Annotated in this window: 48 protein-coding genes, 3 tRNA genes and 5 pseudogenes; 44 read left to right on the top strand and 12 right to left on the bottom strand. The window is 67.7% G+C overall.

The window, feature by feature from the left end:
• Window positions 1–111 precede the first annotated feature (111 nt).
• Window positions 112–1350 (top strand): IS701 family transposase, encoded by a 1239-nt coding sequence (locus tag D456_RS0120195; protein ID WP_017577995.1) that lies wholly within the window; start codon window positions 112–114, stop codon window positions 1348–1350.
• A gap of 124 nt (window positions 1351–1474) precedes the next feature.
• Window positions 1475–2216, top strand: a pseudogene (locus D456_RS26065) (hypothetical protein); the annotation flags it as partial.
• 70 nt (window positions 2217–2286) lie between these two features.
• On the opposite strand, the gene D456_RS24625 reads toward D456_RS26065, so the two are convergent.
• A complete protein-coding gene (locus tag D456_RS24625) occupies window positions 2287–2871 on the bottom strand; it encodes an IS3 family transposase (RefSeq protein WP_017577992.1) in 585 nt (194 codons plus the stop codon).
• Window positions 2872–2893: 22 nt separating this feature from the next.
• A pseudogene (locus D456_RS28090) lies at window positions 2894–3037 on the bottom strand (transposase); the annotation flags it as partial.
• A gap of 219 nt (window positions 3038–3256) precedes the next feature.
• Here D456_RS28090 and D456_RS0120175 point away from each other — a divergent pair.
• A complete protein-coding gene (locus tag D456_RS0120175) occupies window positions 3257–4378 on the top strand; it encodes an ISAs1 family transposase (protein WP_017577991.1) in 1122 nt (373 codons plus the stop codon).
• Window positions 4379–4412: 34 nt separating this feature from the next.
• On the opposite strand, the pseudogene D456_RS28085 reads toward D456_RS0120175, so the two are convergent.
• Together D456_RS28085 and D456_RS28080 are read right to left on the bottom strand one after the other, a co-directional pair.
• Window positions 4413–4555, bottom strand: a pseudogene (locus D456_RS28085) (IS3-like element ISRhosp5 family transposase); the annotation flags it as partial.
• Window positions 4556–4687: 132 nt separating this feature from the next.
• Window positions 4688–4817, bottom strand: a pseudogene (locus tag D456_RS28080) (transposase); the annotation flags it as partial.
• Between the two features lie 292 nt (window positions 4818–5109).
• On the opposite strand from D456_RS28080, the pseudogene D456_RS28075 reads away from it, so the two are divergent.
• The 12 genes and pseudogenes from D456_RS28075 to D456_RS0120125 form a co-directional block, all read left to right on the top strand.
• Window positions 5110–5253: pseudogene (locus D456_RS28075) on the top strand (transposase family protein); the annotation flags it as partial.
• 38 nt (window positions 5254–5291) lie between these two features.
• Window positions 5292–6251, top strand: a complete 960-nt coding sequence (locus D456_RS24615) for an ISAs1 family transposase (RefSeq protein ID WP_051049508.1) — start codon at window positions 5292–5294, stop codon at window positions 6249–6251.
• 446 nt (window positions 6252–6697) lie between these two features.
• Window positions 6698–8053, top strand: a complete 1356-nt coding sequence (locus tag D456_RS26055; RefSeq protein ID WP_152442631.1) for a M28 family peptidase — start codon at window positions 6698–6700, stop codon at window positions 8051–8053.
• Window positions 8050–8511: an NUDIX hydrolase gene (locus tag D456_RS27280; protein ID WP_204366790.1), complete on the top strand. Its 462-nt coding sequence runs from the start codon at window positions 8050–8052 to the stop codon at window positions 8509–8511. The genes D456_RS26055 and D456_RS27280 overlap by 4 nt, the downstream gene beginning before the upstream one ends.
• Window positions 8511–9512: a Gfo/Idh/MocA family protein gene (locus D456_RS24605; protein WP_017577987.1), complete on the top strand. Its 1002-nt coding sequence runs from the start codon at window positions 8511–8513 to the stop codon at window positions 9510–9512. The genes D456_RS27280 and D456_RS24605 overlap by 1 nt, the downstream gene beginning before the upstream one ends.
• Window positions 9505–10743 (top strand): DegT/DnrJ/EryC1/StrS family aminotransferase, encoded by a 1239-nt coding sequence (locus D456_RS0120150; RefSeq protein WP_017577986.1) that lies wholly within the window; start codon window positions 9505–9507, stop codon window positions 10741–10743. The genes D456_RS24605 and D456_RS0120150 overlap by 8 nt, the downstream gene beginning before the upstream one ends.
• On the top strand, window positions 10740–11450 hold the full coding sequence (locus D456_RS0120145) for a methyltransferase (protein ID WP_017577985.1): 711 nt from the start codon (window positions 10740–10742) through the stop codon (window positions 11448–11450). Before D456_RS0120150 ends, D456_RS0120145 begins: the two co-directional genes overlap by 4 nt.
• On the top strand, window positions 11447–12247 hold the full coding sequence (locus tag D456_RS0120140) for an inositol monophosphatase family protein (RefSeq protein WP_026116057.1): 801 nt from the start codon (window positions 11447–11449) through the stop codon (window positions 12245–12247). The genes D456_RS0120145 and D456_RS0120140 overlap by 4 nt, the downstream gene beginning before the upstream one ends.
• Window positions 12244–12846, top strand: coding sequence for a GNAT family N-acetyltransferase (locus tag D456_RS0120135; RefSeq protein WP_017577983.1), 603 nt, complete (start codon window positions 12244–12246; stop codon window positions 12844–12846). Before D456_RS0120140 ends, D456_RS0120135 begins: the two co-directional genes overlap by 4 nt.
• Window positions 12843–14960 carry a hypothetical protein gene (locus D456_RS0120130; protein ID WP_026116056.1) on the top strand — a complete coding sequence of 706 codons (2118 nt, stop codon included), beginning with the start codon at window positions 12843–12845 and terminating at the stop codon, window positions 14958–14960. Before D456_RS0120135 ends, D456_RS0120130 begins: the two co-directional genes overlap by 4 nt.
• 49 nt (window positions 14961–15009) lie before the next feature.
• The gene (locus D456_RS24600; protein WP_051049507.1) at window positions 15010–15600 is read left to right on the top strand and encodes a class I SAM-dependent methyltransferase; all 591 of its coding nucleotides are present in this window, start codon (window positions 15010–15012) and stop codon (window positions 15598–15600) included.
• 11 nt (window positions 15601–15611) lie between these two features.
• Window positions 15612–15685, top strand: a tRNA-Cys gene (locus tag D456_RS0120125).
• Between the two features lie 411 nt (window positions 15686–16096).
• On the opposite strand, the gene D456_RS0120120 is transcribed toward D456_RS0120125, so the two are convergent.
• Window positions 16097–17347 (bottom strand): folylpolyglutamate synthase/dihydrofolate synthase family protein, encoded by a 1251-nt coding sequence (locus tag D456_RS0120120; RefSeq protein WP_017577981.1) that lies wholly within the window; start codon window positions 17345–17347, stop codon window positions 16097–16099.
• A 111-nt stretch (window positions 17348–17458) separates the two neighbouring features.
• On the opposite strand from D456_RS0120120, the gene D456_RS0120115 reads away from it, so the two are divergent.
• The 18 genes from D456_RS0120115 (at window position 17459) to D456_RS0120030 (ending at window position 38933) form a co-directional block, all read left to right on the top strand.
• Window positions 17459–18847 carry a bifunctional folylpolyglutamate synthase/dihydrofolate synthase gene (locus D456_RS0120115; RefSeq protein ID WP_017577980.1) on the top strand — a complete coding sequence of 463 codons (1389 nt, stop codon included), beginning with the start codon at window positions 17459–17461 and terminating at the stop codon, window positions 18845–18847.
• A gap of 30 nt (window positions 18848–18877) precedes the next feature.
• A complete protein-coding gene (locus D456_RS0120110) occupies window positions 18878–19252 on the top strand; it encodes a DUF4233 domain-containing protein (RefSeq protein WP_017577979.1) in 375 nt (124 codons plus the stop codon).
• A 249-nt stretch (window positions 19253–19501) separates the two neighbouring features.
• On the top strand, window positions 19502–19906 hold the full coding sequence (gene ndk, locus D456_RS0120105) for a nucleoside-diphosphate kinase (RefSeq protein ID WP_017577978.1): 405 nt from the start codon (window positions 19502–19504) through the stop codon (window positions 19904–19906).
• A 274-nt stretch (window positions 19907–20180) separates the two neighbouring features.
• Window positions 20181–21215: a rod shape-determining protein gene (gene mreB / locus D456_RS0120100; RefSeq protein WP_017577977.1), complete on the top strand. Its 1035-nt coding sequence runs from the start codon at window positions 20181–20183 to the stop codon at window positions 21213–21215.
• A gap of 1 nt (window position 21216) precedes the next feature.
• Complete coding sequence (mreC, locus tag D456_RS0120095) at window positions 21217–22116, top strand: rod shape-determining protein MreC (RefSeq protein WP_017577976.1); 900 nt, start codon at window positions 21217–21219, stop codon at window positions 22114–22116.
• A complete protein-coding gene (mreD, locus tag D456_RS0120090; protein WP_026116055.1) occupies window positions 22113–22673 on the top strand; it encodes a rod shape-determining protein MreD in 561 nt (186 codons plus the stop codon). The genes mreC and mreD overlap by 4 nt, the downstream gene beginning before the upstream one ends.
• 3 nt (window positions 22674–22676) lie before the next feature.
• Window positions 22677–24803 (top strand): penicillin-binding protein 2, encoded by a 2127-nt coding sequence (gene mrdA / locus D456_RS0120085; RefSeq protein ID WP_017577974.1) that lies wholly within the window; start codon window positions 22677–22679, stop codon window positions 24801–24803.
• The gene (gene rodA, locus D456_RS0120080) at window positions 24803–25984 is read left to right on the top strand and encodes a rod shape-determining protein RodA (protein WP_017577973.1); all 1182 of its coding nucleotides are present in this window, start codon (window positions 24803–24805) and stop codon (window positions 25982–25984) included. The genes mrdA and rodA overlap by 1 nt, the downstream gene beginning before the upstream one ends.
• 115 nt (window positions 25985–26099) lie before the next feature.
• The gene (locus D456_RS0120075) at window positions 26100–28037 is read left to right on the top strand and encodes a TIGR03960 family B12-binding radical SAM protein (RefSeq protein ID WP_017577972.1); all 1938 of its coding nucleotides are present in this window, start codon (window positions 26100–26102) and stop codon (window positions 28035–28037) included.
• A gap of 355 nt (window positions 28038–28392) precedes the next feature.
• Complete coding sequence (locus D456_RS0120070) at window positions 28393–29355, top strand: TIGR03936 family radical SAM-associated protein (protein ID WP_017577971.1); 963 nt, start codon at window positions 28393–28395, stop codon at window positions 29353–29355.
• 161 nt (window positions 29356–29516) lie between these two features.
• Window positions 29517–32663 carry an Rne/Rng family ribonuclease gene (locus D456_RS0120065; protein ID WP_017577970.1) on the top strand — a complete coding sequence of 1049 codons (3147 nt, stop codon included), beginning with the start codon at window positions 29517–29519 and terminating at the stop codon, window positions 32661–32663.
• A gap of 377 nt (window positions 32664–33040) precedes the next feature.
• Window positions 33041–33352, top strand: coding sequence for a 50S ribosomal protein L21 (rplU, locus tag D456_RS0120060; protein WP_017577969.1), 312 nt, complete (start codon window positions 33041–33043; stop codon window positions 33350–33352).
• Window positions 33353–33364: 12 nt separating this feature from the next.
• Window positions 33365–33619 carry a 50S ribosomal protein L27 gene (rpmA, locus tag D456_RS0120055; RefSeq protein WP_026116053.1) on the top strand — a complete coding sequence of 85 codons (255 nt, stop codon included), beginning with the start codon at window positions 33365–33367 and terminating at the stop codon, window positions 33617–33619.
• Window positions 33620–33745: 126 nt separating this feature from the next.
• Complete coding sequence (gene obgE / locus D456_RS0120050) at window positions 33746–35110, top strand: GTPase ObgE (RefSeq protein ID WP_017577967.1); 1365 nt, start codon at window positions 33746–33748, stop codon at window positions 35108–35110.
• Window positions 35111–35207: 97 nt separating this feature from the next.
• Entirely contained in the window at window positions 35208–36371 is a 1164-nt protein-coding gene (proB, locus tag D456_RS0120045) for a glutamate 5-kinase (protein WP_017577966.1), read from the top strand.
• Between the two features lie 148 nt (window positions 36372–36519).
• Entirely contained in the window at window positions 36520–37635 is a 1116-nt protein-coding gene (locus D456_RS0120040) for a WD40/YVTN/BNR-like repeat-containing protein (protein ID WP_017577965.1), read from the top strand.
• Between the two features lie 11 nt (window positions 37636–37646).
• A complete protein-coding gene (locus D456_RS0120035; protein WP_017577964.1) occupies window positions 37647–37985 on the top strand; it encodes a MoaD/ThiS family protein in 339 nt (112 codons plus the stop codon).
• Window positions 37986–38045: 60 nt separating this feature from the next.
• Window positions 38046–38933, top strand: coding sequence for an alpha/beta hydrolase fold domain-containing protein (locus D456_RS0120030; protein ID WP_017577963.1), 888 nt, complete (start codon window positions 38046–38048; stop codon window positions 38931–38933).
• A 54-nt stretch (window positions 38934–38987) separates the two neighbouring features.
• Here the strand turns inward: D456_RS0120030 and D456_RS0120025 are convergent, their stop codons facing one another.
• A complete protein-coding gene (locus tag D456_RS0120025) occupies window positions 38988–39737 on the bottom strand; it encodes an SDR family oxidoreductase (RefSeq protein ID WP_017577962.1) in 750 nt (249 codons plus the stop codon).
• A 286-nt stretch (window positions 39738–40023) separates the two neighbouring features.
• Here D456_RS0120025 and D456_RS0120020 point away from each other — a divergent pair, with 286 nt between their 5' ends.
• Both D456_RS0120020 and D456_RS0120015 read left to right on the top strand, forming a co-directional pair.
• Complete coding sequence (locus D456_RS0120020; protein ID WP_017577961.1) at window positions 40024–41292, top strand: glutamate-5-semialdehyde dehydrogenase; 1269 nt, start codon at window positions 40024–40026, stop codon at window positions 41290–41292.
• 238 nt (window positions 41293–41530) lie between these two features.
• Entirely contained in the window at window positions 41531–42496 is a 966-nt protein-coding gene (locus D456_RS0120015; protein WP_026116051.1) for a hypothetical protein, read from the top strand.
• Between the two features lie 250 nt (window positions 42497–42746).
• Here D456_RS0120015 and D456_RS0120010 read toward each other — a convergent pair whose 3' ends face one another.
• Complete coding sequence (locus tag D456_RS0120010; RefSeq protein WP_017577959.1) at window positions 42747–43151, bottom strand: AbfB domain-containing protein; 405 nt, start codon at window positions 43149–43151, stop codon at window positions 42747–42749.
• 538 nt (window positions 43152–43689) lie between these two features.
• Window positions 43690–44760, bottom strand: coding sequence for a M48 family metallopeptidase (locus D456_RS0120005; RefSeq protein WP_017577958.1), 1071 nt, complete (start codon window positions 44758–44760; stop codon window positions 43690–43692).
• Window positions 44761–44993: 233 nt separating this feature from the next.
• On the opposite strand from D456_RS0120005, the gene nadD reads away from it, so the two are divergent.
• The 5 genes from nadD (at window position 44994) to D456_RS26695 (ending at window position 47800) form a co-directional block, all read left to right on the top strand.
• On the top strand, window positions 44994–45647 hold the full coding sequence (nadD, locus tag D456_RS0120000; protein ID WP_272980401.1) for a nicotinate-nucleotide adenylyltransferase: 654 nt from the start codon (window positions 44994–44996) through the stop codon (window positions 45645–45647).
• Between the two features lie 17 nt (window positions 45648–45664).
• Window positions 45665–46063, top strand: a complete 399-nt coding sequence (gene rsfS / locus D456_RS0119995) for a ribosome silencing factor (RefSeq protein WP_017577956.1) — start codon at window positions 45665–45667, stop codon at window positions 46061–46063.
• A gap of 27 nt (window positions 46064–46090) precedes the next feature.
• Window positions 46091–46714, top strand: coding sequence for a histidine phosphatase family protein (locus D456_RS0119990; RefSeq protein ID WP_026116050.1), 624 nt, complete (start codon window positions 46091–46093; stop codon window positions 46712–46714).
• Window positions 46715–46797: 83 nt separating this feature from the next.
• Window positions 46798–46870, top strand: a tRNA-Ala gene (locus D456_RS0119985).
• A 159-nt stretch (window positions 46871–47029) separates the two neighbouring features.
• Window positions 47030–47800: a hypothetical protein gene (locus tag D456_RS26695; protein WP_152442629.1), complete on the top strand. Its 771-nt coding sequence runs from the start codon at window positions 47030–47032 to the stop codon at window positions 47798–47800.
• Window positions 47801–48119: 319 nt separating this feature from the next.
• On the opposite strand, the gene D456_RS0119975 is transcribed toward D456_RS26695, so the two are convergent.
• Window positions 48120–49748 carry a glycoside hydrolase family 13 protein gene (locus D456_RS0119975; protein WP_017577953.1) on the bottom strand — a complete coding sequence of 543 codons (1629 nt, stop codon included), beginning with the start codon at window positions 49746–49748 and terminating at the stop codon, window positions 48120–48122.
• Window positions 49749–49770: 22 nt separating this feature from the next.
• Window positions 49771–50781, bottom strand: coding sequence for a LacI family DNA-binding transcriptional regulator (locus D456_RS0119970; protein WP_017577952.1), 1011 nt, complete (start codon window positions 50779–50781; stop codon window positions 49771–49773).
• A gap of 221 nt (window positions 50782–51002) precedes the next feature.
• On the opposite strand from D456_RS0119970, the gene D456_RS0119965 reads away from it, so the two are divergent.
• The 3 genes from D456_RS0119965 (at window position 51003) to D456_RS0119955 (ending at window position 54138) form a co-directional block, all read left to right on the top strand.
• Window positions 51003–52310, top strand: a complete 1308-nt coding sequence (locus D456_RS0119965) for an ABC transporter substrate-binding protein (RefSeq protein WP_017577951.1) — start codon at window positions 51003–51005, stop codon at window positions 52308–52310.
• Window positions 52311–52378: 68 nt separating this feature from the next.
• On the top strand, window positions 52379–53230 hold the full coding sequence (locus tag D456_RS0119960; RefSeq protein WP_026116048.1) for a carbohydrate ABC transporter permease: 852 nt from the start codon (window positions 52379–52381) through the stop codon (window positions 53228–53230).
• Window positions 53227–54138 carry a carbohydrate ABC transporter permease gene (locus D456_RS0119955; protein WP_017577949.1) on the top strand — a complete coding sequence of 304 codons (912 nt, stop codon included), beginning with the start codon at window positions 53227–53229 and terminating at the stop codon, window positions 54136–54138. The genes D456_RS0119960 and D456_RS0119955 overlap by 4 nt, the downstream gene beginning before the upstream one ends.
• Window positions 54139–54240: 102 nt before the next feature.
• On the opposite strand, the gene D456_RS0119950 is transcribed toward D456_RS0119955, so the two are convergent.
• Window positions 54241–55407, bottom strand: a complete 1167-nt coding sequence (locus tag D456_RS0119950; protein WP_017577948.1) for an alpha-hydroxy-acid oxidizing protein — start codon at window positions 55405–55407, stop codon at window positions 54241–54243.
• 410 nt (window positions 55408–55817) lie between these two features.
• Entirely contained in the window at window positions 55818–56111 is a 294-nt protein-coding gene (locus D456_RS0119945) for a GroES family chaperonin (RefSeq protein WP_026116047.1), read from the bottom strand.
• Window positions 56112–56255: 144 nt separating this feature from the next.
• On the opposite strand from D456_RS0119945, the gene D456_RS0119940 reads away from it, so the two are divergent.
• Window positions 56256–56328: transfer RNA gene (locus D456_RS0119940), tRNA-Ala, on the top strand.
• The last annotated feature ends 199 nt before the right edge of the window (window positions 56329–56527 follow it).

The following is a 56527-nucleotide window of genomic DNA, read 5'->3' as shown; positions in this document are numbered from 1 at the left end:
GCATTGAACTCCCTCGTCTCATGTCTGGCTCCGGCACCCCTTGGAATTACTCATCTAGTAGGACTTTGTTAAGTTCCTGAAATCTCGCGCGGGATACGCCATGATGGGCGTGTGGATCTGGCCGATGTGGACGAACTCCGCGAGGACCTCGACGCGTTCTGCGCCGAGGTCCTCGCTCCCATCACCCGCAAGGACTCCCGCGGATGGGGCAACTGCTACCTGCGCGGGCTGATGCTGGACGGGCACCGTAAGTCCATCCAGCCCATGGCCGAGCGCTTGCCCGACGGCAACATGCAGGCCCTGCAGCAGTTCGTGGCCTCCTCACCCTGGGACCATGCCCCCATCAGGCGCCGGATAGCGACCAAGGTCAGCCAGACCATCAACCCCGATGTGTGGGTCATCGACGACACCTCCTTTCCCAAAGCGGGAACCGCATCGGTGGGTGCGGCCCACCAGTGGTGCGGCGCCCTGGGCAAGCAGGCCCTGTGCCAGGTGGGGGTCAGCCTGCACGCGGCCACCGATGCCGCCTCCGTGCCCCTGGACTGGCGGCTCTACCTGCCCAAGGAATGGGCCGACCCGGCCGATGGGCGCCGGGCCAAGACCGGAATCCCCGAGGGGGTCGGCCACCGCGAGAAATGGCGCCTGGCCCTGGACATGGTCGGCCAGGCACGCCAGTGGGGGCTGGACGAGAAGGTGGTGGTGGCCGATGCCGGCTACGGGCAGAACCACCACTTCCGCGACGGCCTGGCCGAGCGGGGTCTGGACTACGTCGTCGCGGTGCGCGGGGACCTGAACGCCCACCCCGGCGATGCGGTGCCCCGGGCCGGTGAACCCGGACGCAGCGGGCCGGCGCCGCAGCCGCGCTACCGCACACCGGCCCGCTCGCTCAAGGACCTGGCCCTGGAACAGGGGCGCCGGGCGTTGCGCCGGTGCACCTGGCGCCAGGGCTCGCGCGGGCCGATGCGGGGCCGGTTCCTGGCCGTGGCGGTGCGCCCGGCCGGGGTCGCGGCCCGCAGGGCCGCTACGGCCCGCGCCGGCGGCTGGCCCGCCTGGGACGGGGTACTGTCGGCCGAAACACTGATCGCGGAGTGGCCCCCGCACCAGGAAGCGCCCACCGATTACTGGCTCTCCAGCCTGCCCGCGGACACCGCGTTGCGGCACTTGGTGCGCTCGGCCAAGATGCGCTGGCGTATCGAGCACGACTACCGCGAACTCAAGCACGGTTTGGGGTTGGACCACTACGAGGGGCGCACCTGGCGGGGCTGGCACCACCACGTCACTTTGGTCACCGCGGCTCAGGCGTTTTTGACCCTGCGAAGACTGGACCCAAAACACCTGACGTCGGTCTGAGTCTGTACCAAGTCCTGGGGGAGCTCCAGGCGGTGCTGCTGTGCTGGACCGGCGTGTGTCACACCTGTCATCAACCACTCGCACAGCAGCACCCACCAGACACGAGCTAACAAAGTACTACTAGGTCGTGTCCACGGTCGTGTGCCCCGGCGGCAGGAGGACGTGTCGGTCAGCGGGGACCTGCTCTACTTCTCGGTGGACTACCCGTGGGCGGGCGAGGAGTGCGGCGACGCCAAGGCCCACGCGTCCGACGCCGAGGCGTTCGAGGGGATGCGGATCTTCGACATCTCCGACAAAGCGAACCAGGAGTACGTCTCCGCTGTGCGCACCGATTGCGGTTCCCACACCGACACGCTCGTGCCCGGTGGGGATGGGACCGACTACATCTGTGTCCTCTTACTCACCGTCGGAGGAGTTCTCGAACTGCCAGCCGCCACACGACAAGATCTCGATCATCGAGGTGCCCACGGGCGCCCCGGCATCGGCCGAGGTGGTCAACGAGCCCGTGCTGTTCCCGGACGGCGGCCACGAGGAGACCATTGGCTGCCACGACATCACCGCGTACCCGGAGAAGGGCATCGCGGTCGGCGCCTGTATCGGCGACGGCATCATCATGGACATCACCGACCCCGACAATCCCGAGGAGATCGGCTCCTTCGACCGTGGCCCGTGGGACCCCGACCAGCTCAGCATGGCCGGGTCGTGGTCGGCCTACTACTACAACGGCCACGTGTACTCCTCGGACATCCAGCACGGGCTCGACGTCCTGCGCCTGACCGACGAGCGCACCCTGGGCCCTGGGCACTGAGGAGGTGGACATGGACGAGTTCAACCCGCAGTCCCAACCCGTCCACGACCAGGGCTGACACGGATCCGCAGCAGAATCGGCGGCCCGAGGGGCTTTGACCCCGATTCTTGGGCACGGGGGGTGATTGATTACGCCACGATCGCCATCATAGAGGAGGTCCTTGGGGCCTCGAAGTCGTTCGGAGACACGTTCGCGCAGCGTGAGTGACGACGACGGGTGTTGCAGCGGTGGGCCCACCGGAACACCGTGCGACGCAGCGCGGCCTCGTCGGTGTAAGTGAGTTCTCCGGCCAGAGTCTCGCGTTTGAGCGTGGCGTTGAAGCTCTCCGCCACGGCGTTGTCCGCACTCGAGCCGATCGCCCCCATCGACTGGACCACTCCCAGATCGGTGCACAGCCCTTCGTAGGCACGCGAGGTGTAGACCGAACCGTGGTCGGAGTGGAACACCGCCCCCTCCAGACCCCCGCGCTCACGGGCGGCTGCTTTCAGGGCGTGGGCCACCAGGTCGGTGCGCATATGGTAGGCCAGCGCCCAGCCGGCCAGCTTGCGCGAGCACAGATCGATGACCGTGGCCAGGTAGAAACTCCTTCCGTCGGCCAGGGGCAGGTAGGTGATGCCGCCGACATACTTGGTGCCCACGCTGTGCGCACTGAAGTCGCCTCTGAGCAGGTCGGGGTGCTTGCGAGCCCCCTGGTCGGCGTCGGTGGTGCGCACCAGCCGGCAGCCGGATCCCGGCCAGGCCGTGCTCGCGCATCACGCGGACGACCTTCTTGTGGTTGATCCGTGCATTCCCGGATGCTCCCTCATTGTGGTCAGCGGTGATCCTGGGCGCCCCGTACGCGGCATCACTGCCCCGGGTGGGGCCCTGCAGGGCGTGGATGCGTTCGGCCAGGGCCAGGTCCGCGCTCTGGCGTGCCGCACGCTGGGGTTCGGACCGGAGCCAGGCGTAGAAGGAGGACCGGGCCAGGCCCAGGGCTCCGGCAAAGTCGGGTGAAGCAGGTCCTGACCAGGAACCACGGGCAAGAACACGGGCGTGCCCTTGAGCCAGGGAAGATGGAGGTTCCTACGCCTTGCATCACCCGAACCGGAGCACGCCCGCTTGTCCTCATCATTCCAGGTCCCCGCCGCCAGGACCAAGGCCGCATCGGACCACGCCCACCTGCTGAACCTGTTGGACCATCTTCCGGACCCGCGCTCGCGGCGCGGTGTGCGCCACGGGGCCGCTGCCCTGGTCGCCGTGGCGGTCGCTGCTATGGCCGTGGGGATGCGGGGCTTCACCGCGATCGGCCAATGGGTCGCCGGAGCCGATGCGCACGTGCTCACCGAGCTGGGCCTGGAGGGGCCGGCCGAGGAATCGACTTTCCGTCGGCTCTTCGCCGGCCTGGACGCAGACCGGCTCGACCAGATCCTGGGCCTATGGGCCACCACCAGGGCAGGAACGGTTCAGGACCGCCGGGTGATCGCTGTGGACGGCAAAAGCGTGCGCGGGGCCCGCGAACCGGGCGGCCTGGCGCCTCACCTGGTCGCTGCCCTGGACGCGGCCAACGGGCTGGTCCTGGGACAGGGGAAGGCCCACAGCCAGGGCGGCGAGATCGGTGCGGCCCGCGACCTGCTGGGTGTGCTGGATGTGTCCGGTGCGGTGGTGACGATGGATGCCCTGCACGCCCAGCACACCACCGCTGAACAGGTCCTGGAGCAGGGCGGTGACTACGTGTTGACCGTCAAGGCCAACCAGCCCACCCTGTTCGGTCAGTTGAAGAGGCTGCCCTGGAAGGATGTGGCTGCCACGCGGCGCACCGAGCGCTCCCACGGGCGCAGGATCACCCGCACGATCAAGGCCGTGGACGTGCCTGGATGGATCGAGTTCCCCGGTGCGGCCCAGGTCGCCCAGCTACGGCGCACCACGACCCGCAACGGGAAGAAGACCGTCGAGGTCGTGTATCTGGTCACCAGCGCTGATGCTCGCGCAGCCCGGCCACAGGTCCTGGCCGCGTGGGTCCAGTCGCACTGGCACATCGAGAACCGTTTGCACTGGGTACGCGATGTGACCTTCGGTGAGGACGCCTGCCGGATCAGGCGTGGGGCAGCGCCCCGGGTGATGGCATCGCTGCGGGGGTTGGTGATCGCTCTGTTGCGCTTGGCCGGATGGGACAACATCGCTGCCGGTCTACGGCACCATGCCAGCAGAGATCACCAGGTCATAGGCCTCTTGGACGAGTAACCAACAGACTTTGCCGGAGCCCTGGGGCCAGGCCGAGGACCTCGCACAACCGCTTCACCTCGAAGGTGTTTCGGTGGTCGGCGACGAACTGGAAGCGGTTCACCAGTTCGTCGACCCCGCGAAATACTTGGCCGCCTGGCGCAGGATGTCGCGTTCGGTCTCGAGCTTGCGGCGCTCGTCCTGCTCAGCTGCCAAGGCAGTCTCCTGGGGGGCCATCCTGGCCGTGGCGCTCTCGCCCTTGGGCGGTGTGGCTGTGGCGGGCGCGGCCGGTGCTGGGGTGGGGTGTTGCGCCGGGGTGCTGGGCGTAGACCCAGTTCTGCAGGGTTCCCCGGGCGATGCCGAGATCCGCTGCGATCGCTTTGAAGGTGGCGCCCGGGGTGTTCAGGTACAGGTCGACCGCTTGTCGGCGGAAGCCCTCGGAGTAGTTCTTACGGACCATACCTAGATTCTCGCTTCCTCCCGACTCGTGTCGCGTTCAGCGTGTCCAGAATCCAGGGCCCCGGAGTTCTCGTGCTTTGCCGGGGGAACGCACGAACGCCGGATCCGAGGTGCCTGCACAAGTATGACCAGGTCTTGACATGAAAAAACGGGCACGGGCCTGATGGATCATGGAGTTGTCGAGAAACCACAACCTGTAAGGCCCCGTGCCCGCTGTGTCATCCTCCCGTACTCCATGCCCGGCCTCAACCCCGCCCACCCTCACCCCCGCAGGCGAACCCACCCTGGACCTGATGGACCATCTGGCCACCATCGACGACCCCAGAGACCCACGCGGCCGCCGCTATGGTCTGCCCACCCTGCTCGCCCTGTGCGTATGCGCGATGACCAGCACCGGTCACAACAGCACCACCGCCATCATCGAATGGGCCCACAACGCACCCCGCCACGTCCTTCTCCCCCTGCAAATGCCCGTGTGTGCCCCTTCACCCAACACATCCACGTTCCCGACGAGCACACCCTGCGCAACCTCCTGTCCCGCTTGGACCCCGCCCAGCTCACCCGCGCGGGCCTGGCCTGCCTGGACACCCGCACCCCACCCCAAACGAGCTCCTCGCACACCTCGACCGGGGCACCCGAACGCGAACACCGCCGCGCCCACCACCAACAACGGCACCACCGCCCACACCCCACGCCCCGCCACACCGCCTACGCCACCGACGGCAAGACCCAGCGCGGGGCCCGCACCAGGAGAGGACAGCGCTCGGGCTCAGCGGTCCTGCACGCGGCCCGTCACCACGACGCGGCCGTGGTGGCCAGTACCCAGATCGCCGACAAAGGCACCGAGACAAGTGCCTTCACCGCCCTGCTCGACCAGCTCGACGACGACCAGCTCCACGGGGCACTGATCACCGCCGACGCCCTGCACACCGTGGCCGACCACGCCACCTACCTGCTCGGGCGCCGAGCCCACTACCTGATCTACGTCAAGGGCAACCGCCCCACGTTGCACGAGCAACTGGCCGCGCTGCCCTGGGGAGAGGTCCCCATCGCCGACGACGAAGGACCCATCCACGCGCACGGGCGAGAGGAACGCCGGTCGATCAAGGTCGCCACGGTGAACGGTCTTGTCTTTCCCGGGGCGTGCCAGGTGGTGCGCATCGAGCGCTACCGCCGCCGGCACGGCACCCTCAAGGGCAGCCGTGAGGTGGTCTTCGCCGTCACCGATCTGGACGCTCACCAGGTCTCACCTGCGGAGTTGGCCGCTCATGCCCGTGGTCACTGGACGGTGGAGAACCGGGTGCACCATGTGCGGGACGTGACCTTCCACGAAAACGCCCGCCGTACCCGCGCCGGTCGTGCTCGGGGCTGTGACCGATATCGTCCGCCAAGCGTTGACCGCCGCGGGGTGGAAGAACCTCGCCTCAGGCCGTAGAGCCCACACCGATCCGGACAAGGTACTCGAAAACTCCACGGCATCACTCCAGATCAGCCTGTATGGATCTGAACCGCGAGAACTCCGGGGCCCTGGTCCAGAATCTGGGGTCAAGCCCCACAACATCGGATCCACCTATGGCACCTCACCCCACCAGCGATAACACCCTAAAACAACGGTGTTGTCACGTAGAGCCCCTGGCCAGATGCGGCCAACATAAACTTACTGCAGGTCACGGCTATCCCTCATCCTATTAATGCAGGTCAGTCAAATTTTCTGTGAGTTGCGTTGGCCGGTGGTGCGTGTCTAATGTCTGTAATCGACCCACGGAAAAAGAAAAAGTTCAAACTAATGCATCCCAATGGGTGTGAGAGTGGGATCGAGTAGAGGTTCGGCCACGAAGGTAGGTATGGTCATGATCGTAGAAAAGCAGGAGTGACGCTCTGGTGATTTCTCATCTCGATGCATGGAGCGCGAAGATGGCAGGAGCGAGCACACTTCTAGCCGTCATGATCATTTCTGTCGGTGGTGTGTCCGCCGCAGTAGCATCCCACCTACCGAAATCCGAAGACTTCGATGTGCAGTCCGTGATGGGCCACATCGACCGGTTGCAGCAGATAGCCGATGATAATGGCGGGCACCGCGCGGCAGGAAGTGCCGGCCATCGAGAATCCGCTGAATATTTTGAGGAGGAGTTGCGCGAGGCGGGACTTGAAGTAAGCAATGAGAAGTTCGAATTCCTCTACAGCAAACCGAGCCATGCCAGTCTCTCGCTCGACGAGGAAGAGCTAGACATGATCCCAGCCACGTTTGGGCCATCGACAGATGGCGACCTTCGGGCCAACCCCTATGTCCTCGTCGATGAAGGCTGCGAGGACAAGCACTATGAAAGCGTCACTCGGGGCTCGATCCTCGTTCTGGAAGAACCGAAGAACTGCACGGTTCAGGAGCAGCACGAGGCAGCAAGCGAATCCGGAGCCGGGGCCCTGCTGGTGGCATCATCCTCCGAGGTACCACCTTACATTTGGCTGGATGGGGCGGGTTCCCGTGACATTCCTGTGGCCGGGATCAGTCAGCAGACTTCCGAGGCGATTCAGAGCAGCTCCGAGCCGCTTTCGATGTCATTGACGATGGAGACGGAACGTCGGTCAAGCACCAACTTGATCGCTGAGAAACCGGGACGTTCCGAGGAAGCGATCGAAGTCGGAGCCCACCTTGACTCCGTCCCGCAGAGTCCAGGAATAAACGACAATGCCGTGAGCGCTGCGGTCCTTCTGGAGCATGCGATTAGTAAGGCGGAGCAGTCCACTGACAAGGCGCAGCGTTACATGTTCTGGAGTGGTGAAGAGTTCGCTTTTGCCGGGTCCAGAAGCTATCTAAGAAGTGGAACTGATATTGAAGGAATCGCCGCCTACGTCAATTTCGAGATGGTCGCGGCTCCGAATTCCGGTTATTTTTACATTCAAAACGATGGTTCGGGCTCCAGTCAACTAATTGACGAAGCGATTGTCGACGGGTACGCGCAGATCGGGATCCAGGCCGAACGGGACGCCAATGAGGAGCCTCGATCAGACGATGCCAGCTATCAGGATGCGGGAATCCCGACAGGCGGTTTCTGGGGAGGGTCCTTCGAAACGAAGACGGAGGAGCAGGCAGAGCTCTGGGGCGGGTCCTCAGGTGAGCCGTTCGATGAATGCTACCACCAGGTATGCGACACCGCTGACCGGATCGATGAAGAGAAGGTTTCCAACACCATGCACGTGGTCGACTACGTACTTGGCACATTGGATAAGGGACTGTGACCAAAACCGAATCGACACGCACCACCGCGGCCGCGCTCATCCGTCGGTACGACGGGGCGATATTCCTCCAGCGGCGTCGCATGGATGCCGTTAACCTTGCTGGCGCATGGGACGTCGTCGGTGGGAAGGTCGATCCCGGAGAAACTGTTCTTGAAGCGCTGGAGCGCGAGACCCGTGAAGAGACGGGATGGGAGCTCACGGCCGTTATTTCTGATTTGGGACACCACGAATTTCGTCTTCATGGGAGTACGTGGACGGAGTACTGCTATCTTGTCGAGGTCCGTGGAGAATTGGAATTTCCGCAGCTTGAAATGGACAAGTACTCTGAATTCCAATGGTTTGCGACCTTTGATGCGATTCGACGCGTCCAAGGGGATAATTGCGCCCTCGGGTACGGTGAGTACATTTCACGCTTGGTATCCCTTGCGCTTACGGAAAGCCAGAAGGTTGGCCTTTGATGAACCTCAACCCGAAGAACATCCATATGGCGGTGATCGGAGCCGGAGGGCATCAGGCTTCCGAGTTCTTTTCACTCTACGCGCAGAGCAGCGCCGTGGTTTCTGCGGTGGACACGGATGAAACGGCACGTCAACGTACTCTCCAACTTGGCTACCGGGCGTTCGCCTCCACCGAGGAACTGCTCGACGAGGAGAAGGTCGATGCGGCCTACATCGCTGTTCCTCACCAGTTCCATGCTGAAATCGCCGCGGCACTGGTGAAGCGCGGTGTAACGGTGCTCGAGGAGAAACCCTTTGCCGTGACCACAATGGAAGCCGATGCCCTGCTGGATATTGCCACGCGGAAAAACACCCCCGTATTCACCATGGCGCAGCGCCCGTTCAGGCACACATCACTCCAGTTACTCGCAAGCCTCGGTTCTCTGGGGGATATCTACTCCTACACCTATGACTATTCATTGTCATTACCCGCACGGACCACAGGCTGGAGATCGAGGTGGAGCACTGCCCGAGGCGGCGTGATGCTCGATATGGCGTACCACCAGCTCGATCTCGTCACCTTCCTTCTCGGTCAGCAGAGCGTGGAGGCCGCGCAAATCAGTTACTGCTACGGGGAGACGAGAGCCGAACGGCTTGAGGACACCAGCACCATTCTGACCAGATCTCCTAATGGGCTGTGCACGGGCAGGATCACGACGAACCGTCACGCCCATGCGAAGTCGGAGCAACTTACGCTCTATGGGACTCGGGGGGTAGCAGTTGTGGACACTCCTAAGCTACGCCTGTTCGACCGTGACGGATCCATACGGTGGTTTGTGGAGGAGCCGAACGGGTTTCAGGTCACCACCCGGGTGATGTGCCAGGAATACCTGGCAAACCGGCGGAACCCCGCCTATTGGCTACCGCACATGCAGCGCCACCGGCATGTCGTTGAGTGTCTGGACCGGGCTTATGCGCTTCTCGCGGAGGATCGCGGTTTGGAGGAGGCACAGTATGCATGACGATGGCTCGTTGGCCTTTCCGCACGACCCGTGGCCCCTACCCCCGAGCGAGGCTGAAGAAAGTGAGCTAGTCGCTCAACGTCGCGATGACATCTCCATCCGGGGCCGTACCGGACCGATCGCCGAGTTCGAAGACGAGTTCAAAGCGTTCCTCGATGACCGTGTCGAGCACGCCATCACGTTCAACTCCGGGACGAGCGCCCTCCAAGCTGCATACTTTGCCCTCGGTGCCCGAAGGGGTACAGCGGTCCTGGGTCCTGCGCTGACCTATCATGCGGCCCTGAGCCCGGCGTTCTCCCTGGGCGCAGATGTCCTCCTCGCCGACATCGAACCGGACTCACGGTGCATCAGCTTCGACTCTGCGGAACGCGTCATTGCCGAAGCGAACTGCCGTGTCTTGACCGTCGTCCATCAGTGGGGCCGGCCGGCTGACATGCACCGAGCGACTGAGTTCGCAGAGAAGCACGGCCTTAAACTGCTCGAAGACTGTTCCCATGCCCACGGGAGCAAGTATCGAGGACGGCCGGTCGGTACTTTCGGCGACGCGGCAGTTTTCTCTCTGCAGGCGAACAAGGCCGTATTCGCAGGTGAAGGTGGGATCCTCGTCACCAATGATGAAACGGTAGTTGACAGGGCTACGCTGGTCGGCCACTACCGTGACCGGTCCCGCAGCCAGGTACACGACCCGCAACTCAGGGAGTACTGGTCCACCGGCTTCGGTCTCAAGACTCGAATGTCACCATTCAACGCGATCGTCGCCAAGCACAGCCTGCACGCTTTCGCCAACCGAATGAAGTGGCGGCACCAGTGGCTGGAAAGGCTGAATAGCACTCTCGCGCGCACGCGCAACTTCGAAGCGCTGGACATCCCCTCCGAGATCGACATGGGTGCGTGGTACGGCTTCAAGCCCCTCATCAGGCGTGAAGCCTATGAGACCGTTGGCCGGGACCGAATTGTCGAGATGATGAGAGCACGCTACATGGACGTATCTGCGCCGTCTGGGGGGGTCCTGCTCGATCAGCCATTGTACTCGTCGAAGACGCATACCTGGACGCAAGCGCCGGCGGTGGCCCAGACGCCTGCTAGCGAACTCTCGGCCGCTTACGACATCGCTGCTCGAGCACTGTCGTTTCCTACCTTTCATCGGCCGACAGACGGTTCGCTCATTGATCATTATGACCGGGAGCTCCGTACGGTCGACACCGCCATCGAGAGGTTGAAGAACGTATGAACAGGAACGAAGCCGAACCATTCCAGGAAGACCCCAAGGACGCCGAGGCCGTTCTCCTTCGCGCGCTCGACGAGCCCGACTTCCCCACGGAATTCAGTCTCCTCGGCCGACAGTGGGAGCTGATCAGAGGGGTGTTCCCCGGGACGCTCACTGCCGCCACTGAGGTCATGGCGACCCATCTACCGTATCCGGTGGGCGGTAGGATGCTCGAAGTCGGATCCGGAGCCGGTGTGATCTCGGTTATGGCAGCGCTGGCGGGCGTGGAGAATGTTGTATCTCTCGACATCAACTCGAACGCTGTCACTAACACTCTCCGAAATGCCGCGCGCCACGGGGTCGAGTCGAAGGTCGATGCGCGCCTGAGTGACGTGTACGCAGCTCTCGATCCAGCAGAGGAATTCGACGTCATCTTCTGGAACGTGCCCTGGACATTCGTGCCAAGTGACTTCGCGATGTCCACGGAACTACATCGTGCGGTGTTCGACCCCGAGTACGACGGGCAGAGGCGCATGATTCAGGGCGCGCGGAACCACCTTGCACCTAGTGGACGGGTCTTCGTCGGTACGGCCGACCTGAAGAACGAGGCCGCATTGGAGATGATTGCCGAGTCCGCGTCGGCCGAGTTGTCGATGGTGAAACACGTGCGGCGTATCGAGGCTCAGCGGGTAATGGAGTATCACCTGATGGAGGTGGATTACTCACGATGAATGGCTCTTACAAGGCAGACCTCCGCCTTGCCCTCGGTGCAGCCGAAGCGGCTGCGGCCTACGCTGTCGAAGCCAGATCGGGAGCTGAGTACCGGGTCGATGCAAAGGCGGATGGCAGCCCGGTAAGCACGGCCGACCTGAGAGCGGAAGAGGCCGTGCGTCAGCTGATCGTGACCGAACGTCCGGACGACCACTTCCTCGGGGAGGAGAGTCCGCGATCGTTTTCGGCCAGCGCAAGCCGCGTCTGGGTCGTCGATCCGATCGATGCGACTAGGAACTTTGTGCGTGGTATCCCCATTTGGGCGACCCTCATCGCCCTTCTGGATCAAGGGCATCCGGTCGTCGGAGTGGTCTACGCACCCGATCTCGGTCGGTGTTGGTGGGCCGCCGCAGGGGAAGGCGCCTTCTGCGGCGAAAGCCCCTCTGACCAGGGTCGGAAGATCCATACCCGTGACACTGAACAGCCTCAGGACGCCTATATCTCGACAACGGCATTTGATACGTGGAACGAGTACGGTTTAATGGATGAGTACCAGTACCTGGCGTCTCGGTCATATTGCAACCGTGGCTTCGGGGACTTTTTCCAACACTGCCTTGTGGCAGAAGGTGTACTCGACGCCGCACTCGAGCCGGTCGTTGCCCCATGGGACGTCGCTGCTCTCGTGCCGGTTGTCTCCGAGGCCGGAGGCAAGTGCACCGACCTACACGGCGGAGAGCTGCCCGTGGCCGGAGGTCGCGGCATCGTTTCGTCCACCCCTGCCCTGCACCAACAAATCATGGAGGTGTTCACCAGATGAGCCCGCATGTCAACAAGTCGCCCGACATCACCGAGGCCGAACTGACCATGTGCGCCGACACCCTGAAGCAAGCATTTAGGAACTACTCGCTCATGCTTCATTTTTTGGACGAGGATAATCGGCCCACGCGTATCCATGAGTACCAAGAGGCGTTCTTGCGTAAAGTCGGAATGACGGGCGGCCACGTTTGGTCGGCTGACGGGGGAGTCGCGGTATCCGTTTGGACGGCACCCGACATGCAGGACCCTGCGGCGGTGTTCGGCCCCCTCGCCGGCGAATTCGAACGCCTCGCCGGGGCACGAGCCGAAGTAATGGAGGCATCGGAGGCCGTGATGGCGAAATCTCGGCCGCAGACCCCCTGTTGGTTCCTCGGCACTGTCGGTGTTCACCCCGGCCACCAGGGCACGGGCCTTGCACGCGCGGTCATCGAGCCCGGGCTCGAAAGGGCCGAAGCCGAAGGCTACCCGGTGTTCCTTGAGACCTCCGACGAGAAGAACGTCGAGATCTACCAGCGCCTCGGATTCAAAGTAACCGCAGCATACAAGCTGCCCTTCGACGGCCCGAAGACCTACGCGATGATGAGGGGTGAGGGCGGATGACCCTGCCCACCATCGTTCTGTGCACGGATGTTGACGATTACGTGCGGATCTGTGGGTTCGGTAGTCCGTTTGTTCCCGTTCTGTGTCGGGATTCCTGGGCAAGAGCAATGGTCACGGGCTGGACTGGACGGCTCGGCCTCTCGACGATCGACGGCAGTGCTGACTGTCCAGGATCCGCCGACGAATCGGACGTCGGCGGGAGGCTTTGGACTAACGTTGCCGATCTGCAGGTCGTCCGTCTCGAGGATGATGCCTCGGCCAAGGTAATGGCCCAGGCGTTCGTGCGCATGAGATCGGCTGTCTCACACAGTTTCCCGTCTTGGGAGTCAGCGGCGAAGCACCAAAGCGAGAAGGAATCCACGACGCACACCGTTGTGATTGGGATCGACCGTCGTCCTACGATGCGTGATCTCGCGTTGTTCGACGACCCGGTCGGGTTCGTGGTCATGGACACCATCGAACTTGCCTCGTTCCTGCTCGCGAAGACCGTCGTGTATTCCGAGATGCCTGAGGGCAGGGACCTGTGCTTCGCTCCAATACAGAAGGGCAAAGTCCTTGGCGACGCAGGCGGGCTCACAGTCCTGCCCGGAGACTCTCAGGAACTGCAGCAGTGGAGGTCGGTTGTTGAGGGCGACGAGTCAGTTGTCAGCATCGTCGGGCACGCGAGCGAGGATTACTTGCGCCTGAGTTCAAACGAACTCGTCTGCGGTCGCAGGACCGTCCGTCCGCCGGAAATAAGCGGAAAAAGGCTGCCGACCTGCATGGTCGATGGAGGCTGTGTGCTTCCCGGCCTTCGGCAGACGGGTCCGCAAGACGTGCCCGGCAGAGTGTTCTTTGCCAACGCCTGCCTGACTCTCAAAGTGGACGGGGGCGTCTTCGATGGCGGGGACTCGTACACGGTTTCGCAGCGGTTTCTTGAGGCGAATGCAGCCGCGTTCGTAGCGAGTCCAATGCTCAAGGATGGCCGGATCGAGGAGAACCTGGTCTTTCATGGCCTGATGGGATCAGGAATGAGTGTGGGGCAGGCAACGGGCGAGATCAACCGCCTGCTCCCGCACTGGGGCTTCGAGGTCGGAAAAGCGCTCGTCCTCGGTGATCCCAGCATGACGACTGGTGAAAGGCTGCCGGAGGAGGAAGAGCAACCCTTCAAGAAGGGCCTTCAGTTTGGCGTCATGGACGAAGCTCCGGAGGTCCCCGATGACGAGTGCTGCCTCGACGGTCCTCAGTCCCGGGCCGTCGTCGGCTTCGTCCGTGGTGGGATGATCCCCCATGGTAGGGCCGCCCTCGTGGACCGCGCGATCGACACCGAAGCAGCTGGGCCCTTGCGGATCGTCTCCCGGTCCCAAACGCCGGAAGCTGCACTGGTCCGGGTCAGACAGGTCCTCGATGAATACGACCGCCTCGCGCTCCTCGGTGTGAAGGTCGACGAAGGACGTAACCTGCTGACGGATTTACGTAAGAACTTTCCCAACGCTGTCCGCCGCGCGTCGGTTAGCCGTTGCGGCGCGCCGATCGACCCAGCGCTGCAGCGAGTGCTTGACCGTCTTCGAGAAGCCACAAAGACGGTTGACCCAGGCATCGTTGCCAAGCTGCAGAGGGAAACAGTAAAGAGTGAGTATCATTTCGTCGAGGCGTACAGGGACGCCTATCGGATGACTGGCATGCACAGGCTGGACGATGGGTGCCCAAACTGCGGGTCAGACGCAGTTCGATACGAGTTCGTGAGCTTCGGAGATGACCGCGCTCACCGTTGGATGGTTAGCTGCGTGATCTGCGGGGCTGTCCAGGATGGGGTGCCCGGTTTCGTCATGAGTAGCATCGAGGGGCTTGAAACCAATTCGGAGGACAAGACAGTGCAGGGCGAGGTCGTGTTCCAGAGTGAGGCGCCCGAAGAGGTCTCGCTCGCAATCGGAGGTGCTGTCACACACGGTAAACGCCACGGTGCATCGGTGACCGTGTCACAAGAGCAAGTCGTTCTGAGCCCCGGAGGGCATGCCCGGGTGCCTGTCGAGGTCAGGGTGCCACAGCCGGCCGATAAGCACTGTATGTTCCTCCGAATGTACTGCGTATCAGAAGGGAAGATCGGTTTCAGTGGGCGTGAATTCTTCATCTGATCCTGTGGCGTGGAAGCCGCGACCTATTTTCGCTCGGATGTATCCCCGAATGGCGGCGAGCGGCGACACGATCGGATTCGCTGAAATTCGAGAATGGGCGCTGTCCCGCACGCGAGGCACAGGGGTCGAGATCGGCTGCGGGGATGGAAGAAACTTCGAGTATATCCCGGAGGGAGTGGCGCTCACGGCCATCGAGCCGGACAAAGGCCTGGCGGCGGCCGCGAGGGAGAGGGCGCGAGGTCTTGACGTCACCGTTGTGCGAGGCGTAGCTGCACGCATCGACATGCCCACAGCCGACGTCGATTTTGTAGTCAGCACATTGACGCTGTGTACAGTAAGTAGCCTGGAGAGTTCGCTCTATGAAATCCACCGTGTGCTCAAGGACGGCGGCCTCCTTGTTGTGGTCGAGCACAACGTAGCCAATAGCCCGTCCTTCGCTGCATGGCAGCGCGTGGCAGACAGCCTCTGGCCGCATTTGTCTGGAGGCTGTCGCACGAACAGGGATATCGTCAGTGCGATTACCGAGGCAGGTTTCGATGCCGTAGAGTTCGACTGGTTCGACTTCCCGTCCAAGCGTTCACTCTCGCCCGCTCGGACTATGTTCAAGGGGGTGTTTGAGAAGGCTGCTCCAGAGGGTTAGAATGTCAACATGGCGGGGTAGCCGAGTGGTCAGGCGAGGGCCTGCAAAGCCCTATACGCGGGTTCGAATCCCGCCCCCGCCTCCAATCTCTAGCATGGGGCGCATCCCAAGCTATACCTCCATCGTCCGATTCGATCGTGTCCATGTCATTGAGTTCGCTGTGCGTCCGTCGAATTGAGGGCGTGGGTGTCGAGGTCTACGAAAACTAAATGGGATGTGATCCCCATTGGTGCCGTCGGTTGGTCGTGCGGTCGCAATTCACTGCGGCAGCATCCGACCTCTGCCCCAGTGCCCCGGCAAAGTTGGGTGGCCCGCTGCACCGCACCGGCTGATGAGAAGGTCGGCATGTCCGGGGTCTGCCGGGCCAAGGGGGTGCGCACCACCACTCCCGTCCGCGGGGCGGATCTGTGCCTGGACCTGATGGTACGCCGTTTCTGCGCGGAGCCGTATCGGGGCGGTCCGCGTGGCGCGGGAGATGGGATGGCTGTGAACGCCCTCAGGACGGGCTGAACAGCGTGTCGGTGACAGCCTCCACCGCGTCCAGGACCCTGCCGGTGAAGTAGACGGTGCCCAGCGCCAGCACCCGGTCGCCCAGCGCGGCGATGGAGCCGGGGGTGACCGCGTCGGCGTCGATACGCGACCACTGTGAGGGCAGCGCGTGGTCGAACCGCAGGTGCGCCTCGGGCAGGCGCACCGCGGTCACCGGGATCCCGGCCAGCGCCTGCTCGGCGCCGGCGACGTCCTTGTGGTCGGGCAGACACAGCAGCACGTGGTCGACCCCGCCCCACAGCCCGCGGGCGTGGGCGAGCGCGGCGGCCACCCCCTCACCGTTGATCGCCGAGTCCACAATGATCTCGCCGGTGTGTCCGGGTACAGCGTGCCGTGACAGGCGGGCCGGGAGCCTCACCCCGCCCAGGACGCGGATGAGCCGGTCCTCCGGGGCGCTCTGTCTGCCCATGAGTCCGAGCATGCGGTCGGCCGCGGCGACGCCCAGGACGCCGGATGCCGCCGACAACCCGGGCGGTCGCAGGTCCGGCGGCGGCCAGACGCCCTCGGTGTCGGGTTCGACCGTCTCGGCCCGCACCACGTCCCCGGTCGCCTCCGCCAGCGCGTCGCCGACCGCGTCCTCCACCTCGGAGGTCTGCGGCAGGCTCACCAGCGCCTGCGTGTGAACCCCGGCGACCAGGGCCTTCTCGCGTGCGATCTCGGGGACCGTGTCGCCCAGCACGCCGAGGTGTTCGCCGAAGACCTTGCCCATCGCCACTACCTGGGGGCCGATGAGGCGGAGCTCGTCGCGGTGGCCGCCCATGCCGGCCTCCAGCACGCACACCCGCGCACCCGTGTTCCGGGCGTGCAGCAACCCCGCCAGCAGGAACATCCCGCTGGGCGCCAGGTACCCGCCGAACTCCTCCACGGGGGGCAGCGAGAGGCGGGCACGGTCCAGCTCCGAGGCCAGGCCGGCCAGTTCCTCCTCGGAGACCGACGTGCCGTCGTGGCGCACCCGTTCCCGGTAGGAGCGGAAGCTCGGCCCGGTCACCAGTACGTTGCCGACCGCTGCGGCCGACAGCGCCGCCGACGCGTAGGTCGCGGTCGTGCCCTTGCCCTTGGACCCGACCACCCCCAGGACGGGCACACGGGGACGGTCCAGTCCCAGCTCCTGCAGGAGCGCGGCGGCACGCTTCAGCGAACGGCGTTGCCCAGGAGCTCGGGCGGACCATTCGGCGAAGAACGGATCGAGTCGTGGCATGGGCCCAGTATGGGGTGCGAGAACGGACACCGAACCCGTGCCCCGGGCGGTGTCCCAGGTGGCGGCACGTAAACTGGCGGCCGTGTACACGCCGACGTTCATCGAGAAACCATGACCACACCGAGCGCCCAGGAGCGCTACGCCGAGGTCACCGCGGAGATCATGTCCCGCGCACCCGAGTCCGAGATCGACCCGACCCTGGAACGTGTGCGCACCCTGCTCGACCTGCTGGGTGAACCGCAGCGCTCGTTCCGTGTCATCCACGTCACCGGTACCAACGGCAAGACCTCCACGGCCCGAATGATCGACGCCCTGGTCCGGGCCCGAGGTTTGCGGGTGGGCCGCTACACCAGTCCGCACCTGCGCACCATCCGCGAACGCATCGTCGTGGACGGGGAACCGATCTCCGAGGAGGCCTTCGTCGAGGCCTATGAGGAGATCCGGCCCTTCGTGGAGATGGCCGACTCCATGAGCGAGACCCGGCTCTCGTTCTTCGAGATCCTCACTGTCATGTCCTACGCCGTCTTCGCCGACGCACCCGTGGAGGTCGCCGTCGTGGAGGTCGGGATGGGCGGACGCTGGGACGCCACCAACGTCGTGGACGCCGACGTGGCCGTTCTGACCCCGATCGCGGTCGACCACACCGAGTACCTGCCCGACACCCCCGAGGGGATCGCCGAGGAGAAGGCCGGCATCATCAAGCCGGGTTCGATCGCGGTCGTGGCGCAACAGCCCCTGCCGATCGCAGAGGTCCTCATGGAGCAGGCCGCCGATATCGGCGCGACCGTGACCCGTGAGGGCCTGGAGTTCGGTGTGGCCTCGCGCGAGGTCGCCGTCGGGGGCCAGCAGGTCGCCCTCAGGGGGATCACCGCCAGTTACGAGCAGGTGTTCCTACCGTTGTTCGGTGAGTACCAGGCGAGCAACGCGGCCGTGGCCGTGGCCGCGGTCGAGGCCTTCTCCGCCGGGAGCGGCGACGGTCCTGCACTGGACCCCGAGGTCGTGGGGGAGGCCCTGACCGGGACGGAGGCCCCCGGACGTCTGGAGGTCGTGCGTACCAGCCCCACCATCCTGGCCGACGCGGCGCACAACCCGGCCGGCATGATCGCCACCGCCGCAGCCGTGGAGGAGGCCTTCTCCTTCAGCCGGCTCGTCGGTGTCGTCGCCATCATGGCCGACAAGGACGCAGAGGGGATTCTCGAACCCCTCGAACCCGTGCTCGACGAGATCGTCGTGACCCGCAACTCCTCACCGCGCTCGCTGGATCCGGAACGCCTGGCCCTGGTCGCCGAGGAGATCTTCGGTGAGGAACGCGTCCACACCGCGCCCCGGCTGGACGACGCCATCGACCGGGCCGTGGGCCGGGCCGAGGACGACGGGGAGTTCGGCGGCGCCGGCGTGCTCATCACGGGCTCGGTGGTCACCTCCGGCGACGCCGTCCACCTGCTGCGCGGTTCCGCCGAGGAACGCGCCTCCTCGAACGAGCGCGGTTCCACTCCGTAGCGGCACCCACCAACAGACGAAGGGAACCCCGTGCGTATTGTCGCCGCTGTCGTCCTCGTGTTCGAGGCCATCGTGATCGGTCTGGCCGTCCCGGTGGCCATCAACCTGGGCGGGATCGCCCCCGGCCTGGCCGCGGGCCTGTGGGGCGGCATGGCCCTGGCCGCGCTGGTCCTGTCGGGTCTGCAACGTTTCACCTGGGCGCACTACGCCGCCTGGGCGCTGCAGGCCGCCGTCCTGTTCAGCTCCTTCTGGGTGGACGGGATGCTGCCGGCCGCCATCGTGTTCGCGTCGTTGTGGGTGGTCGGTGTGATCATGGGCCGCCGCATCGACGAGCGGACCGTGGCCGTGCGTGCGGCGGCGTCGGGAGGGGAGACCGGAGCGTCTTTCCCCAACACTTCGCAGTAGGAAACGCGATAGTGTGGCGCCGGTCGCGGGTCCTGGGCGGCCGGCGCTGTGGCGATCCCTTCCCGCGCCTCGTCGGGGCCTGTGGGCCCAGGGGCCGTTTCGTGGACGCTTCCGTTGCCGGATCGAGCAGCAGGTTGTGGTGTCCGCCGAGCAGCCCCATGATCCCTTCCTTCTTCCGCGTGTGTACGACGCCGTGGGCCGCTCCGCCCATGTGCGCCACGCGGAGTCACCAGTGAGGAGTTGACACACGTGGAGCGCACTCTCGTTCTCATCAAGCCCGACGGTGTCCGCCGCAACATCGTCGGTGAGGTCATCTCGCGTATCGAGCGCAAGGGCCTGAACATCGTCGCGATGGACATGCGCACCCTCGACGGCGACACCGCCAAGAGCCACTACGAGGAGCACGCCTCCCGCCCGTTCTTCGGTGCGCTGGTGGAGTTCATCACCGGTGGTCCGCTGGTCGCCATGGTCGTCGAGGGCGAGCGGGCCATCGAGGCCTTCCGTGCCCTGGCCGGCGCGACCGATCCGGTCACCGCCGCCCCCGGCACCGTCCGCGGCGACTTCGCGCTGGAGGTCCAGCAGAACATCGTGCACGGCTCGGACTCGACCTACTCGGCCGAGCGCGAGATCAAGTTGTTCTTCCCCGACCTGTAGGTCGGGAACTCGGCCCGTAGGGCCGTGTGACCGCCACTCAGCGGTGAATCGTGAGCCGGCCGGGGCGTGGTGACCACGTCCCGGCCGAGTCGTTTCCGGCTGCGGACCGCCCGGTGTCCGCGTCCTCGGGGTGAGGCAACAATTCGGAGTGTTTGCGTAGCGGCCTAAGTGCCGACCGTTACCATATGTGGGAATCGACACCCAACGTGCCGGATCGACTACGTATGGTCGCACCGAGCAACCACGTCCGACACGGCGCCTCTGAGGACGTTACATGCCGAACAACCTTGCTTTTCTCGGCCGGGACATGGCCGTGGACCTTGGCACCGCCAACACGCTCGTGTATGTGCGCGGGCGCGGCGTCGTTCTGAACGAGCCCTCGGTGGTGGCGGTCAACACGGCTACTGGAAAGATCGTCGCGGTCGGCATCGAGGCCAAGCAGATGATCGGCCGCACACCCACCAACATCTCCGCCATCCGCCCGCTCAAGGACGGCGTCATCGCCGACTTCGAGATCACCGAGCGGATGCTGCGCTACTTCATCCAGAAGATCCACCGGCGGCGGCACTTCGCCAAACCGCGTGTCATCGTCGCGGTCCCCAGCGGTATCACCTCGGTCGAACACAGGGCCGTAAAGGAGGCCGGCTACCAGGCCGGGGCGCGCCGCGTCTACATCATCGAGGAGCCCATGGCCGCCGCCATCGGCGCCGGGCTCCCCGTCCACGAACCCACCGGGAACATGGTCGTGGACATCGGCGGCGGCACCACCGAGGTCGCCGTCATCTCCACGGGAGGCATCGTCACCTCCCAGTCCATCCGTGTCGGCGGCGACGAACTCGACCAGGCCATCGCGACCTTCGTCAAGAAGGAGTACTCCCTGATGATCGGGGAGCGCACCGCAGAGGAGATCAAGATGGCGGTCGGATCGGCCTACCCCACGTCCGCCGAGGAGACGCACGCCGAGGTGCGCGGCCGCGACCTGGTCAGCGGACTGCCCAAGACCGTCGTCATGTCCGAGTCCGACGTACGCCTGGCCATCGAGGAATCGGTCACTGCCATCGTCGACGCGGTCCGCACCAGCCTCGACAAGTGCCCGCCCGAACTGTCCGGTGACGTCATGGACCGCGGGGTGGCCGTCACAGGCGGCGGCGCCCTGCTGCGCGGGCTCGGCGACCGGCTCCTGCACGAGACCGGGATGCCCATCCACCTGGCCGACAACGCGCTCGACTCCGTCGCGGTCGGGTCGGGCACGTGTGTGGAGAACTACGAACGCCTGCACCAGGTCCTGCTCCCGGAACGGCGGCGATGACATGTTCCGTGATTCTCCGAGGTCACGGCTGATCCTGCTCGCGCTGGTCGCCGCGGCCGTGGTCCTGCTGGTCCTGGACGGGCGTGCGGGCACCGACCCCGTCACCGGCACGGCTCGAGCGGGCGCCGAGCTCGCCTTCGCGCCGATCGCCGGGGGCGTGAGCCGGGTCACCGCGCCGGTCGCCACCGCATACGAGGCAGTGCGCCAGGGGCCCGAGGCCGCCGAACGCATCGCCGAGCTGGAAGAGGCCAACGCCGAACTCGAGTCCGAGCTCCGGTCCGCCGAGCTCGACCAGGGCCGGGCAGAACAACTCGACGACCTGCTCCACCTGTCCGGTCTGGGCGGGTACGAGATCGTGCCCGCCCGGGCCGTGACGCACGTCACTGCTCAGGGGTACGAGCACACCGCCACTCTCGACGTCGGCACCGCCTCCGGCGTCGAGAAGGACATGACGGTCGTCAACGGACAAGGACTCGTCGGCAAGGTCGTCCAGGCCGGGAAGCGCACCTCCACCGTGCAGCTGGCCACGGACCACGACTCTTCGGTCGGCGCACGCCTGGAGGGCTCCGGGAAGATCGGTGTCGCCGGCGGCGCCCAGGTGCCCGGCGGCCCCGAAGCCGACCTGACCTACGAACTCTTCGACATGGAGGCCCGGATCGAGCCCGGCGACCGCATCGTCACTCTGGGCTCCCACGAGGGGGTGCCCTTCGTGCCGGGGGTGCCCGTCGGCACCGTCGAGGAGGTGCACGTCTCGCCGGGTGCGCTCAGCCGGGTCGCGGCCGTCGAACCCGCCGTCGACCACGCCTCGCTCGACACCGTCGGGGTGGTCGTGGGCGGCCCCGAGGACGACCCGCGCGACTCGTTGCTGCCGCCCGAACCCGACCCCGAGGGGGACCGATGAGGGCAGCTCTCACGTTCGCCATGGTGACCGTCGCCGTCCTGGCACAGGCCACCGTCGTCAACCGGCTCCCGTTCGACTGGGTCGCCGGCCCCGACCTGGTGGTGGCGGCCGTTGCCGTGGTCGCTCTGACCACCGGTCCGGCCGCGGCCGCCGGCTGCGGGTTCGCCGCCGGACTGGCCCTGGACGCCCTGCCCCCGGCCGAACACACGCTGGGCACCCACGCACTCCTGTTGTGCGTGGCCGGTTACGCCGTCTCACTGCTCCACCACAACACCGGTGCTTCGGGGGTCATGGACAGTCGGGTCCCCGCCTGGACCGCTCTGGGGGTGACCGCCGTGACCGCACTGGGCATGGGGATCAGCTTCGCGGTGATCGGCCTGCTCACCGGTGATCCGGCCGTCGACCTGATCGGCGCCGCTGCCACCGTCGGCCTGGGCGCACTCGCGACCGTGATCGCCTCGCCCCTGGTCGTCCTGCCGATCCTGTGGGTGCGCAACGCCCTCGCCGAGACCGACTTCGCGACCGTCCAAGGACCCATGTCACCAGGGGGGTGGTGACCTGTGCGCAAGCCACCGCTCGACCCCGCACTGCCCGGCCCGCGCCTGGGCAGGCTCGGACTCATCCTCGCCCAGGTCGTGGTCGTGGCTCTCTTCGCGGCCCTGGGAGCACGCCTGTGGTACCTGCAGGTGCCCATGGCCGACCACTACAGGGAGCTCGCCCGAGCCAACCACCACCAGGAGCTCGTCGTGCCCGCCACCCGCGGACAGATCCTGGACTCCAGCGGACGCCCCATGGTCAACAACCGCACCGAGCTGGTGGTCTCGGCCGACTACCACGAACTCCGGGGCATGGACGACGGGGGAGAGGAGGTCCTCACCGAGCTGGCGGAGGTCATCGACGTGCCCGTGCAGGACCTGCAGCAACGTATGCGTCTGTGCGGCCCCGAGGTGGAACGGCCCTGCTGGCCCGGTTCTCCCTACCAGCCGGTCACCCTGGCCGATGACGTGGAGGCGCCCGTGGCCCTGCAGATCATGGAACGCTCCGAGGACTTCCCAGGGATCACCGCACAGGCCCAGGCACTGCGCGAGTACCCCTACGGGGAGCACGCAGGACAGATCCTCGGCTATCTCCAACCCGTCACCCAGGAGGAACTGGAGGCCCGCGACGAACTGCGCACCCAGTTCACCGGCATCGACCAGGTCGGCCGGGACGGCCTGGAAGCTGTCTACGACGACGAGCTGCGCGGGACCCCGGGCCTGCGTACTCTCGGCGTGAACAACCACGGCGAGGTCATGGAAGTCATCTCCGAGCGCGCCCCGGTCTCCGGGCGCCACCTGATCACGCACCTGGACATGAACGTGCAGAAGGTCGCGGAACAGGCCCTGAAGGAGGGCATGGAGAACGCGCGGCCCAAGAACATCGCGGACTCCGGTGCGGCAGTGGTCCTGGACGTGAAGAACGGCGGCGTCGTGGCCATGGCCAGCCTGCCGACCTACGACCCCACCATCTGGGAGGGCGGGGTCGACCAGCAGACCTTCGACGAGATCCTCAGCGAGGAGGCCGGCGAGCCGCTGCTCTCCCGAGCGGTGCAGGGCACCTACCCGCCCGGTTCCACGTTCAAGGTCTCTTCGATGCTGGCCGCCGTGGAGGACGGCGCGTCCCTGCGTTCGACCTACGCCTGCCCCGGTTCGGTGAGTCTGGCCGGGCAGAGCTACGAGAACTACGCGGGCGCCGGCCAGGGTTCCATCAGCCTGAAACAGGCCATCGTGGCCTCCTGCAACACCGTCTTCTACAACTTCGGCTACCAGATGTGGAAGAAGGACGGCGGACTCCACCCGGAGGGCGATCCCGACGAGACCATGGCCGAGACCGCACGCGAGCTCGGGTTCGGCTCGCCCACAGGTATCGACCTGCCCTACGAGACCGGCGGGCGCGTCCCCGACCGCGAGTGGAAACGCACCTTCTGGGAGGAGACGCGCGAGGTCAACTGTGAACGTGCGGAGACGGGGTACCCGGACGTGGAAGACCCCTCGGCCGCCGCCTACATGAAGCAGCTCGCCCACGAACACTGCGTCCAGGGTTTCGAGTGGCGCGCCAACGAGGCCATCAACTTCTCGATCGGCCAGGGTGACGTGCTCGTCAGCCCGCTACAGCTCGCCACCGCCTACGCGGCCATCGCCAACGGGGGCACCGTCTACGAGCCGCGGGTGGTCCGCGCCCTGGCCGAGGCCGACGGCTCCGGCGCGGAGGAGATCGAACCGACCGTCAAGAGCGAACTGTCCGCCGACGACGAGACCCTCACCTACCTGCAGGACGCGCTGACCGAGGTGACCAAGTCCGGCACCGGACGCGGAGCCTTCGCCGACTTCCCGCAGGACCAGGTCTCGGTGGCCGGCAAGACCGGTAGCGCCGACGCGGAGGGACGTGACGTCTCCTCGTGGTTCGCCTCCTACGCACCCGCCGACGACCCGCAGTACGCGGTCGCCGTCATGGTCTCCCAGGGTGGTACCGGCGGCGAGACCGCCGGTCCTATCGCCGCGGAGATCTACAAGGGCATCTACGGCTTCGACCCCACCGAGGGCTCCGAGGACGTGGAACAGGGAGAGCCGCTCCTTCCGGGCGGTGTCCCGCACAATGAACTCCCGACGATTCACGACGACGGTTCCATCGAGACGCTGGAGCCCTGATGATCAACGAGACGGGAGGGCCGCCCCGACGGCCCCTCGAACTGCGCAGGACTGTCAACAGCGCGGCCGGCGAGGCCCGCCGCATGGACTGGATCCTGGTCCTTTCCGTCCTGGCTCTGTGTGTGATGGGCGCGTTGCTGGTCTGGGCGGCGACGCTGCCCGGCGACGGCGGCGACCCGATGGAGTCCACCGAACACCTGACACGCCACCTGGCCCACCTGGGCCTGGCGCTCGTGGTGGGACTGGCGGTCGCCTCGGTGGACTACCGCACCGTCCGCGCCTACGCCCCGTTGGTGTACCTGTTCACCCTGGCTGGGCTGGTGCTCGTGCTCACCCCGTTGGGGGCGGTCATCAACGGCTCCCGCGGGTGGATCGTCGTGGCCGGGTTCCAGTACCAGCCCAGTGAGCTGATGAAGGTCGGCATCATCATGGTGCTGGCGACCCTGCTGGCCGAACCGCGGGACGACGAGACCCGGCCGATGAGCCGTGACGTACTCTTCTCCCTGCTCGTGGTGGTCGCACCACTGGCCCTGGTGGCCCTGCAACCCGATCTGGGCACCGCCCTGGTGCTGGTCGCGATCTTCTTCGGGATGCTCTTGCTCTCGGGCGCGTCCCCGGTCTGGGTGGTCGGCATGGTCGCCTGCGGCGCCCTGGCCGTGGCCTCGGTGTGGATCTTCGAGCTGCTCGAGCCGTACCAGATGCAGCGCCTGGCGACCCTGGTGGACCCGGCCGCCGATCCGCAAGGGGCCGGGTACAACTCGGCCCAGGCCCTCATCGCCGTCGGTTCGGGCGGGTTCGAGGGCACCGGCTTGTTCGAGGGCGAGCAGACCCACGGGCGGTTCGTGCCCGAGCAGCACACCGACTTCATCTTCACCGTTGCGGGGGAGGAGCTCGGGTTCCTCGGGGCGTTGGCGATCATCGGCCTGATGGCGACGATCCTGTGGCGGATCCTGCGCATCGCCCGCGCCTGCGACCTGCCCTACCCGCGTCTGGTGTGCATCGGGGTGGCGACCTGGTTCGGGTTCCAGTCCTTCGTCAACATCGGGATGTGCTTGGGCATGATGCCGGTGACCGGTATCCCGCTGCCGTTCGTCTCCTACGGCGGTACGGCGATCATGAGCAACATGATGGCACTCGGCCTCGTACTGAGCATCAACCTGCGGGACCGCGGGTTCGACTAGCCGGTCCGCGCAACCCCGTGGGGCCCTTCCCGGGAGATACCGGGGAGGGCCTCCACACGCCGGTAGCCTGATGAGCCCGACGAAGCACGACTTCCGCCGAACGAAGGCCCACACCATGTCCGTCGAAAGCCTCTTCCCGCGCTTGGAACCCCTGCTCTCCCAGGTGAGTAAACCGATCCAGTACGTCGGTGGTGAGCTCAACTCCGTGATCAAGGACTGGGACGGGACCCAGGTCCGTTGGGCACTGATGTACCCGGACGCCTACGAGGTCGGCGTGCCCAACCAGGGCGTGCAGATCCTCTACGAGGTCCTCAACGAGCAGGAGGGCGTCCTGGCCGAACGCACCTACGCGGTGTGGTCGGACATGGAGCAGCTCATGCGCGAGCACGGCGTCCCGCACTTCACCGTGGACGGCCACCGCCCCGTCGGCTCCTTCGACCTGCTCGGGGTGAGCTTCGCCAGCGAGATGGGCTACACCAACCTGCTCACCGCGTTGGACCTGGCCGGGATCCCCCGCCACGCACACGAGCGCACGTCCGAGCACCCGGTCGTGCTCGGCGGCGGGCACTCGGCCTTCAACCCCGAACCCATCGCCCCGTTCCTGGACGCGGCGGTCCTGGGAGACGGCGAGGAGATCAGCCTGGCCATCACCGAGATCGTGCGTGAATTCAAGGAGGAGGGAGAACCCGGCGGCCGCGAGGGGCTGCTGTTGCGCCTGGCCGCGACCGGGGGTGTGTACATCCCCCGGTTCTACGACGTGAGCTATCACGAGGACGGGCGTATCGCCGGGTACACGCCCAACCGTCCTGGCGTGCCCTCGGTCGTGCAGAAGCACACCGTCATGGATCTCGACAAGTGGCCCTACCCGAAGAAACCCATCGTGCCGACCGCAGAGTCCGTGCACGAGCGCTACAGCGTGGAGATCTTCCGCGGTTGCACCCGCGGGTGCCGTTTCTGCCAGGCCGGGATGATCACCCGCCCGGTACGCGAACGCAACAAGGAGACCATCACGTCCATGGTCCAGGAAGGAGTGAAGAACTCCGGGTTCCAGGAGGTCGGACTGCTGTCGCTGTCCAGCGCCGACCACAGTGAGATCGGGGGCATCGCCAAGGGGCTGGCGGACAGTTACGAGGGCACCAACACCGGCCTGTCGTTGCCCTCCACCCGGGTGGACGCCTTCAACATCGACCTGGCCAACGAACTCACCCGCAACGGGCGGCGCTCCGGACTGACCTTCGCACCCGAGGGCGGCAGCGAGCGCATGCGCCGGGTCATCAACAAGATGGTCACCGAGCAGGACCTCATCCGCACCGTCACCGCCGCCTACGAGGCCGGATGGCGCCAGGTGAAGCTGTACTTCATGTGCGGCCTGCCCACGGAGGAGGACGAGGACGTACTCGCCATCGCCGACCTGGCCACGGAGGTCATCCGTGCCGGACGGGAGGTCACCGGGCGCAAGGACATCCGCTGCACCGTCTCCATCGGCGGGTTCGTGCCCAAACCCCAGACCCCGTTCCAGTGGGCAGGGCAGACCCCGTACCAGGACGTCGACGCACGCCTGCGCAAGCTGCGCGACGTCCTCCGCGGTGACCGCAGGTACGGCAAGTCCGTGGGGCTGCGTTACCACGAAGGGCAGCCCTCCGTCATCGAGGGCCTGCTCTCCAGGGGCGACCGCCGCGTCTCGGCCGTCATCGAGGAGGTCTGGGAGTCCGGCGGCCGGTTCGACGGCTGGAGCGAGCACTTCTCCTACGAGCTCTGGGAGAAGGCCGCCGAGGTCGCGTTGGAGGGCCGTCCGGTGGACCTGGACTGGTTCACCACCCGCGAGCGCGACGAGGACGAGATCCTGCCCTGGGACCATCTCGACGCCGGGCTCGACCGCGGCTGGCTGTGGCAGGACTGGCAGGACTCCCTGCACGGGGAGGAGTCCCTGGAGGTCGACGACTGCCGCTGGAGCCCGTGCTACGACTGCGGTGTGTGTCCCAGTATGGGAACGGAGATCCAGATCAACGCCCCGGCCGAGGGGCGGCCGACGTTGCCGTTGACGGTCCTCTGAGATCCACGGCAGGGGCACACACGAGAGAGGCCTCCCGGTCCGGTGGACCGGGAGGCCTCTCTCGTTCTGAGTCGAAGATGTAGACTTCGCGCTCTGAAACCCGCCGCCCTCACGGGGCCTCGGGTGAAGGGAAGGAGTACGGCCCGGCGCCCCGCTCGCGCCGGGCCGTACATGTAGTAAGACTCGCGGGGTGCACGGCGGGTTGCCATCCTCGGCAGATTTTCTTCGGATTTTTTTCTGTGGCCCCGACGTTGGGGTGGTGAACACCGGTTCGAACCCGGTCCGGGACGTCGGAGGACTTTTCGACCCCAGGTCAATGGGGGAGATACCGGTATGCGTAGTCCTGTTGGCGCATGTGCACCGTAGTGCCCCGTACGCTGAACAGGACGAGGAACAGCCCCTTCAGGTCGCCGGACGGCCTCACGGAGCGGGCACGAAGAAAGGAGTTGAGCTGCCCCCCGCACCCGAGGGCACCACCTCACCCTCCACCACCACACCCGGACACCGGCTTCGTGTCCGCTACGCCAAGCGCGGGCGCATGAGGTTCGCCAGTCACAGGGACATCGCCCGGGCGCTCGAACGCGCCCTGCGTCGGGCCGCCGTGCCCGTGGCGTTCTCCCAGGGCTTCTCACCTCACCCCAAGATCTCCTACACCGGAGCGGCGCCTACCGGCGTGGCCAGTGAAGCCGAGTACCTCGAACTCACTCTGGCCGAGGAGCGACCGCCCGAGAGCGTGCGCGCCGGCCTCGACGCGGCGATGCCCGACGGGATCGACGTCGTGGAGGTCGTCGAGGCACACCGGTCCGGGTTCGCCGATCGGCTGCAGGCATCACTCTGGTTGGTGGAACTGGCGGGAGTCGGCCCCGACGACGCCGCCGAGGCGGTGGCCACCTATCTGGCCGCCGACAGTGTCGAGGTGGAACGGGTGACCAAGAAGGGCCGCCGCCGTTTCGACACCCGGTCGGCGGTGGTGGACATCGACGTGTCGGGTGACACCGCCGAGTCGGAACCAGAGGGACGACACGCGGCATATGCCATACTTCATATGGTCGTGCGGCACACGCAACCTGCTGTCCGACCGAACGACGTGCTGACCGGCCTCCACCATGTGGCCGACCTCGCGCCGCCGTCATCGACAACGGTGACCCGGCTGGCGCAGGGGCCGCTGGACGAGGCTGCAGGTGCGATCGCTGATCCGCTCACCGTGGACCGGACCGACGCTCGGGCAACGAGTACCGGTACCGCGGATCCGTACGCCGAGGAGCGGCGCGACAACGCACCACAGCCGTCGGCGTCCACGGCGGGGCCTTCACGATGAACGGCCTCGTGGAAGGGGAACGTGGACGTGACCACAGGACTTTGCCCGGTGACACCGAGGTGTCGCCGGCGCTGACACAGCGACGACAGTTCTCGTGAGGCGGCGCAGCGACCGGAAGAAGGCCGCTGCGCGCCCGGGAACTTTGACGGGAGACCGCCCGGATGCTCGACAACGAGCCCACGAACGGTGCCGAAGGCACCGCGGGTACAACTGAAACGACCGACCACGAAGCGGCGGCACCCCCCGACGGGGGAGGCGCGGTGCGTGTCTCGGCGCCGCCGACCGCCAAGGGCGCACGCCGAGCCGCGGGGCCGCCCCCCGAACCCGACGAGATCTTCTCGCCGCCGTCGAACGACCGTGTCACCTCCCTCGCCGGGTCCGGCGAGGGAGGAACGGTCAAGACCTCGGTGAGTACCCCGGCCTCCGGCAAACGCACCGTGCGCGCCGCCGGGAGCCCCGCCGACGCACCCGCCCCGGCCCGGTCGGGCACTTCCGCCGAGAAGGAACAGGACGAGGAGGAGGGCACCCGCGGCCGTCGCGGACGCACCAGGTCGCGGACCGGTCCGGTCAAGACCCAGCGCCCCGAGAAGCCCCAGCGCGAGAAGCCGGAAAAGAAGACCGGGAAGAAAGCGCAGGAGGAGCCCGAGCAGGTCGCCGGACCCCAGCAGGAAACCACCGAGGGGCCCTCGGAGGAGACCTCCGTGCAGCCCGGAAGCCTGTTCCAGCCGCCCAGCACCCTCTTCCAGCCGCCGGTCGTCACCCAGGTACCGTCCACCAAGACCGCTACCGCCGAGCGGAGCAGTGACGAGGGCGGCGGGGACGAGCGCACCGAGCAGAGCACCGACTCCGCCGATAACGAGTACGGGGACGAGACCGAGGACCGCCCCAGCCGCCGTCGCCGCCGCCGTGGGGGCCGGGGCCGCGGGCGCTCCCGTACCGCGGAGAACGAGAACGGCCAGGACCACCCCGAGGAGGAGCCGGCCGAACAGGAGAACGGCAGGACCGAGACCGGTGAGGGCTCCGGCGGGCAGAAGGCCGACTCCGGGGCCGGGCAGGACTCGCAGGACGACGAGACGGACGAGGGCGGGAGCCGCCGCCGTCGCCGTCGCCGCCGTCGGAACGGTTCCAACGGTGGCGACGGGTCCACCACCGACGACCCGCCCAACACCGTTGTCAAAGTGCGTGAACCGCGCTCGGAGAAGCCCATCGAGGACGAGGTCCAGGCGGTCCGGGGCTCCACACGCCTGGAGGCCAAGAAGCAGCGCCGCCGCGAGGGCCGCGAGCAGGGTCGGCGCCGCGCCCCGATCGTGACCGAATCGGAGTTCCTGGCCCGGCGCGAGTCGGTCAAGCGCGACCTCGTGATCCGCCGTACCGGGGAGCGCACCCAGATCGCGGTTCTGGAGGACGACGTCCTGGTCGAGCACCACGTGGACCGGGCGACCCACCGTTCCTACGTCGGGAACGTGTACCTGGGCCGGGTGCAGAACGTGCTGCCTTCGATGGAGGCGGCCTTCGTCGACATCGGCAAGGGCCGTAACGCCGTCCTGTACGCCGGAGAGGTCAACTGGGACGTGCTCGGTGTCGAGGGCCAGCCCAAGCGCATCGAGTCGGTGCTCAAGTCCGGACAGTCGGTGCTGGTGCAGGTCACCAAGGACCCGGTCGGCCACAAGGGCGCCCGCCTGACCAGTCAGATCAGCCTGCCCGGCCGCTACCTGGTGTACGTGCCCGGCGGATCGATGACGGGCATCAGCCGCAAGCTCCCCGACAAGGAGCGTGCGCGCCTGAAGCAGATCCTCAAGAGGGTCATGCCCGCCGACGCCGGTGTGATCGTGCGTACCGCCGCCGAGGGGGCCAGCGAGGAGGAGCTCGAGCGCGACATCTCGCGTCTGGCCAAGCAGTGGGACTCCATCCAGCGCAAGTCGAAGTCCAACACCGCGCCCGCACTGCTCAACAGTGAACCCGACCTGACTATCAGGGTCGTGCGCGACGTGTTCAACGAGGACTTCGCCAGCATGGTCGTCTCCGGTGACGAGGCCTGGCAGACCGTCAGCGAGTACGTGGACTACGTCGCCCCCAACCTCGCCGAGCGCCTCTCGCACTGGACCGAGGACAACGACGTCTTCGCCGCATACCGCATCGACGAGCAGATCAACAAGGCCCTGGAACGCAAGGTCTGGCTGCCCAGCGGCGGTTCGCTCATCATCGACCGCACCGAGGCGATGACGGTCGTGGACGTCAACACCGGCAAATTCACGGGTCAGGGCGGCAACCTCGAGGAGACCGTCACCAAGAACAACCTCGAGGCGGCCGAGGAGATCGTGCGCCAGCTGCGGCTGCGCGACGTCGGCGGCATCATCGTCATCGACTTCATCGACATGGTCCTGGAGTCCAACCGCGACCTCGTGCTGCGCCGGATGTTGGAGTGCCTCTCCCGGGACCGCACCAAGCATCAGGTGGCCGAGGTCACCTCGCTGGGCCTGGTGCAGATGACCCGCAAGCGTGTGGGGCAGGGGCTGCTGGAGGCCTTCTCGCACACCTGTGAGCACTGCAGCGGGCGCGGTCTGCTGCTCGCCGACGAGCCGGTCGAGAACAAGGGCGGCAACGGCAACGGCCGCAAGAAGAAGAACAAGGGCAAGGGCGAATCCGACGCCTCGGCCGACAAGGGTGGCAAGGACAAGCCCGACCAGAGTGAGAAGGCCGACAAGGCCTCGGACAAGTCCGGCAGCAAGAGCGCCAGGTCCGACAAGAGCGAGAAGGCCGCCAAGGCCGAGAAGTCGGCCGAGGAGGCCGATGGGCCCGCCTCGGGCAAGAAGGCCAAGGGCGGCTCCAAGGCGGCCAAGGGCTCCGGCAAGAAGGCCGAGAAGGCCGCCGACACCTCCGCGGAGACCACGGACGAGGCCGCTGGTGAACAGGGCCCCGGTGAAGGCTCGGCCGAGAAGGCGGAGAGCACCGGGGAAGCGCCCGCCAAGCGCACCCGCAAGCGCACCGCCCGGTCCGAGAAGGCCGCCGAGCGCGACCGGGCGGCCGAGGCCGAGCAGGTCACGGAGGACAACCCCGACGAAGGCGCGGCCCCGGCCCGGGAAAAAGCCGAGAAGGCGCCCGCCAAGCGCACCCGCAAGCGCACCACCCGCTCGGCCGCCCGCAGCGCGGCCGAGGAGGGTGCGGACGCGGAAGAGGCCGAGGAATCGGTCTCCGAGAACCCCGAGACGCCGGAGGGCGACGACGAGGCCGCCGAGCGGCCGAAACGGCGCCGTACCCGGCGTACCAAGGCGGCGGCTTCGGCCGGAACCGCTGCGGACGCCGGCTGAGCCGGCGCGGGAACCGACCAGGTCCGGACCGGGCGTGGCCCCGGTCCGGATCCAGGTCCGATGTGCGGTCCTGTAGCGGGGCAGTGGTAACCTGGTGGACGGTGCGTCGGCGCGCTCCACGTGAACGCGCGCCCCGACATCGAAGTGCTCTCCACGCAGGGTTTGTTTCCCTCAGATCCCCGCGCCCCGCTACAGGCGATCAGTGGATCGTGGAATGAGGCTTCTCTCCACCCCTCGGTGGGGTGATTCCTCCCGGTCAGGCCCGCCAAGGGCACGACCGGACCCAGGGCCCCGGGTCTCGGGCCCCGAACAGGGGATGGTCCCGGGGATGGTCCCGAGCGCAGTATTCGTTGAGCGAGCAGGAAGAGAGTTACCCGGTGTACGCGATCGTGCGAGCGGGCGGCCGACAGGAGAAGGTGTCCGTCGATGACGTCCTGAACATCGACAAGGTCACCGAGGAGACCGGTGCCACCATCACGTGGCAGCCCCTCCTCGTCGTCGAGGACGGCAACGTGGTCACCGAGGCCGACAAGCTGAGCGGCTACTCGGTCACCGCCGAGGTCCTCGGTGAGACCAAGGGCCCCAAGATCAACATCGTCAAGTACAAGAACAAGACCGGTTACAAGAGGCGTCTGGGCCACCGCCAGAAGCACACCCAGGTGCGCGTCACCGGTATTTCGGCGAAGTAGGAGGACTCGGACATGGCCAGTAAGAAGGGCGTTTCTTCCAGCCGGAACGGTCGCGATTCCAATTCCAAGCGCCTCGGCGTGAAGCGCTTCGGCGGTCAGAACGTCGCTGCCGGTGAGATCCTGGTCCGTCAGCGCGGCACCAAGTTCCACCCGGGCGACAACGTCGGCCGCGGTGGCGACGACACGCTGTTCGCGCTCGTCGGCGGCGAGGTCGCGTTCGGCAACTTCCGGGGCCGCAAGGCTGTGAACATCGTTCCCGCGAGCTGAGCTCCGCGAACGAGACGGATTTCGGGAGGCGGGCCAGGAACACTGGTCCGCCTCTTGCGTTGTCACCAGTGACACGCGTGAACGAGCGGGGCCGCAGAGGCGGCCCGATGAGTGACGGGGAGAACCATGCCTGACTTCGTCGACGAGGCGGCTCTGTACGTCAGAGCCGGGAACGGCGGGCACGGCTGCGCCTCCGTCCACCGGGAGAAGTTCAAGCCACTGGGCGGTCCCGACGGCGCCAACGGCGGTCGTGGCGGCGATGTGATCCTGGAGGTCGACGCTCAGAGCGCGACCCTGCTCGACTACAAGCGCCGCCCCCACCGTGCGGCGCAGAACGGCACCCCCGGCCAGGGGGGCCACCGTGCCGGGGCCAACGGCCAGGAACTCGTGCTGTACGTGCCGGACGGCACCGTGGTCACCCACGCGGACGGCGAGTTCATCGCCGACCTGGTCGGCCACGGAACCCGCCTGGTGCTGGCACAGGGCGGGCGTGGAGGCCTGGGCAACGCCGCGCTGGCCTCCAAGAAGCGCAAGGCTCCCGGCTTCGCTCTCAAGGGCGAGGAGGGCGAGGCCCTCGACGTGCGCCTGGAGATGAAGACCATCGCCGACGTCGGTCTGGTCGGTTTCCCCAGCGCAGGCAAGTCCTCGTTGATCGCCGCGATGAGCGCTGCGCGCCCCAAGATCGCCGGTTACCCCTTCACCACCCTCGTCCCGAACCTGGGTGTGGTCGAGGCCGGCTCCGTGCAGTACGTCATCGCCGACGTCCCCGGCCTGATTCCCGGCGCCAGTGACGGCAAGGGCCTGGGGCTGGAGTTCCTGCGCCACATCGAGCGCTGCTCCATCCTCCTGCACGTCCTGGACTGCGCCACCTACGAACCCGACCGCGACCCCGTCAGCGATCTGGACGCTCTGGAGGCCGAGGTCGCCGCCTACGGCGAACGCACCGGCCTCGACCTGTCCGACCGCCCGCGCCTGGTCGTGCTCAACAAGGTCGACGTGCCCGACGCCCGCGACCTGGCCGAGATGGTCACGCCCATGCTGGTCGAGCGCGGTTACCGGGTCCTGGAGGTATCGGCCGCCTCCCGCGAGGGCCTGCGCGAACTCTCCTACGCCCTCGGCGAGCAGGTGGCCGCCGTGCGCGCCGAAGCGCCGGCACCAGAGCCCACCCGTGTCGTACTGCGCCCCAAGGTCATCGGCGACGCCCCGTTCGAGGTCGTCTCCCTGGGCGACAACGTCTTCCGGGTACGCGGCGACAAGCCGACCCGCTGGGTCTCCCAGACCGACTTCTCCAACGACGAAGCCGTCGGGTACCTCGCCGAGCGCCTCAACCGCCTCGGTATCGAGGAGGAACTGGCCAAGTCGGGCGCCGTCGAAGGGGCCGAGGTCTACATCGGCCCGGAGAACAACTCCGTGGTCTTCGACTGGGACCCCTCCTCCGACGCAGAGGCGGTCCCGTCCGGCCCGCGCGGAACCGACGTCCGGCTGGGCTGAACCGCGCGGGGCCCGATCTCCCGAGACCAGCCGGATCCTCGTCAGGTACGCGCGCGGCGCCGGTGCGCCGCGCCACGGATGGAAAGATCCTCGCACGGTGCACAGCACGAGCAGTGACAAGATCGACGCCCTGGAGGCCGAAGGACGCGCCGCGGTGGCCGCCGCGAGCCGGATCGTTGTGAAGGTGGGGTCGTCGTCACTGACGACCCCGGAGGGCCGGATCGACGCCAACCGGATCCGCGACCTCGTCGACGTCCTGGCCGTACGCCGCACCGCCGGACAGGAGGTCATCCTGGTCTCCTCCGGTGCGGTCGCCGCGGGTATGACGCCCCTGGGGATGGCACGCCGCCCGCACGACCTCGCCTCCCAGCAGGCCGCCGCCAGCGTCGGCCAGGGCCTGCTCCTGGCCGCCTACACCGCCGAGCTCGCCCGTTACGGCCTCAACGCCGCCCAGGTGCTGCTCACGGTCGAGGACATGATGCGCCGGGTCCAGCACCGCAACTCCCAACGCACGCTGCGGCGCCTGCTCGACATCGGTGCGCTCCCCATCGTCAACGAGAACGACACCGTCGCCACCCACGAGATCCGGTTCGGTGACAACGACCGGCTCGCCGCGCTGGTGGCGCACCTGATGCGTGCCGATGCGTTGGTACTGCTCTCGGACGTGGACGCTCTCTACGACGGCAAACCCTCCGACCCCGGCACGTCCGTGGTCGACCTGGTGCGCGATCCCACCGACCTGGCCGGGATCGACATCGGAAGCACGGGCAAGCGCGGCGTGGGCACCGGAGGCATGGTCACCAAGGTCGACTCGGCCCGGATCGCCAGCCAGGCCGGGGTGCACACCGTGCTGACCTCGGCCACCAACGCCGGGGCCGCCCTGAGCGGGGAACGGGTCGGTACCTTCTTCGCCCCTGCCGGCGGACGGCGCCCCTCGGCGCGCCAGCTCTGGCTCGCCCACGCCACCGCCGGACGCGGCAGCCTGGTGCTCGACCCGGGTGCGGTGCGGGCCGTGGTGCGGGAGAAGGCGTCGCTGCTGCCGGCGGGGGTCGTGAAGGTCCGTGGTGAGTTCAGCGCCGGCGACCCGGTCGATCTGTGCGACGAGGAAGGGACCGTGGTGGCGCGCGGGTTGGTCAACTACGACGCGGCCGAGGTACCCGACCTGATGGGTCGTTCCACGCGCTGGTTGGCGCGGGAGATGGGGCCTTCCTACGAGCGCGAGCTCGTGCACCGCGACGACCTGGTGCTGCTCGGGAACTGATTTCTTCACCGGTTGTGCGGCTGCTTCCCACGGGGCAGGCAAAGAGTTTCGAAAAATCCTTCCTGAGGCCGCTCATTCTGTCGGTGCCGCGCGGTCTACTCGTGTGAGAGCCGGATCACCCGGATCGAGCACGCGGGAAGGACCGCACATGACCGCCGTACGGCTGCTGGTGGGCACACGCAAGGGTGCTTTCGTTCTCACCTCGGACACTGCACGCAAGGACTGGAGGATCGAAGGACCGTTCTTCGGAGGGTGGGAGGTCTACCACATGGTGGGCAGCCCGGCTGATCCCGACCGGCTGTATGCCGCGCCGTCCATGGACTGGTTCGGCCAGGTCGTCCAGCGCTCCGACGACGGGGGCAGGACGTGGGAGCCGGTGGGCAACAAGTTCGAGTACGCCGGGCAGGTCGGGACCCACCCCTGGTACGACGGCACCCCTCGCCCGTGGGAGTTCACCCGGGTCTGGCACTTCGAACCCTCGCCCGACGATCCCGACACCGTCTACGCCGGGGTCCAGGACGCCGCGTTGTTCCGCACCACCGACGGCGGGCAGAGCTGGCAGGAAATGGACGGGCTCCGCACCCACGCGACCGCATCGGGGTGGAACCCCGGGGCGGGCGGACTGTGCCTGCACACGCTCCTGCTCGACCCGCGCGGCAACGGCCGGATGTTCGCCGGGATCTCCGCTGCCGGGGTCTTCCGTTCCGAGGACGGGGGCCAGAGCTGGACCGCAGCCAACCGCGGCCTGCTCACCGACGGCATCCCCGACCCCGACGCAGAGGCCGGCCACTGCGTGCACAACCTGGCCATGCACCCCTCCAGGCCGGACGTGCTGTTCATGCAGAAGCACTGGGACGTGATGCGCAGCGACGACGGCGCCGAACACTGGACGGAGATCAGCGGGAACCTGCCCACGGACTTCGGGTTCCCCATCGCGGTGCACCCCCACGAACCCGAGACCGTCTACGTCGTACCGATCACCAGTGATTCGCTGCACTACCCGCCGGAGGGCCGGCTGCGGGTCTACCGCAGCCGGACCGGCGGTCGAGAGTGGGAACCGCTCACCGACGGCTTGCCGCAGCAGGACTGCTACGTCAACGTGCTGCGCGACGCGATGGCCGTGGACACGTTCGACGAGTGCGGGGTGTACTTCGGCACCACCGGCGGCCAGGTCCACGTCTCGTCCGACTCCGGAGACAGCTGGACCACCGCGGCGCACACACTGCCGTCCGTACTGTCCGTCGAAGTGCAGACCCTGGTGTGAAGGGGGGACCGATGAACTCCGAAGCCGCGCCGCAGAGCGCCGGTGAAGCCCGGGACGTGCGGGTCAGGCTGCCCTACCACCTGCGCCATCTCGCCCGCCTCGACTCGGAGACCGTGGTGCGGGTGGCGGGCCCGGTGACCCAGCGCTCGGTACTGGACGCGCTGGAAGAGCGCTACCCCGCGCTCGGAGGCACGATCCGCGACCACACCACTGGGCGCCGCCGGGCCTATCTGCGCTTCTTCGCCTGCGAGGAGGACATCTCCCACGAACCACCGGACGACGAGCTGCCCGGACCGGTGGTCTCGGGCGCGGAGCCCTTCATGGTCGTGGGTGCGATGGCGGGGGGATGAGGACTTAGGACCCGGGACCGTGTGAAAAGCTCGGGTCCGACCTTGCCGAAGGAGACACCCGTGCCCAGCGTGACCCTGCACGCCCTGTCCCTGCTCTTCCGCCGGACCCGCAAACGGCAGCTGGATTCCGTCGAGCGGGCCCGGCAACGCATCGCCGCGCCCAAGGACGACCCGTCACCGCCCGCGCCGCTGCGCCACCGGTACCGCGTCACCGAAGGGGAGGTGGCGGGGTTTCCTGTCTACACGGTGCGACCCTCCGGCGGCCCGGAACCGCAGCGGGCGGTGTTCTACCTGCACGGCGGTGCCTACGTCAGCTCCATCACCCCTTGGCACTGGAGGCTCATCGCCCTCATGGCCGACCAGGGGTGCCGTGTCGAGGTCCCGCTGTACGGGCTGGCGCCGCAGCACACCCACCGGGAAGCGCACCCGTTCCTGGACCGGGTCTGGGCCGACCTCGTCGCCGACGTCCCGGCCTCCCGCACGGTGTTGGCGGGAGACTCCGCCGGGGGAGGGCTCGCCGTGGCCCTGGACCAGCGCCTGGCCGCACGCGGGCAGGAGGGACCGGCCCGCATGATCCTGCTGGCCCCGTGTGTGGAGGCGACGCTGACCAACCCCGACATCGCCGGTATCGAGCCACACGACCCCTGGCTGGCCACGGTCGGGTTGCACGAGTGCGTGCGGGCCTGGGCCGGCGGGGACGACCCGGCCGACCCGCGCCTGAGTCCGCTGTACGGGGAACACGAGGGGGCGGCACCGATGGACGTCTACGTCGGCACCCGCGATCTGTTGCTGCCCGATCTGCGGCGCCTGCGCGAACGGCGGTTGGCGGCCGGGGCCAGGACCGACCTCATCACCTGCCCCGGGGCGTTCCACGTGTATCCTCTCGTGCCCTGCCCCGAGGGGCGCCGGGCCCGTATGCGGATCCTGGCCTCCCTGCGCAACACGTAGGGGGCCGGGGGAGCGGTACGGCCGGGAAGAGCTACCGGAAAGAAGGGACGCACCTCAGGTCATGCGGCGCACCAGCGACAGCGGAGCCCGCTTGAGCAGGAACCCGATCGGGACCCACGGCCAGGCCGGAACGTAGGCCTTGGCCCTGCGTTTCTCGATCGCCCGGACCATCGCGCGGGTCCCGGTCTCGGTGTCGACCATGAACGGGGGCTTCCGGGACACGTGCTCGTTCATCTCCGAGCGGATGTAGCCCGGGTAGATCACCGACACGTCCAGACCCGGGATCCTCTCGGAGCGCAGCCCCTCGGCGAGCGAGGCCACACCCGCCTTGGTCGCCGCGTAGACCGTCATGGCCTTGCGCATGCCCCGCAGCGCCGAGATCGAGGACACCATGACCAGGTGGCCGCGCCCCTGGGAACGGAAGACCTCCAGCGCCGCCTCGGCCTGGGAGAGCGCACCCACGAAGTTGGTCACGGCGGTCTCCCGGTTGGCGTCGGGACGTCCCTTGCCCAGTGCCACACCCTTGCCGAGGCCCGCGTTGACCACGACCCGGTCCAGGGCGCCGAAGGTCGAGGCCAGGTCCCGCACGACGGTGAAGACGGCCTCGTGGTCGGTCACGTCCAGGGCGCGCAGTTCGATGCGGCGATCGGGGTGGGAGGCCGCGATCTCCTCCCGCAGACCCTCGAGTTTGGCCACACGCCGCGCGCACAGTCCCAGGTCGTAGCCCAGGGCCGCGAACTGCCGGGCCATCTCCGCGCCCAGGCCGGCACTGGCGCCGGTGATGACGATCGTTCCCTTGCTCATGTTCGTGGTTCACTTCCATGCGGTGCCGTGGGGGCGACCGGCCGTCGAAGGAGAGGACCGGTCGTGCCCATCGACCCTACGGTGGCGAGCGTCTTCGGGACCGAACGGGGTTCGGGGATCTTCCGCGCCGGTCGGGAGGGGAACGCGGAAGGCCGACAGGAAGGTGCTGTGGACAACTCTCCACCGAAACCTTCGACCGCATAAAGTGGAAGGACATCCGACCCCGTAGGCCCTCCGACGCTGCAGGGAGCCCGAGGCGGGGCGATCTTCGACGAGAGAGAACGCCATGACTGACACCGAGCGCGAGGTCCGCGCGGTCGCCGAACGTGCCCAGGACGCCGCGGCCGACCTGGCCCCGCTCAGCCGGGGCGTGAAGGACGCGGCGCTGCACGCCCTCGCCGACGCCCTGGTCAAGCGGGCCGACGAGATCACCGAGGCCAACACCCGCGACGTCGAGCGGGCCCGGTCCGAGGGGACTTCCCCCTCGATGATCGACCGGCTCACGCTCACCCCCGAACGCATCGGGCAGATCGCCGACGCCGTGCGCGCCGTCGCCGACCTGCCCGACCCTGTGGGGGAGTCGGTACGCGGCGGTGTGCTGCCCAACGGGCTCGACCTGCGTCAGATCCGCGTGCCGCTCGGTGTCATCGGCATCATCTACGAGGGCCGTCCCAATGTCACCGTCGACGCCGCCGCGCTCTGCCTCAAGAGCGGTAACGCCTCGCTGCTGCGCGGCTCCTCCTCGGCCTACGACTCCAACACCGTCATCGTGCAGGTGCTGCGCGACGCCCTGGCCGACACCGGGGTCCCCGCCGACGCCGTGCAGATGGTGCCCGGGCGCGGCCGCGAGTCCTCGGCGGCGCTCATGCGGGCCCGCGGCCTGGTCGACGTGCTCATCCCGCGCGGAGGTTCCTCCCTCATCCAGGCCGTCGTGCGCGATTCCACCGTCCCGGTCATCGAGACCGGCGAGGGCTTGTGCCACGTCTACGTCGACGCCGACGCCGACCTGGACAAGGCCGTGGCGATCGCGACCAACGCCAAGGTGCAGCGCTGCTCGGTCTGCAACAGCACCGAGACCCTCCTGGTGCACCAGGACGTCGCCGATGCCTTCCTGCCCCGGGTCCTACAGGACCTGGCCGGGGAGGGGGTCACCGTGCACGGCGACGAGAAGGTGGCCGCCGCGGCCGCCGGGACCCCGGTCGAGGTCGTGCCCGCCACCGAGGAGGACTGGTCCACCGAGTACCTCTCCCTGGACCTGGCGGTACGGGTGGTGCCCGACATCGACGCCGCGCTCGCCCACATCCGCAAGCACTCCACCCAGCACACCGAGGCGATCGTCACCGACTCGCTCGAGGCCTCCCGGTACTTCGTCGCCCGGGTCGACTCCGCGGCGGTCATGGTCAACGCCTCCACCCGGTTCACCGACGGGGGAGAGTTCGGTTTCGGCGCGGAGATCGGCATCTCCACCCAGAAACTGCACGCCCGCGGACCCATGGGGCTGCCGGAACTGACCTCCACCAAGTACGTCGTCACCGGGGAAGGCCACCTGCGCTGATACCGGCCGGGCGCCCCGTGCGGTGTGGGGCGCCCGGGAGGCGGAGCAGGTCCGACCCGTGCCGGACGTCCGAGCCGTTCGCCCGCCGGACACCTGGACGGAAGTGAAAGTTCGGACAACCTGTATTCCCAAACCGGAGCGGACTCGGTACTTTCGCTGTGGTGCGTGTCTCTTCCCGGGCCCCGGGCCCGTGGGAGAAGCACACGCAGCACGGTCACGACGAAAGGAATCCCCCCGTATGAAGCTTCGGAGTACGGTAGCGGCCTCTGCCACGGCTGCCTTGGCCGTAGGCGGCCTCGCGCTCATGGCCACACCTGCCCAGGCCGACCTCGTCACCCATTGCGAAGGCCACGGCGGTGACGTGACCCTGCCCACCCCGCTCGCCGTCCCCGCCGGTGCCAGCTGCTACCTGGACGGCACCGTCGTCCAGGGCGACGTCACCGTCGGTGAGGGTGCGAACCTGCACATCATCGAGGGCGAGATCGAGGGTGAGGTGACCGTCGAGGCCGACGGTTACCTCGACTCCGCCGACTCGAGTATCGATGGCGACGTCACGAACACCGGAGCTTACGGGACCCACCTGGAGGGATCCGACGGAGCGGGCGTCACCGCGACCTCCGCGGAGGGCTTCGACGACGGGTTCGTCTATGTGGTCGACTCCGCCGTGAGCTCCGTCGACTCCGAGGCCGGCGGCGTCTACGTCGTCGGTTCCAACATCAGCGACGGTCTGGCCGCCACCGGTGTGGAGTACGCCGACGTCGTCGACTCCGTCCTGCGCGGGGACCTGTCGGTGACCGGCTCCGAGAGCGGCGGCGTCCTCTGTGACAGCGAGGTCATCGGTTCGGTCGCCTACACCGGAGGTGCGGGCCCCGTGGCCGTCGGCGCCGGGGAACAGGACGGTTTCTGCGCCTCGGTCAACTACGTCGACGGCGACCTGAAGGTCACCGGGAACTCCGGTGGTGCCTACATCGACAACAACATCGTCGGTGGATCCCTCGTCACCGCCGACAACTCCCCGACCGCCGAGATCGGCGACAACAACCGCGTGCGCGGTGACATCGACACGCAGGAGGTTGCCCTGAGCACCTTCGACGCCGAGGTCGCCGACGAGTTCGAGGAGCACGAGCAGGGCTTGGCCGAGGAGGTCGAGGAGAAGCGCTCCGAGACCGTGGAAGAGGCCATGGAGGCCGGCCCCGCCTTCTGACCCGGTGGTCGGAACGACCTCCGGCGGGTTCTACCGGGTTCCGTCCCGGGACCGAGCCGGGGTACTGCCCCGGTCGTGCGTGTCGCCGCCGTGCATCCAGGGTGCACGGCGGCGACACGTGTGCGGGCCCCGTTCCCTTCCCACGGGGAAGGTGCCTGCGGCCCCGCCGGCCCGGGCACCGGGAGGACGAGAGCCGCATCGCGGCCCGGGCACCGCGATCAGGCGTCCCAGGAGGTCTCAAGCGTCCAGGTCACATCCTCCGGACAGCTCTCGCGGTGTCGTGAGGGACGTTCGTGCCGTCCATACCGGCCAACCGGAGTTCGCTGCCGTAGTGGCGCAGGAACTTGTCGGGACAGGTGTAGGAACGCAGGGAGACACCGTAACCGCCCTGGCCGGGGACACCGCACCAGGTGGCGTCCTCGGCGAACAGGTCGGAACCGTCGTTCTCCGCCTCCGACACCCGCGACTCGTGGTGGCGCAGGTAGTGGCCGGGCCGCTCCACCGACTCCGGCGCACAGCACCGGTCGTCGGACGGCCCGGGCACGAACCGCCACGTGCCGTTGAGATTGAGCCAGTCCTCGCGCACCATCTGCGGGCGCGGGTACTCGGGCGGGGCGTTGCCGGGGCCGACCTCGTGGGTCCAAGGGGTGATCATGGGTGGTTCGGCCTCAGCTGTGTCGGTAGGTCGTTCGGCAAGCTCGGGGCAACGGCCGGGTCGGGGACAGGAACGCTCCCACCAGGAGGGCGGTCAGGGGCCGGAGGCAGGGTCGTCGCTTCGGGGGAACGGTCGACTTCGCACGGGTTCCTCCGTACGGCAAGGGGAGGGGCGGTATCGCCGCGACGGGGACCGTGACGGTGCCTTGCTCTTCACAACGTGGAGAACCCGACGCCATCGGGACCAGAGCACGCGCCCCGGCCCCTGTCCACCCGTCGGCACCGGCGACCGCAGTATCGCCCCCGGCGCACGGCACGGCCGTGCACGCGCCACGGTCCGCCCCTCTTCGGCCCCGGTACCCGGAGCGGGGCCGTGTTCTGCTGCAACGGCATCCTCGTGGCCGGACCCGTGCACGTCCTCGCCGGACGAGGCCTGCGGATGCCCGCAGCCACCGCCGTCCTCGGCTTCAGCGGCACGGAGAGAGCCGCTGCGGGGACGGGAGCGCCACCGGGCGGGGGCCGGGCCCGGAGCAACGGTCTCAGTCCCGGTCGTTGCCGCTGTTGCCGTTCTGCTCCCCGTTGCCGTTCTGGCGGCCGCCGCGCCAACGCTCGGCGACCGAGTCGAAGATACGGCCGCCGGCCCCTGCCGCGCCGCCCGCGACGTCGCGCACCACGCTCACCAACGGGTCCTTGGTGCGGTTCCAGTCATCGCGGTAGGAGTCCGCGGCTTGGCCTGCTTCGCGGCTGATGTCGGATTCGGAGTCCTGGTTGCGCCGCGGGTACCGCCCGTCCAGGATGCTCTGGTACTCGCCGCTGTCGATCCAACGCTGCACCTCGGCCACGCGCACGACCGCGAAGGGGTGGCTGGCGGGCACGGTGGACATGAGCTTGAGGACGCTGTCGACCGCGTCGCCGCCCTCGTCGTACTCGCGGGCCTGCTCCATGAAAGCGTCGGGGTTCATCTCCGACAGGTTGGAGCCCCCGGCCAGCTTCATGAGCGCACGCTTGGCGGCGTCCTGCTCCTGGCAGGCCAGCAGGCCCGCGCGGTCGGCGGACAGTTCCGACTTGCGGTGCCACTCCTTGAGCGCCATCAGGATCGCCTGGATCGCCAGCGCGCCCAGCGGGATCCACATGATCTTCTGCGCGATCCACACCAGGAGCAGCAGGAGCGTGCGGTAGATCGCGTGGCCGCTGAGGATGTGGCCGACCTCGTGACCGATGACGAAGCGCTTCTCCTCGGCGTCGAGAAGGTCGAACAGGCCCGTCGACATCACGATGAACGGCCGCTTGCGGCCGATCGCCATCGCCTTGGGAACCGGGTCCATCTTGACATAGAGTTCCGGAACCTCCTCGAGGTCCAGGACATAGGCGGCGTCGCGCAGGTAGTCGTTGAGCTCGGGGAACTGGGTGGGTCCCACCCGCACGGAGTTGGCGAGGTAGAGCAGGCGCAGCTGGCGCTCACTGACCCGGCCGAACAGGCTCTTGACCAAGGTGTCGAAGCCGCTCAGCGAACGCAGAGCAACCAGGGCACCGCGGTCCGCGGGGTGCTCGTAGGCGCGTGAGGACAGATCGGGGAGTCGGACACGTACGCGGTCCGGTGTGTTTGCCATAACGGCATGTTATGCGTGGCGCCGGGGCTTGGCCATGGTTCCGAGCAACGAGATATGACGTGTTTGTGCGAGGTTCTCGGGAGGGGCTCCGGGAAGAGTGGGCCGCCGAGGGTCGTTGGACCACGCAGGGGTGGGAAAACGAGGGAGTGCATCGTTGCGGTGGTCGGCACGTCGACTAGTCTCGGTTGGCCGAAACCGGTAACGGCCACGTCCACGGCGAAACGGAGCGCACAGTGGTGCACGTATCGAAAGGCGGGTCCCAGGGAGGGAGCTCCCCCGCACGGCGGGGCGGTGCCTCACCGTCCAAGGTCGGCATCATGGGTGGAACCTTCGACCCCATCCACCACGGCCACCTCGTGGCGGCCAGTGAGGTCGCCCACCTGTACGGGCTCGACGAAGTCGTCTTCGTCCCGACCGGACAGCCCTGGCAGAAGGACCTCGCCAAGGTGACCCCCTCGGAGGACCGCTACCTCATGACGGTCATCGCGACCGCGGAGAACCCCCAGTTCAGGGTGGACCGCATCGAGATCGACCGCGAAGGGCCCACCTATACTCTGGACACCCTGCGCGAGCTCCGGGCCTCCTACGGGCCCGACGTCGACCTGTACTTCATCACCGGCGCCGACGCGCTCGGTGCCATCCTGAGCTGGCACAACGTCGATGAACTCTTCCACCTCGCGCATTTCGTAGGCTGTAACCGGCCCGGTCACCACCTCAGCGACTCCGGATTGCCCGAGGGCAAGGTCTCGCTGGTCGAGGTCCCCGCCCTCTCGATCTCCTCCAGCGAATGCCGCGAACGTGTCCGCAAGGGCGAACCCATCTGGTATCTCGTTCCCGAGGGGATCGTCCGCTACATCAACAAGACCGGGCTCTACCTAGAGACCTGAAAGGCAGTAAACACAACGTGACAGCCACCGACAGGGCACTGGAGTTGGTCGAGGTCGCCGCAGTGGCCGCCTCCGACAAGCTCGCCCAGGAGATCGTCGCCTACGACGTCAGCGACCAACTCATCATCACCGACGCCTTCGTGCTCTGCTCGGCGCCCAACGACCGCCAGGTGCGGTCGGTCGTGGACGAGGTCGAGGAGCAGCTGCGGGAGCAGTCCGGTGCCAAGCCGGTGCGCCGCGAAGGCGAGCGCGACGGGCGTTGGGTCCTGCTGGACTACGCCGACATCGTCGTGCACATCCAGCACGAGGAAGAGCGAGGCTACTACGGACTCGAGCGCCTCTGGAAGGACTGCCCCGAGATCGAGCTGCCCGCTGGGGCACGTGGCGCCGAACGCACCCCGCTCGACGAAGCCTGAACCGCGGACAAGAAGAAGAGGCACCTCGTGAGTGAGACCCCTCGAGTGCTGTTCTGGCGGCACGGGCGTACCGCTTGGAACGTGGAGAACCGCTTCCAGGGACAGACCGACATCGGGCTCGACCGTCTCGGGCACGCACAGGCCGAGCGGGCCGCCGGCCTGCTCGCCACGCTCGGCCCCGACCTCGTCGTCGCCTCCGACCTGGAACGGGCCGCCGACACCGCCGGATACCTCGGCCGTGCCGCAGACCTGGAAGTCGAGTACGACAAGGACCTGCGGGAACGGTACGGAGGTTCCTGGGAGGGGCTCACCGGGGTCGAACTCGCCCGGCGCTGGCCCGTCGAACACGCAAACATGGACATCCCCGACGGGGAGGACGTGGCCGAGGTCGGCGACCGTATGCAGGCCGCCGTCGACCGGGCCCTGGAACGCACCCCGGCCGGTGGACTGCTCGTCGTGGTGAGCCACGGGGCGGCACTGCGGATGGCCATCTCCCGGATGTTGGACGTGCCCGACGAACAACGCGAGATCCTCGGCCCGCTCAGCAACTGCAGCTGGTCGATGCTGGCCCGACGACGGGACACCTGGCGGCTCATGGAACACAACGCTGCCAGCCTCCCCGAGCCGGTGGTGCTCAGCGACGACACCTGAGCCGAGCTCCCGTTTCGACGTCAGCGCCGGATTCCGTTATGGTTTGGGGGTCGGAACGGGCCGGCGCCCACCGATCCCGACACGGGGCTATGGCGCAGTTGGTAGCGCGCCTCCATGGCATGGAGGAGGTCTGGGGTTCGAATCCCCATAGCTCCACGTTGACCCTGCTCGGGGCCTAGCGGCCCCTTCGCAGGGTCTTTGTTCTTTTCGGGGGCGACCCCCGGGCCCCGGCGTGCGCTTGGTTCGGATGCCGCCCCATGGAACCTGCCAGTGCTGATCAGCCCGTGTGCTCCGCCGACATGGACGGGAGCCAAGATGCTGCTCCCTGACGAGAGCGCTGTTCTGCGGAAGGTCAATGGGCGTTCCCCGCGGCAGTGGTTGGCGGTCGCGGTCGTGGTGCTAACGCTCACGGCTGTCCCGCCCATGGTCTTTCTGTGGGAAAAGGGCGCTTGGGACCATCTGCGTGGCCGGAGCGAACCGGTGACGGCCCTGGTGGTATCGGTGCGTCCCGACGGTTCCTGCCGCGCGTCCGAAAAGTATCGGGTCGATGTGGTGTGGAATGTGGACGATGCGGTTCCGGGACGCGGTAACTACACCCGTTGCGGAAACGCACCACGAGAGGGGACGCACCTCCAAACCTGGGTCGGGCCGAACGGCCACGTGAATACCGCGTCTCCTGAAACCGATCGGTTTTTCCTGTCCGTCTTCAGCCTGTGCCTGGGAGCGGCCGGTTCGGTCTTCGGCGTGATCGCCTTGCTCGTGTCCGGGAGGCGAGCACGGCGGTTGCTCGCCGTGGGAAACCGGGAACTCTCGCCGACCGTGCCGGTCAGACTACGGCGGGGGTACGAGTCGCGGTTGTTCCTCCGGCCCGCAGAACCCACGCTCGAAATGGCTGAGCAAGACACGGACATCACCTTGATCCTCTACAACCGCCCCGGCGCCTCGCCCGTCCTCCGCACATGGCGCAAGATGACCGGGCCGTGGCAACTCCGTCTCACCCCGGCCGTCGGTCGCCGCAAGCGGATCGGCCTGCTCGAACGCGGGCAAGAACGCTGCTGGATCGAATTCTCCGGACGCCGCCGGTAAGGCGCGCGAACGATGCTCTCCGTGGCGTCCATGGGCGCCCTCCTGGTGCACCACACCCCCGGCCCCGGGCAGGGCCCCGCGCACCCACGATCACCTGTACGGGCCGCGTGCATCCGGAAGACCCGTGCGTGCGGCTCCCACCTCGGTGGACAGGGTTGGGCCTGTCCGTCCGTGCCCGATCGTCGGAGGGGAAACGCGCCGTCACCGGTGGACGGTCGGGGGACCGGCCCGCGTCATCGTGGACCGGTTCCTCCAGGAGGGGCGCGGGTGGCGGTCGTACAGTGCTGCGTCCCGGTTCTCCTGCACGATGGCCCGAGCCTCAGGGCTCCCGGTGCAGCCACACCGCCGCTTCGCCGGGCAACTCGTCGCCGGTCAGCGGTGCGCTGGACACCATGATCTCTCCCTCCGGGAGAGGCACAGGGACCGAGCCGGTGTTGATCAGCACCAACACGTACCCGCCCCGCCAGAACGCGAGCAGTGGTCCCCGGTTCAGATCGGGGTCCCACTTCACCTCCCCGTCGACGTTGCAGTCCGGGCGCAGCGACAGCGCCGCCTGGTACAGCCGCAGCATCGATCCCCGCTGCCGGGCCTGTACCTCCACCGAGTACTGTCCCCACCAGGAGGGCTGGGGCAGCCAGGAACCATTGCGTCCGAACCCGAACGAAGTCCCTTCTGCGCTCCACGGCAACGGGACCCGGCACCCGTCGCGGCCCTTGTCGGTGTGTTCGCTGTTGTCCCACCGCGGGTCCTCCAGGGCCGTCGCGGGAAGGTCCGCGACCTCGGGAAGCCCCAGCTCCTCACCCTGGAAGATGTAGGCCGACCCCGGCAACGCCAGCTCCAGGAGCACCAACGCCCGGGCACGCCGTCGGCCCTGCTCCGGGTCGGGTTCCGGGTCGCGGCCGTCGGAGAGCAGCCATGCCTTCAGATCGGTACCGGCGGGCAGCCCCAGCGCCGACACCGGCCGCACCACGTCGTGGTTGCCGATCACCCAGGTCGGCACGGTCCCGACCTCGTGTGCGTCGGCGAGGGAGGAATCGATGACCCGGCGGTAGGCGTCGGCGTCCCAGGGTGCCTTCAGGAAGTCGAAATTGAACGCCTGGTGCAGCTCGTCCGGGCGTGTGTACAGCACCCGCCGCTCGCTGGGCAGCCACACCTCGCCCACCATGGCGCGTGGCGGATCGTAGGAGTCGGTCACCCGCCGCCAGTCCCGGTGCACCTCGTGCACCTCAGGGCGGTCGAGCAACGGATGGTCGGGGTTGGCGAGAATGTCCTCGAAGCGTCCGCCCTCGACGTGGACCAGGTCCCGCAGCGGTTCGTCCAGGTCCTTGGCCATGGCGTAGGCGACGTCGATGCGGAACCCGTCCACACCCTTGTCGGCCCAGAACCGCAGGATCCCGCGGAACTCCTCGCGCACACGCGGGTGGCCCCAGTCCAGGTCCGGCTGTTCGGGCGCGAACATGTGCAGGTACCACTGCCCGTCGGGGACCCGTGTCCACGCCGGCCCGCCGAAGGTCGAGCGCCAGTTCGTCGGGGGCAGTTCCCCGCGGGGGCCCTTGCCGTCCCGGAAGACGTACAGCTCCCGTTCCGGCGACCCCGGTCCCGCCTCCAACGCCTCCTGGAACCAAGGGTGCTCGAGTGAGGTGTGGTTGGGCACGATGTCGATCATGACCTTCAGTCGGCGCTTGTGAGCGGCCCTCACCATCGCCTCGAAGTCCGACAGTGTCCCCAGGGACGGGTCCACGTCCCGGAAGTCGGACACGTCGTACCCGCCGTCGGCCCAGGGGGAGGGGTAGAACGGCGAGAGCCAGATCCCGTGCACCCCCAGGGCAGCGATGTGGTCGAGCCGCGCGGTGAGGCCGGCGAGGTCGCCGACCCCGTCGCCGTCGGAGTCGGTGAAGCTGCGCGGGTAGACCTGGTACAGCACGGCGTTGCGCCACCATTGGTGCATCTGGGCCCTCCGATCGGGTTCCTCAAGGGGACGTCCGGCGCTTTCGGGGAGCGGCGGTGGATTGGCGAGGGACGATCTGGACCGGGAGTTCCACGCAGGTGTCGGACGGACGCCGCCCCTGTACGAGGTCGGCGACCAGATGGCCGGTGACCCTACCGAGGGTCTGCGGGGCCTGGTCCACCGTGGTCAGGTCCAGCGCCGAGGAGACATCGTGGTCGTCGAAGCCCATGAGGGAGATCGCCCCGGGCACGGGGACCCCGGAACGGCGTAGCGCCCGGTGGGCGCCCAGGGCGACGTTGTCGCTCTCGGCGAGGACGGCCGTGGGCGGGCTCTGGTGCGACAGCAGCTCACCGACGGCGAGTTCGCCGCATCCGGGCCCGGGGGACTTGGTCACCGTCCAGGGCTCCAGCCCCGCCTCCGTCATGGCCTCGTGGTACCCGTTCAGACGGGCGGTCGAACTGAGGCTCATGCCCCCGTCGGTCCGGGAACCGATGTAGGCGATGCGGGCGTGGCCGAGATTGAGCAGGTGGCGGGTGGCGCCCGCGGTGCCCGCGTGGTCGTCGATGTGCACACTCGCCCGGCCGGGCAGGCGCTCGCCGACCAGGACCACAGGTCCGGCCATGTCCGCGGCGTGGGCGCACTGTTCCTCGGTCAGTTCCAGGGCGACCGCCACGAGGGCATCGCTGTTGTGACGCAGGGGCAGGGTATGGATCCAGTCCTCCAGATGGCCGACCTGGTGCACGAGCATGTCCAGTCCCGCCTCGTGCAGGGCGTGGCCGAGCCCGGAGACCACCGACGCGAAGTACCAGGGGCGCAGGGAGGGCACCACGACCGCGACACGGCAGGTGCGGCCCGTCACCAGGCCGGAGGCGTTGCGTGAGACCGCGTAGGAGAGCTCCTCCGCGGCGGCCCGTACCTTGTCGCGTACCTCCGGGGTCACCCCCGCGGCTCCACGGAGCACACGGGAGACGGTCGAGAGCGAGACCCCAGCTCGACGGGCCACGTCGCGCATGCTGGCGGGCCGGTTCGGCATGCGCTCCACGGTAGAGGTGTGACGTGTGGCATGGCAACGTTTTCACGCGGTGGTGTCGGTCGCCGGTCCTCTCCGACACGTATTCCCGCCGAGATCGGCGAGGGGAATGTTGACTTGATCACATCTGTGGTGACATCGTTCTCACACAGCCTCGGGGGACTGCCACGACACGTTGCGACGCCGCGGGCCCGACGGTGCCGGGGGCGAGGAGGTAGAGAGCGATGTCCGAAGAACCACGTCCCACCGGGTACACCGCACGTGCCTGGGCGGCCGGGGCCCTCGTGCTGGGGCTGACCATGGCCACGGCGTGCGGCGAACCACCCGAGGAGGAGTCCGGAGGCGACGGCGAGAGCGCCGGCCTCGCCGACGACCCCGCGTTCGTGTGGGCCGTCACCGGCGCGGACCGCCAGGTCCACGAGGACGTCGCCCGCCTGTGGAACGAGAACAACCCGGACCAGCAGGTCGACATCTTCTTCCTGGCCCCCACCGCCGACGAGCAGCGTCAAGCCATGTTCCAGGACCTGCAGAGCCAGGCCGGTGAGTTCGACGTCCTCGGCCTCGACGTCATCTGGACCGGCGAGTTCGCCGACTACGGATACATCGAGAACCTGGAGGACCTGCGCCCCGAGATCGAGGACACCAGCCTCGAGGGGGCGGTCGACAGCGCCCAGTGGCAGCAGGAGCTCTACGCACTGCCCTACTCCTCCAACGGCGCCTTCCTCTACTACCGCAGCGACCTCGTCGACGAACCACCCTCGACCTGGGAAGAGCTCCACGAGAGCGGCCTCGAGGCGGCCGAGGAGGAAGGCATCGAGGCCTTCGTGGGCCAGGGCGACCAGTACGAGGGGTTCGTCGCCTCTTACCTCGAGCTCTTCTGGGCCGCTGACGGACAGCTCTTCGACGACAACCAGGAGAGCAGCACCTTCCTGGAAGGCGACGCCGCCGAGACCGCTCTCGACTTCATGACCGAGGCACAGGAGTCCGGGTTCTTCGCCCAGGGCTACGACTCCATGGTCGAGGACGACGCGCGCGCCCTCTTCCAGTCCGGCGAGGCCGTCTACATGCGTAACTGGCCCTACGCCATCCCGCTCCTGGCGGGGGAGGGGGAAGAGGACAGCGCCGTGGCCGACGACTTCGAGGTCGCCCCGTTGCCCACCTTCGACGGCGAGGGCACCACCAGCGCCCTGGGCGGCCTCAACAACGCCGTCAGCTCCCTCAGCGAGAACAAGGACCTGGCCCGTGAGTTCGTCACCTGGGCCGCCACGGACCAGGAGGCCCAGGAGATCCTGCTCGGCCACAGCCTGCCGCCCACCATGCAGAGCCTCTACGAGGACGCCGACGACCCCGACTTCCAGATGCTCGGCGACATCCTCGCCAACGCCGAGGCCCGCCCGCCGGTGCCCGGTTACAACTCGCTGTCCCTGGCCGTGCAGGACAATCTGCACCCCGCTTTCCTCGGGCAGGAAGACCCCGAGACCGCCCTGCAATCCGTCGACCAGGCTGCAGAAGAAGCGCTCGAGGGGGAGTAGGCGCGCATATGACGGCGAACAAGGCCCCGACCGCGGCCCGCAGCGGTACCGGCTTGGGGGAGCGGGCGATGGGGCGGGTCTTCCTCGCCCCGTCGTTCGCCTTCATGGCGCTCATCGCCTTCTTCCCGGTCCTCTACGCCATCGGGATGAGCCTCTACCGGATCAAGGGGTTCGACCAGGAGTTCGTCGGCCTCGGCAACTACCTGACGGCCCTCAGCGACGGTGGTTTCTTCAACGCCGCCCTCAACACCTTGATCTTCACGGTCGCCTCGGTGTCCCTGGAGTTCGTCATCGGGCTGGCGTTCGCGCTCATCATGCACCAGGCCTTCGTCGGCCGGGGGCTGACCCGGGCGATCATCCTCGTGCCCTGGGTCGTCCCCACCGCCGTGGCGGCCCAGGTATGGCGGTACATGTTCGACCACAACCCCGGGTTCGTGAACGCACTCCTGGGAACCGAGATCAACTGGCTGCGCGACCCGGCCTGGTCGATGGTGGGCATGATCAGCGCTGACGTGTGGAAGACCGCCCCGTTCGTGGCGCTGCTGCTCCTGGCCGGACTGCAGACCATCCCGCGCGACTACTACGAGGCCGCCCGTGTGGACGGCTGCACCGCACTGCAGCGGTTCTGGTACATCACCCTGCCGCTGCTGCGCCCGTCCATCGTCGTGGCCCTGCTGTTCCGCACCGTCGACGCCCTGCGCATGTTCGACTTCGCCTACGTCTTCGCCGGGTACTCCAACTCTCTGGCGACCCTGTCGGTCTACGCCCAGCGCTACCTCGTCGCCGAACCGGAGCTGGGCTACGCCAACGCGCTGTCCACCGTCACATTCGCCATCGTCATGCTCGTGGGTCTGGGCTTCATCAGCCGGATGGGCCGACAGCTGGTCGGTGACGCCGCACCGCGGAAGGAGAGGGCATGAGCGAGCACGCCGTGCGGGCGCCGGGGCCGGCCGCCTCCGCAGCCCGCCGCCCGCCGAAGGGCACCCCGCCCTGGGCCGTGGCCGCACTCAAGGTCCTGGGCCTGGCCGTGGTCGTGGTCTGGTGCCTGTTCCCGTTCCTGTGGATGGGCCTGACCAGCCTGCGCACCGGTGCGGACGCACTCACCGACCCCAACATCCTGCGCGGCCCCTTCAGCCTCGACAGCTACCAGCAGGTCGTGGACCTGGGCTTCCAGTTCGCGCTGCGCAACTCGCTGATCGTCGCGACGGTGACCACGCTCATCTGCATCCCGGTCGCGGCCCTGGCCGGGTACGCGCTCGCGCGCCTTCCCCTGGCGGGCAAGTTCGTGATCCTGGCCCTGACCCTGGTCGCGACGCTGTTCCCGCCGGTGGCGCTGGTCAACCCGCTCTACCAGGTCTACCTGGAACTGGACAAGTTCCTCGGGGTCAACCTGCTCAACTCCTACGCCGGCATGATCCTGCCCTATGTGGCGCTGACCCTGCCGCTGGCCATCTTCATCCTCACCACGTTCTTCTCCGGGATCCCCAGAGAGATCGAGGAATCGGCCAAGGTCGACGGAGCCACCCCGTTCCAGGCCTTCTGGCGTGTGGTGGCGCCCCTGGCCGCCCCCGGTGTCGGTGCCGCGGCGATCCTCACCTTCGTCTACGCCACCAACGAGTTCCTGCTGGCGTTCTCCTTCGCCCCGGCCGACCTCAACGTCCAGACGGTGCCGGTCTTCATCGGCACCTTCGAACGGGTGGGTTACGAGGACCCCATCGGCCAGGTCATGGCCGCCTCGGTACTGGTCTCGGTCCCGCTGATCCTGTTCGCCCTGCTCCTGCAGCGCAGGATCGTGGCCGGACTGACCTCGGGCGCCGTCAAGGGCTGAGGCAGGACCGGACCACACACAGCATCCGGTCGCGCGGCTCGACGAGGTCGGGCCGCGCGACCGCGCGTACCGAGGGCGTGGGACCCCGGTACGAGAGTCCGATCAGGGCCGACGAGTGACGTCGGAAGCGTCCAGCTCCGCGGCGTCCTTGCCCATGAGTTCGGCGGTGATCTGCAGCTCGGCCAGAGTGGCCCGGAGGACGTGCTCCACCCCGGCGGCACCCTCCACCGCGAGCCCGTACACCCACGGGCGGCCCAGCAGTACCGCCTGCGCACCCAGTGCCATCGCCACCGCGACGTCCGCGCCCGAACGCACACCCGAGTCGAACAGCACCGTGGCCCGGTCACCGACCGCATCCACCACTTCCGGAAGTGCATCCAGCGCCGCCACAGCGTTGTCGATCTGGCGTCCGCCGTGGTTGCTCACCACGATCCCGTCCACGCCGGCATCGACCAGGTCGGCCGCCTCGTCACCGCGCACCACCCCCTTGACCAGTACCGGAAGGTCGGTCCACTGGCGGATCCGTGCGATGTTCTCGGTGCTCAACGCCTTGGACGCGAACGCGCCCAGGAAGTGGAAGACCGCCTCGGTGAACACACCGCCCGGCTCCGGGTCGGCCTTGAGACGCGACCGGAACTCGGGGTCCGAGAAGTAGTTGGCCGTCCCCTGACTGCGCAGGAACGGCAGATGCCCCAGCGACAGGTCCTGCGGACGCCACCCGAGCCGCTTCGTGTCACAGGTGACCACGATCGCGCTCGCACCCGCCGCCGTGGCCCGGCGCACGAAGGACTCCGCGAGCTCGTCGTCACTGGGCCAGTACAGCTGGTACCACCACTCGTCCGCGGCCTCGGCCACCTCCTCCATCGGGGTGGAGGAAGCCGTGGACAGCACCACCGGAACCCCGACCGGGTTCGCCCCCCGTGCCACAGCGAGCTCGGACTCCTCGTGCACCTGCTCCAGGACACCGATCGGGGCGGTCAGCAACGGGCTCGGGTACCGCCGTCCGAAAAGCGTCACCCCCAGGTCCCCGGAGTGCTCCGCACCGGGACGCAGACTGCGCGGGCGCAGGGCGTAACGGGCGAAGGCGTCCGCGTTGGCGTCCGCGGTGCGTTCACGCCCAGCACTGCCCTCCACGTAACCGAACGGTCCAGGCTCCAAGCGCCCGGCTGCCATGTCCCGCAACTGCTCGTGGTGGTAGGGCAGGCTCGGCAACCGGCCCTCGGTGGCATCGGCGTACACACCGTCCTGGTACTGGGCGAAATGGCTCACGGCATCCTCACAGGTGTCGGGGCGTCGCGGACGTGCCCTCCTGAGAGCGCGACCGCCCGCGGGGTATGGAGCCGTTCGCGCCGGTCGGCCCCGTGATGGATGTTACCCGGGAGTCACGTGTCGGAAGTCACCCCGGGGTGGCTTCACCCCCGTGCTCGCGCCGTGCCCGGCGGTGTGTATCCGGTGCACCGCTCCCCGGTGGAGCGGGTCGTCCCCAGGAGCCCGGAGCGGACGCCCCCGGCCCGGGGCCGGTCCCTCGCCGAGGACGCGACCCGCTCGGCGCGGACGGCCATGGGCAGCGGGTACACGGCCGACCACGGTCACGCGTCCTCATGGCGCACGCGCCGAACACCGTTGAACACACGAACGCCCCGCCTGCGGCGGGGCGTTCGGACGGTTCGGGAGGAAGGTCAGAGGTAGAGGCCGGTGCCCCGGTCCGGGGACTCGTTGGCCGTGGCGTGCACGTCGCGCTCACGCAGAATCACGTACCGCTCGCCGTTGATCTCCACCTCACCCTGCTCCTCCGGGTCGAAGAGCACACGGTCACCGGTCTTGACGTGCCGAACACTCGTCCCGGCACCGCAGACCTCGCCCCAGGCCATCCGCGTCGCCAACTTCACGGTGTCCGGGATGACCAGGCCGGCGTTGCTGCGCCGCTCGCTCGTGTCCGGGACCGCGCGCACCAACAGGCGGTCGTGGAGCATCTGGATCTCAAGCTTGGATTCGGTCACCACATCAGGATATTCACCGACAAGGAGCGTCACCTCACACGTGAACAGCTGGCCAAGGCACCCCCAACATCCGGTACAGTGGAACCAGGCCGAGCGGGGGAACCGCCCGGCACACCAGGGGCTATGGCGCAGTTGGTAGCGCGCCTCCATGGCATGGAGGAGGTCTGGGGTTCGAATCCCCATAGCTCCACTGGCAGGACCCTGCTCGGCGGACTCCGTCCGCCTTCGCGGGGTCTTTGTTCTTTTCGGGGGGCGACCCCCCGCACCCCCCGGTGTGCGCTCGCCGGGGCTCGCGCACGCGGGGTCTGTTGTGGTGCGGCTCGGCGGGGTTCCGTCCGCCTTCGCGGGGTCTTTGTTCTTTTCGGGGGGCGACCCCCCGCACCCCCCGG

Origin of the sequence: Nocardiopsis kunsanensis DSM 44524, from assembly GCF_000340965.1 — a bacterium.
In the GTDB taxonomy this organism is placed as follows: domain Bacteria; phylum Actinomycetota; class Actinomycetes; order Streptosporangiales; family Streptosporangiaceae; genus Nocardiopsis; species Nocardiopsis kunsanensis.
Note: the sequence above shows the minus strand (reverse complement) of the source record. Positions and strands in the feature narration are given on the sequence as shown.

Excerpts from the sequence above, each read along its gene's own strand:
- D456_RS24605 (WP_017577987.1), top strand. The coding sequence starts at position 8,511 with ATGAACCTCAACCCGAAGAACATCCATATGGCGGTGATCGGAGCCGGA.
- D456_RS0120150 (WP_017577986.1), top strand. The coding sequence starts at position 9,505 with ATGCATGACGATGGCTCGTTGGCCTTTCCGCACGACCCGTGGCCCCTA.
- D456_RS0120145 (WP_017577985.1), top strand. The coding sequence starts at position 10,740 with ATGAACAGGAACGAAGCCGAACCATTCCAGGAAGACCCCAAGGACGCC.
- D456_RS0120140 (WP_026116057.1), top strand. The coding sequence starts at position 11,447 with ATGAATGGCTCTTACAAGGCAGACCTCCGCCTTGCCCTCGGTGCAGCC.
- D456_RS0120135 (WP_017577983.1), top strand. The coding sequence starts at position 12,244 with ATGAGCCCGCATGTCAACAAGTCGCCCGACATCACCGAGGCCGAACTG.
- D456_RS0120130 (WP_026116056.1), top strand. The coding sequence starts at position 12,843 with ATGACCCTGCCCACCATCGTTCTGTGCACGGATGTTGACGATTACGTG.
- D456_RS24600 (WP_051049507.1), top strand. The coding sequence starts at position 15,010 with ATGGCGGCGAGCGGCGACACGATCGGATTCGCTGAAATTCGAGAATGG.
- D456_RS0120120 (WP_017577981.1), bottom strand. The coding sequence starts at position 17,347 with ATGCCACGACTCGATCCGTTCTTCGCCGAATGGTCCGCCCGAGCTCCT.
- D456_RS0120115 (WP_017577980.1), top strand. The coding sequence starts at position 17,459 with ATGACCACACCGAGCGCCCAGGAGCGCTACGCCGAGGTCACCGCGGAG.
- mreB (WP_017577977.1), top strand. The coding sequence starts at position 20,181 with ATGCCGAACAACCTTGCTTTTCTCGGCCGGGACATGGCCGTGGACCTT.
- mreC (WP_017577976.1), top strand. The coding sequence starts at position 21,217 with ATGTTCCGTGATTCTCCGAGGTCACGGCTGATCCTGCTCGCGCTGGTC.
- mreD (WP_026116055.1), top strand. The coding sequence starts at position 22,113 with ATGAGGGCAGCTCTCACGTTCGCCATGGTGACCGTCGCCGTCCTGGCA.
- rodA (WP_017577973.1), top strand. The coding sequence starts at position 24,803 with ATGATCAACGAGACGGGAGGGCCGCCCCGACGGCCCCTCGAACTGCGC.
- D456_RS0120075 (WP_017577972.1), top strand. The coding sequence starts at position 26,100 with ATGTCCGTCGAAAGCCTCTTCCCGCGCTTGGAACCCCTGCTCTCCCAG.
- D456_RS0120065 (WP_017577970.1), top strand. The coding sequence starts at position 29,517 with ATGCTCGACAACGAGCCCACGAACGGTGCCGAAGGCACCGCGGGTACA.
- rpmA (WP_026116053.1), top strand. The coding sequence starts at position 33,365 with ATGGCCAGTAAGAAGGGCGTTTCTTCCAGCCGGAACGGTCGCGATTCC.
- obgE (WP_017577967.1), top strand. The coding sequence starts at position 33,746 with ATGCCTGACTTCGTCGACGAGGCGGCTCTGTACGTCAGAGCCGGGAAC.
- D456_RS0120040 (WP_017577965.1), top strand. The coding sequence starts at position 36,520 with ATGACCGCCGTACGGCTGCTGGTGGGCACACGCAAGGGTGCTTTCGTT.
- D456_RS0120035 (WP_017577964.1), top strand. The coding sequence starts at position 37,647 with ATGAACTCCGAAGCCGCGCCGCAGAGCGCCGGTGAAGCCCGGGACGTG.
- D456_RS0120025 (WP_017577962.1), bottom strand. The coding sequence starts at position 39,737 with ATGAGCAAGGGAACGATCGTCATCACCGGCGCCAGTGCCGGCCTGGGC.
- D456_RS0120020 (WP_017577961.1), top strand. The coding sequence starts at position 40,024 with ATGACTGACACCGAGCGCGAGGTCCGCGCGGTCGCCGAACGTGCCCAG.
- D456_RS0120015 (WP_026116051.1), top strand. The coding sequence starts at position 41,531 with ATGAAGCTTCGGAGTACGGTAGCGGCCTCTGCCACGGCTGCCTTGGCC.
- D456_RS0120010 (WP_017577959.1), bottom strand. The coding sequence starts at position 43,151 with ATGATCACCCCTTGGACCCACGAGGTCGGCCCCGGCAACGCCCCGCCC.
- D456_RS0120005 (WP_017577958.1), bottom strand. The coding sequence starts at position 44,760 with ATGGCAAACACACCGGACCGCGTACGTGTCCGACTCCCCGATCTGTCC.
- D456_RS26695 (WP_152442629.1), top strand. The coding sequence starts at position 47,030 with ATGCTGCTCCCTGACGAGAGCGCTGTTCTGCGGAAGGTCAATGGGCGT.
- D456_RS0119975 (WP_017577953.1), bottom strand. The coding sequence starts at position 49,748 with ATGCACCAATGGTGGCGCAACGCCGTGCTGTACCAGGTCTACCCGCGC.
- D456_RS0119970 (WP_017577952.1), bottom strand. The coding sequence starts at position 50,781 with ATGCCGAACCGGCCCGCCAGCATGCGCGACGTGGCCCGTCGAGCTGGG.
- D456_RS0119965 (WP_017577951.1), top strand. The coding sequence starts at position 51,003 with ATGTCCGAAGAACCACGTCCCACCGGGTACACCGCACGTGCCTGGGCG.
- D456_RS0119960 (WP_026116048.1), top strand. The coding sequence starts at position 52,379 with ATGGGGCGGGTCTTCCTCGCCCCGTCGTTCGCCTTCATGGCGCTCATC.
- D456_RS0119955 (WP_017577949.1), top strand. The coding sequence starts at position 53,227 with ATGAGCGAGCACGCCGTGCGGGCGCCGGGGCCGGCCGCCTCCGCAGCC.
- D456_RS0119945 (WP_026116047.1), bottom strand. The coding sequence starts at position 56,111 with ATGCTCCACGACCGCCTGTTGGTGCGCGCGGTCCCGGACACGAGCGAG.